Annotated in this window: 53 protein-coding genes and 1 pseudogene (1 of these 54 running past the window's edge); 36 read left to right on the top strand and 18 right to left on the bottom strand. The window is 60.8% G+C overall.

Annotation, left to right across the window (positions count from 1 at the left end; genetic code table 11):
* Positions 1-1,071: anaerobic sulfatase maturase (locus tag HV670_RS19740; RefSeq protein ID WP_246257733.1), on the bottom strand; the 1,071-nt coding region annotated here is incomplete at its 3' end.
* 481 nt (positions 1,072-1,552) lie between these two features.
* Between HV670_RS19740 and HV670_RS19745 the strand changes: the two genes are divergently transcribed.
* Together HV670_RS19745 and HV670_RS19750 are read left to right on the top strand one after the other, a co-directional pair.
* Positions 1,553-1,954 carry a YidH family protein gene (locus HV670_RS19745; protein ID WP_217478464.1) on the top strand — a complete coding sequence of 134 codons (402 nt, stop codon included), beginning with the start codon at positions 1,553-1,555 and terminating at the stop codon, positions 1,952-1,954.
* A gap of 120 nt (positions 1,955-2,074) precedes the next feature.
* Positions 2,075-2,896, top strand: a complete 822-nt coding sequence (locus tag HV670_RS19750) for a bile acid:sodium symporter family protein (protein WP_175106564.1) — start codon at positions 2,075-2,077, stop codon at positions 2,894-2,896.
* A gap of 240 nt (positions 2,897-3,136) precedes the next feature.
* On the opposite strand, the gene HV670_RS19755 is transcribed toward HV670_RS19750, so the two are convergent.
* Together HV670_RS19755 and HV670_RS19760 are read right to left on the bottom strand one after the other, a co-directional pair.
* Positions 3,137-3,985 carry a hypothetical protein gene (locus HV670_RS19755; RefSeq protein ID WP_175106565.1) on the bottom strand — a complete coding sequence of 283 codons (849 nt, stop codon included), beginning with the start codon at positions 3,983-3,985 and terminating at the stop codon, positions 3,137-3,139.
* A gap of 595 nt (positions 3,986-4,580) precedes the next feature.
* A complete protein-coding gene (locus tag HV670_RS19760) occupies positions 4,581-5,363 on the bottom strand; it encodes a bestrophin-like domain (RefSeq protein WP_175106566.1) in 783 nt (260 codons plus the stop codon).
* Positions 5,364-5,438: 75 nt separating this feature from the next.
* Between HV670_RS19760 and HV670_RS19765 the strand changes: the two genes are divergently transcribed.
* From HV670_RS19765 to HV670_RS19780, 4 genes are all read left to right on the top strand, one after another.
* Positions 5,439-6,071: an isochorismatase family protein gene (locus tag HV670_RS19765; RefSeq protein WP_175106567.1), complete on the top strand. Its 633-nt coding sequence runs from the start codon at positions 5,439-5,441 to the stop codon at positions 6,069-6,071.
* Between the two features lie 224 nt (positions 6,072-6,295).
* Positions 6,296-6,853 (top strand): carboxymuconolactone decarboxylase family protein, encoded by a 558-nt coding sequence (locus HV670_RS19770; protein ID WP_175106568.1) that lies wholly within the window; start codon positions 6,296-6,298, stop codon positions 6,851-6,853.
* 37 nt (positions 6,854-6,890) lie between these two features.
* Positions 6,891-7,736 (top strand): helix-turn-helix domain-containing protein, encoded by an 846-nt coding sequence (locus HV670_RS19775; RefSeq protein ID WP_175106569.1) that lies wholly within the window; start codon positions 6,891-6,893, stop codon positions 7,734-7,736.
* Positions 7,737-8,031: 295 nt separating this feature from the next.
* Positions 8,032-9,378 (top strand): alpha/beta hydrolase, encoded by a 1,347-nt coding sequence (locus tag HV670_RS19780; RefSeq protein WP_175106570.1) that lies wholly within the window; start codon positions 8,032-8,034, stop codon positions 9,376-9,378.
* 31 nt (positions 9,379-9,409) lie between these two features.
* Here HV670_RS19780 and HV670_RS19785 read toward each other — a convergent pair whose 3' ends face one another.
* On the bottom strand, positions 9,410-10,288 hold the full coding sequence (locus HV670_RS19785; protein WP_175106571.1) for a shikimate dehydrogenase family protein: 879 nt from the start codon (positions 10,286-10,288) through the stop codon (positions 9,410-9,412).
* A gap of 44 nt (positions 10,289-10,332) precedes the next feature.
* Positions 10,333-11,136: a sugar phosphate isomerase/epimerase family protein gene (locus tag HV670_RS19790; RefSeq protein WP_175106572.1), complete on the bottom strand. Its 804-nt coding sequence runs from the start codon at positions 11,134-11,136 to the stop codon at positions 10,333-10,335.
* Between the two features lie 395 nt (positions 11,137-11,531).
* On the opposite strand from HV670_RS19790, the gene HV670_RS19795 reads away from it, so the two are divergent.
* From HV670_RS19795 to HV670_RS19810, 4 genes are all read left to right on the top strand, one after another.
* A complete protein-coding gene (locus HV670_RS19795) occupies positions 11,532-13,283 on the top strand; it encodes an FAD-dependent oxidoreductase (protein ID WP_175106573.1) in 1,752 nt (583 codons plus the stop codon).
* Positions 13,284-13,300: 17 nt separating this feature from the next.
* Positions 13,301-14,032 (top strand): TetR/AcrR family transcriptional regulator, encoded by a 732-nt coding sequence (locus HV670_RS19800; RefSeq protein WP_175106574.1) that lies wholly within the window; start codon positions 13,301-13,303, stop codon positions 14,030-14,032.
* A 185-nt stretch (positions 14,033-14,217) separates the two neighbouring features.
* Entirely contained in the window at positions 14,218-15,576 is a 1,359-nt protein-coding gene (locus HV670_RS19805) for an MFS transporter (protein WP_175106575.1), read from the top strand.
* A gap of 348 nt (positions 15,577-15,924) precedes the next feature.
* Positions 15,925-17,187 carry a multidrug effflux MFS transporter gene (locus HV670_RS19810; protein WP_175106576.1) on the top strand — a complete coding sequence of 421 codons (1,263 nt, stop codon included), beginning with the start codon at positions 15,925-15,927 and terminating at the stop codon, positions 17,185-17,187.
* Between the two features lie 91 nt (positions 17,188-17,278).
* Here the strand turns inward: HV670_RS19810 and HV670_RS32275 are convergent.
* Positions 17,279-17,458: pseudogene (locus HV670_RS32275) on the bottom strand (transposase); the annotation flags it as partial.
* A 319-nt stretch (positions 17,459-17,777) separates the two neighbouring features.
* On the opposite strand from HV670_RS32275, the gene HV670_RS19820 reads away from it, so the two are divergent.
* The 17 genes from HV670_RS19820 (at position 17,778) to HV670_RS19895 (ending at position 33,656) form a co-directional block, all read left to right on the top strand.
* Positions 17,778-18,464 (top strand): GntR family transcriptional regulator, encoded by a 687-nt coding sequence (locus tag HV670_RS19820; RefSeq protein WP_175106577.1) that lies wholly within the window; start codon positions 17,778-17,780, stop codon positions 18,462-18,464.
* A 16-nt stretch (positions 18,465-18,480) separates the two neighbouring features.
* Positions 18,481-19,452 (top strand): VOC family protein, encoded by a 972-nt coding sequence (locus HV670_RS19825; protein WP_175106578.1) that lies wholly within the window; start codon positions 18,481-18,483, stop codon positions 19,450-19,452.
* Between the two features lie 38 nt (positions 19,453-19,490).
* Positions 19,491-20,312, top strand: a complete 822-nt coding sequence (locus tag HV670_RS19830) for an alpha/beta fold hydrolase (RefSeq protein ID WP_175106579.1) — start codon at positions 19,491-19,493, stop codon at positions 20,310-20,312.
* A gap of 17 nt (positions 20,313-20,329) precedes the next feature.
* Positions 20,330-20,773: a lipocalin-like domain-containing protein gene (locus HV670_RS19835; protein ID WP_175106580.1), complete on the top strand. Its 444-nt coding sequence runs from the start codon at positions 20,330-20,332 to the stop codon at positions 20,771-20,773.
* 25 nt (positions 20,774-20,798) lie between these two features.
* Positions 20,799-21,575 (top strand): 2-keto-4-pentenoate hydratase, encoded by a 777-nt coding sequence (locus HV670_RS19840; protein WP_281362428.1) that lies wholly within the window; start codon positions 20,799-20,801, stop codon positions 21,573-21,575.
* The gene (locus HV670_RS19845) at positions 21,572-22,516 is read left to right on the top strand and encodes an acetaldehyde dehydrogenase (acetylating) (RefSeq protein WP_175106582.1); all 945 of its coding nucleotides are present in this window, start codon (positions 21,572-21,574) and stop codon (positions 22,514-22,516) included. Before HV670_RS19840 ends, HV670_RS19845 begins: the two co-directional genes overlap by 4 nt.
* An 8-nt stretch (positions 22,517-22,524) precedes the next feature.
* On the top strand, positions 22,525-23,568 hold the full coding sequence (gene dmpG / locus HV670_RS19850) for a 4-hydroxy-2-oxovalerate aldolase (protein WP_175106583.1): 1,044 nt from the start codon (positions 22,525-22,527) through the stop codon (positions 23,566-23,568).
* A gap of 305 nt (positions 23,569-23,873) precedes the next feature.
* The gene (locus tag HV670_RS19855) at positions 23,874-25,223 is read left to right on the top strand and encodes an MFS transporter (RefSeq protein ID WP_175106584.1); all 1,350 of its coding nucleotides are present in this window, start codon (positions 23,874-23,876) and stop codon (positions 25,221-25,223) included.
* A 125-nt stretch (positions 25,224-25,348) separates the two neighbouring features.
* Positions 25,349-25,675 (top strand): aromatic ring-opening dioxygenase subunit LigA, encoded by a 327-nt coding sequence (locus HV670_RS19860; protein WP_175106585.1) that lies wholly within the window; start codon positions 25,349-25,351, stop codon positions 25,673-25,675.
* Positions 25,672-26,490 carry a DODA-type extradiol aromatic ring-opening family dioxygenase gene (locus tag HV670_RS19865; protein ID WP_175106586.1) on the top strand — a complete coding sequence of 273 codons (819 nt, stop codon included), beginning with the start codon at positions 25,672-25,674 and terminating at the stop codon, positions 26,488-26,490. The genes HV670_RS19860 and HV670_RS19865 overlap by 4 nt, the downstream gene beginning before the upstream one ends.
* Before the next feature lie 10 nt (positions 26,491-26,500).
* Positions 26,501-26,902, top strand: a complete 402-nt coding sequence (locus tag HV670_RS19870; protein WP_175106587.1) for a 5-carboxymethyl-2-hydroxymuconate Delta-isomerase — start codon at positions 26,501-26,503, stop codon at positions 26,900-26,902.
* 110 nt (positions 26,903-27,012) lie between these two features.
* Positions 27,013-28,677: a methyl-accepting chemotaxis protein gene (locus tag HV670_RS19875; RefSeq protein ID WP_175106588.1), complete on the top strand. Its 1,665-nt coding sequence runs from the start codon at positions 27,013-27,015 to the stop codon at positions 28,675-28,677.
* A 358-nt stretch (positions 28,678-29,035) separates the two neighbouring features.
* Positions 29,036-29,158 (top strand): hypothetical protein, encoded by a 123-nt coding sequence (locus HV670_RS31885; protein ID WP_281362429.1) that lies wholly within the window; start codon positions 29,036-29,038, stop codon positions 29,156-29,158.
* A 60-nt stretch (positions 29,159-29,218) separates the two neighbouring features.
* Positions 29,219-29,707, top strand: coding sequence for an MFS transporter (locus HV670_RS19880; protein ID WP_246257734.1), 489 nt, complete (start codon positions 29,219-29,221; stop codon positions 29,705-29,707).
* Between the two features lie 188 nt (positions 29,708-29,895).
* Positions 29,896-31,641, top strand: coding sequence for an FAD-dependent oxidoreductase (locus HV670_RS19885; protein ID WP_425511445.1), 1,746 nt, complete (start codon positions 29,896-29,898; stop codon positions 31,639-31,641).
* A gap of 29 nt (positions 31,642-31,670) precedes the next feature.
* On the top strand, positions 31,671-31,850 hold the full coding sequence (locus HV670_RS19890; protein WP_175106589.1) for a hypothetical protein: 180 nt from the start codon (positions 31,671-31,673) through the stop codon (positions 31,848-31,850).
* A 75-nt stretch (positions 31,851-31,925) separates the two neighbouring features.
* A complete protein-coding gene (locus HV670_RS19895) occupies positions 31,926-33,656 on the top strand; it encodes an IlvD/Edd family dehydratase (protein ID WP_175106590.1) in 1,731 nt (576 codons plus the stop codon).
* Between the two features lie 58 nt (positions 33,657-33,714).
* On the opposite strand, the gene HV670_RS19900 is transcribed toward HV670_RS19895, so the two are convergent.
* Together HV670_RS19900 and HV670_RS19905 are read right to left on the bottom strand one after the other, a co-directional pair.
* Positions 33,715-35,082 carry a tetratricopeptide repeat protein gene (locus HV670_RS19900; protein WP_175106591.1) on the bottom strand — a complete coding sequence of 456 codons (1,368 nt, stop codon included), beginning with the start codon at positions 35,080-35,082 and terminating at the stop codon, positions 33,715-33,717.
* A gap of 309 nt (positions 35,083-35,391) precedes the next feature.
* Positions 35,392-36,300, bottom strand: a complete 909-nt coding sequence (locus HV670_RS19905; protein WP_175106592.1) for a ketopantoate reductase family protein — start codon at positions 36,298-36,300, stop codon at positions 35,392-35,394.
* Between the two features lie 387 nt (positions 36,301-36,687).
* On the opposite strand from HV670_RS19905, the gene HV670_RS19910 reads away from it, so the two are divergent.
* The 3 genes from HV670_RS19910 (at position 36,688) to HV670_RS19920 (ending at position 40,668) form a co-directional block, all read left to right on the top strand.
* A complete protein-coding gene (locus tag HV670_RS19910) occupies positions 36,688-38,049 on the top strand; it encodes an MFS transporter (RefSeq protein WP_175106593.1) in 1,362 nt (453 codons plus the stop codon).
* A gap of 149 nt (positions 38,050-38,198) precedes the next feature.
* Positions 38,199-39,518 (top strand): RsbRD N-terminal domain-containing protein, encoded by a 1,320-nt coding sequence (locus HV670_RS19915; protein WP_217478466.1) that lies wholly within the window; start codon positions 38,199-38,201, stop codon positions 39,516-39,518.
* Complete coding sequence (locus HV670_RS19920; RefSeq protein ID WP_175106595.1) at positions 39,505-40,668, top strand: hybrid sensor histidine kinase/response regulator; 1,164 nt, start codon at positions 39,505-39,507, stop codon at positions 40,666-40,668. Before HV670_RS19915 ends, HV670_RS19920 begins: the two co-directional genes overlap by 14 nt.
* A gap of 19 nt (positions 40,669-40,687) precedes the next feature.
* Here the strand turns inward: HV670_RS19920 and HV670_RS19925 are convergent, their stop codons facing one another.
* Together HV670_RS19925 and HV670_RS19930 are read right to left on the bottom strand one after the other, a co-directional pair.
* A complete protein-coding gene (locus HV670_RS19925; RefSeq protein WP_175106596.1) occupies positions 40,688-40,990 on the bottom strand; it encodes a hypothetical protein in 303 nt (100 codons plus the stop codon).
* A gap of 116 nt (positions 40,991-41,106) precedes the next feature.
* A complete protein-coding gene (locus HV670_RS19930; protein WP_175106597.1) occupies positions 41,107-42,603 on the bottom strand; it encodes an FAD/NAD(P)-binding protein in 1,497 nt (498 codons plus the stop codon).
* Between the two features lie 279 nt (positions 42,604-42,882).
* Here HV670_RS19930 and tauA point away from each other — a divergent pair, with 279 nt between their 5' ends.
* Genes tauA through HV670_RS19945 form a run of 3 tightly spaced genes read left to right on the top strand, consistent with a single transcriptional unit; the run spans position 42,883 to position 45,547 of the window.
* Positions 42,883-43,911, top strand: a complete 1,029-nt coding sequence (gene tauA / locus HV670_RS19935) for a taurine ABC transporter substrate-binding protein (protein WP_175106598.1) — start codon at positions 42,883-42,885, stop codon at positions 43,909-43,911.
* On the top strand, positions 43,908-44,687 hold the full coding sequence (locus tag HV670_RS19940) for a taurine ABC transporter ATP-binding protein (protein ID WP_175106599.1): 780 nt from the start codon (positions 43,908-43,910) through the stop codon (positions 44,685-44,687). Before tauA ends, HV670_RS19940 begins: the two co-directional genes overlap by 4 nt.
* Positions 44,684-45,547, top strand: a complete 864-nt coding sequence (locus HV670_RS19945) for an ABC transporter permease subunit (RefSeq protein ID WP_175106600.1) — start codon at positions 44,684-44,686, stop codon at positions 45,545-45,547. Before HV670_RS19940 ends, HV670_RS19945 begins: the two co-directional genes overlap by 4 nt.
* Positions 45,548-45,567: 20 nt before the next feature.
* Here the strand turns inward: HV670_RS19945 and HV670_RS19950 are convergent, their stop codons facing one another.
* Positions 45,568-46,077 carry a DUF1993 domain-containing protein gene (locus tag HV670_RS19950; protein WP_175106601.1) on the bottom strand — a complete coding sequence of 170 codons (510 nt, stop codon included), beginning with the start codon at positions 46,075-46,077 and terminating at the stop codon, positions 45,568-45,570.
* 318 nt (positions 46,078-46,395) lie between these two features.
* Here HV670_RS19950 and HV670_RS19955 point away from each other — a divergent pair, with 318 nt between their 5' ends.
* Both HV670_RS19955 and HV670_RS19960 read left to right on the top strand, forming a co-directional pair.
* Entirely contained in the window at positions 46,396-47,352 is a 957-nt protein-coding gene (locus HV670_RS19955) for an NAD-dependent epimerase/dehydratase family protein (RefSeq protein ID WP_175106602.1), read from the top strand.
* Positions 47,353-47,679: 327 nt separating this feature from the next.
* Entirely contained in the window at positions 47,680-50,238 is a 2,559-nt protein-coding gene (locus HV670_RS19960) for a fused MFS/spermidine synthase (protein WP_175106603.1), read from the top strand.
* Here the strand turns inward: HV670_RS19960 and HV670_RS19965 are convergent.
* Genes HV670_RS19965 through HV670_RS19990 form a run of 6 tightly spaced genes read right to left on the bottom strand, consistent with a single transcriptional unit; the run spans position 50,235 to position 55,490 of the window.
* Entirely contained in the window at positions 50,235-51,008 is a 774-nt protein-coding gene (locus HV670_RS19965; RefSeq protein ID WP_175106604.1) for a creatininase, read from the bottom strand. The genes HV670_RS19960 and HV670_RS19965 overlap by 4 nt on opposite strands.
* A 55-nt stretch (positions 51,009-51,063) precedes the next feature.
* The gene (locus tag HV670_RS19970; RefSeq protein ID WP_175106605.1) at positions 51,064-51,840 is read right to left on the bottom strand and encodes an ABC transporter ATP-binding protein; all 777 of its coding nucleotides are present in this window, start codon (positions 51,838-51,840) and stop codon (positions 51,064-51,066) included.
* A gap of 7 nt (positions 51,841-51,847) precedes the next feature.
* Complete coding sequence (locus tag HV670_RS19975) at positions 51,848-52,762, bottom strand: ABC transporter permease (protein WP_217478467.1); 915 nt, start codon at positions 52,760-52,762, stop codon at positions 51,848-51,850.
* Positions 52,759-53,766, bottom strand: coding sequence for an ABC transporter substrate-binding protein (locus HV670_RS19980; protein ID WP_175106606.1), 1,008 nt, complete (start codon positions 53,764-53,766; stop codon positions 52,759-52,761). The genes HV670_RS19975 and HV670_RS19980 overlap by 4 nt, the downstream gene beginning before the upstream one ends.
* A 45-nt stretch (positions 53,767-53,811) precedes the next feature.
* On the bottom strand, positions 53,812-54,771 hold the full coding sequence (locus tag HV670_RS19985) for a hypothetical protein (RefSeq protein WP_175106607.1): 960 nt from the start codon (positions 54,769-54,771) through the stop codon (positions 53,812-53,814).
* The gene (locus HV670_RS19990; RefSeq protein WP_175106608.1) at positions 54,771-55,490 is read right to left on the bottom strand and encodes an SDR family NAD(P)-dependent oxidoreductase; all 720 of its coding nucleotides are present in this window, start codon (positions 55,488-55,490) and stop codon (positions 54,771-54,773) included. The genes HV670_RS19985 and HV670_RS19990 overlap by 1 nt, the downstream gene beginning before the upstream one ends.
* Before the next feature lie 270 nt (positions 55,491-55,760).
* Here HV670_RS19990 and HV670_RS19995 point away from each other — a divergent pair, with 270 nt between their 5' ends.
* Entirely contained in the window at positions 55,761-56,657 is an 897-nt protein-coding gene (locus HV670_RS19995; RefSeq protein ID WP_175106609.1) for a LysR family transcriptional regulator, read from the top strand.
* A gap of 36 nt (positions 56,658-56,693) precedes the next feature.
* Here the strand turns inward: HV670_RS19995 and bluB are convergent, their stop codons facing one another.
* On the bottom strand, positions 56,694-56,996 hold the 3' end of the coding sequence (gene bluB, locus HV670_RS20000) for a 5,6-dimethylbenzimidazole synthase (RefSeq protein ID WP_175106610.1). The gene runs 354 nt beyond the window's last position; only the last 303 of its 657 coding nucleotides appear in the window; its start codon lies off the right edge, out of view — the gene reads right to left on this strand; it ends in the stop codon at positions 56,694-56,696.

Consider the following 56,996-nt stretch of genomic DNA (forward strand, 5'->3'; position numbering starts at 1 on the left):
CAGTCCAAACTTACGCTGTTCGGGCGACGCCATGAGCTTGAGCATGTGCGTTTCGTGAATATTGCCCAACCGGTATCCGGGTTCGACAAAGTGATCGCAGCAATACAGATCCCCGTTGTACTCGAGGGCGGGGCCAAGGCCGCAGGTCGGTGCGTGGATGCACAACAAATGGCGACCGAAGTAGGCCTCTAGCGTCACATCGAACAATTGCACGAAGACGCGACCGACGTCGTGGCGCACCCACTCTTCGAAGATGTCCATGAGGAAGAGGCCATACTGCTTCGCGCCGACTGAACGGTCGGTGACAAGATTGCCGGTCTGGGTGTACAGCACGCGCTTGCGGCCCGCGTGTTCGCTCCAGCCCCGATTCGCCAGCTCTATCGTCTGTTCCGTTGCGCGCTCAATGATCGGAATGAACTGGATCCACCTCGCGCCGAGCTCATCGCGAAAGAAGCGATAGACCGAGCGGCCATGATGCTGGTTGGCGGAGTTGACCGTGCAGAGGATATTGAACTCAACGCCATGCTTGCGCAGCTGCTTCCACCCGCCCATGACCAGATCGAAGGTGCCCTGCGCATGGCGATCGACGCGAAAGGTGTCGTGAAGTTCACGCGGACCATCAACACTCAGGCCCACGAGAAAGTGGTGCTGCTTGAAGAACTCGCACCATTCGTCGTCGAGAAGAATGCCGTTGGTCTGAAAAGTGTGCTTCACAACCTGTCCAGGCCTGCGGTACTTTTCGACGAATTCGACCGCGTGCCTGAAGAATTCGACCTTCATTAGCGTGGGCTCGCCGCCTTGCCACGCGACGGTGACCTCTGGGGTGCGATGCGACTCCAGCAACTGACGAATGTAGGTCTCTAGCGTCGCCTGGGACATCCGATGCTTTTCGTTTGGATAGAGCGCCTCTTTCGACAGGAAAAAGCAGTATTTGCAGTCGATGTTGCAGGTGGAGCCGCTGGGCTTGGCCAGCAAATGGAAGCAGGGCGGCGCATCCGCTGGCCGACTTTCGACCGTCAGGGGATCGTCAATACTCGATATTGAAGCGCGAGACAGCAACGTGGCTTCCATCGCCGCAACCCCTTTGATTGTCAGAGTGCCAAAAAGATTGCCCGACGCCGTCCGCCAGGCGCCTCAGCATGCCAGTGGGTACGTATCCAGAAGGAGCGAGTCGCAGACACAAACGTGATTGGTATTTAAGGCAGCTTGCGTCTGGAAAGCAAACGCAATTTCGTGATTTCCGAATCTAGCGCACTGCGCGGACTTGCCGGTCCCGCACACGAGGCTGATCCTCGCACCATTCAAGCGTGCAAAGCGTTGAACATCCGTGACGGTGCCGCGATCGTGCTTAAAGAAGCAAATACATAAGTACGCATGAAGCAAGCACTATCTCGCTCAGGTTGCCCCATGCCTTCGAAGTGGGAGATTCTCGCAATCGCGCGTCCCATGAACTAGATTAACGTTGACGCATGTGGGCGCCTTGATTTCCATTTGTGACAGTACCCGGAATTCGCTGTTGCAACCCGGGCCGAGAACCCATCCGGAGAGTCGCGTGGCTAACGTGGAAGTGCGCTCAGCGAACCAACTGGCCGAGGAGCGGACAGACCTCGCGACGACGCGCACGCTGATGGCGGCCGATCGTACCTTGATGGCGTGGATACGTACCGCGCTTTCGATGATCAGCTTCGGCTTTACGATCTACAAGGTGCTGGAGGGTTTTATGGAAGCGGGCGTTCATCTGAACCATCCGCATAGTCCTCGAAGCGTCGGCCTTTTTCTCACCGGGATGGGCACGGTTTCAATGGTACTGGGAACGATCGAGTACTGGCGAACCATCGTCAGTCTGCGTGAGTATCAGCCAGTCAGCATCTGGCGGCCCACTTTTTTTGTTGCGTTGGTCATGGCCTGTTCGGGTAGCTTTGTCTTTCTAAGCATCATCATAAGATTGCTCTGAGCGTACGCGAGACGCTGCGTGCAGCAGCGTCTCCGCCAGCCGAGATCGTGGATCAATGCCGCTTCGGATAGATCGCACTCGGGATCACATGGTCGCTGTACCTACGAAGGCGCCGGTGTCGTGACTGAAACCCTGATGATCCTGCTGAAGGTCTCCATTGTCGTGCTTATCGCTTGCGTCGGTGCGGGAACCTCGCCTTCGGAGCTGACCTATCTATGGCGGCGGCCCGGGCTATTACTCCGTTCCCTTGCAGCGATGTATCTGCTGGTTCCCCTGGTCGCGTTCGGCCTTGTGCTGATCATGTCCATCGAGAGAGGGGTCAAAGCGGCGATGCTGGTGCTCGCGGTGTCTGCGGGAGCCCCACTGCTTCCCAAAAGACTCAAGAGACTGAATAGCCAGGAATTCATCTTTAGCTTGCTAATTACGTCCTCGCTCGTCGCCATTGTCGCCGTACCGCTGTGGGCGGCGCTGCTGGGCGCCTACTTCGACGTCACGGTCGAGCTATCCGCAAGCACTGTCGTGTCAGACATTGCTAAAACCATTCTGCTGCCGATCATGATCGGCATGGGGCTTCGTGCCATTTTCCCGGCCTGGTCGGAACGGCTGTCGGACCGGGTGATCATGATTGCCGGGGTTGTCCTGGCAGCGTCCGGCATCATCCTGCTGGTTATCCATAGGCAGCACCTGGTGGGTCTCAGTTGGCAAGGCGTGCTCGCGCTCGTGGGGCTGATGATCTTCGCACTGTTCATCGGTCAGCTTCTTGGCGGGCCCAATCGCGATGACCGAACGGCGCTGGCCATTGCCTGCGCAACTCGGCACGTCGGCGTTGCGCTGATCGTCGCAACGGAGTTTGTCGGTGTAAGAACAGCCGTACTTGTCGTTGCGTACTTCGTCACCGCTTTCATCGTTTCGAGTATCTATCTATCCTGGCGACGACGATAATCCCCAAGCATAATGGCCTAGTGTACTCGTGTCATGTCTTCGTCGACCATGGAGTGCTTTACGAGTCAACAGCGACGAGAGGCGACGCCGAACGACTCCCGCAGCAAGCAAACCGCTCAAGGCTTCACAGTGATCACGAGTTGTCGGGATCGAACGACCTCGCGCACGTGCTTCGGGTCGTTTCACGATCGAGTCCTCCACGGCGAATGCTCACTCGCCAGAACAGCATGGCAACCAGCCTCAGAATCTGATGTGCACGCCAGCAAATGGTCCTGCCGTCCTGATGTTGTAGTAGAAGGAAGAGGTGTTGTAGTCCTGCGCGAGTATCCGGTATCCGGCGGTCATGCCAATGGTTTTTGACGCATCCCACGATAGCGACGCAACCACTTGCCACGAATACTTGGCCCCTCCCGTACCGACATCCGCGTAGCCCATGACCGACCACCTGTCCGTGAATCGGTAAAAAGCACGCACGCCCACCAATCCGTCGACCCAGTCGACACTCGAGTTTCGATTGACACCGTCCGGAAACACGGGGCTGGTAGAGAAGGAGAGCTTAGCGTTGAGATTCGTGTAGCGCAGGCCGGCGATAAGGTCCACCGGTGTCTTTTCGCTAGGCAGGATACGATAGGCGCCCGCCGCCTGAACGATTCCATTGTCCAGTTGCAAGCGTGCCGTGCCCAATCGCCCGCCGAGTATCGGGTCCGACGTGGTCGAGACGTTAACGTAGAACCCGTCGACGATGATCGCCCAGCGATCCTTGCGAGCTTCGAAAGTGCCCATCACCCCGAAGTCGAGGTTTTGCCAGATACTGGAGAAATGCGCATCCACGTTCTGACCGGGAATAACTTGTCCGATTCTCACGTTGCCGCTCTGGCCAGCCAGCCACAGATACGGCGTCAGCGAGAACTGCCAGCCCTCCTGCGAGCTTGATGCGGCCTGATCCGCGGCCTGCTCTGCGGCGTGTGCCGGTATGGTGGGAATGCTCAGCGATGCGCCGACCAACCATGCTGCCATTCGCCGCGACGATTTCGTTTGCATGTCTGCAACCTCATCCAGGCCATCGTGCGTTTGCAGGGTGGCACGCATGCGCTTCAAACCCGCCACCGTCCAGCGGCTTCACGTCGTCCTTACCAAGAATATGTCACGCCTCGTATTAGCACTATTGGACTTTGGTCCACGTAACGTCCTGCTTGGCTTCGACGCTGTGCGGCGACCGACCCAGCATGCCCGGTTCGCATGGCTGCTGGCGGAGCTGCAATCTCGTTCTGTGTCGCGCGGCTCCCTCTACCCGTGGTGTGACTTGCAGGCCTTCAATGAATCAAGAATGGTACAGCGTACAGCGCGAGCACACCGATACAGATTGCAGCGAAAGCATAGCGTTTGATAATTGCGAACACAGTGGATCTTTCAGGTCGGACCGGGCATCGCTACCCGGTCTGTCATCGTTGGTTGATTGATTACGCTTGCACGGGCTTCGCGAACATTGCAGCGAAGCGAGTAGCCGGTCGGATTTGCCGCATAGCTCGCACCCGTCAGCGCCGTGGCCGCTCTTTTCGTCATCGGTTTGAGCCACTTTGGTCTGGCCTGGAGCATCCCAGGTATTGTGTTGGCGGTCTTTACCGTGCGTTGCAGTTTTCGAAGTTTCACGCGCATCGTGCATGACCCACCTTCGCAACAATGATCAGCGATCCGCGGGCATCACTTGCAATAGCGGTTCGGGCGTCACGGTGACTACTCCTGAAAAGGGTCGATCGTACGAAAGGATCAGCAGGATGGTCGTAGCGAGTCCCGCTGAAAAAAGCCCGATCGCTACGGCAGAGGTCAGTCGGTTCTCACAATGAACCAGCGCGATTGCGAACAGCAGGGAGACGGCCAGAAAGATCAGACATGCCCACTTGAGACCGCTAACTTCGGAGCGACTAACCAGGATACGCTCGCGACGAGCTTCCAGAGCCTGCTCCAGGGACGTCGCCACCTGGCGCTGCGCAGTCTGCTGTCCGGGCGTATTTACCGCCAGTGAAAGCGTGAACTGAAGCGCCTTGTTCAACGAAGGAGGACTGATTTTCAGCGTGGCAGCTCCTTGCGCCATCATTGGCCATTCGGTATTTACCGTGTACTCGATGTAATCCCGAACCAGCGTTCGTAGCTGGTTCTGTGCCTCTTCTGGCAAAACGGCAGACACGACAACAACAGATCTTAGCGCACCGGCTTCGGTGGCGACCGCAACATTGGCGCGCGCCGTATCGTTCCAGACCTGCGCGGCAGTAAACGCGATGAGCAAGCCGAAGATGACACCGATTGGAGACAGCAAGCCGGGCGACACTGCCATAAATGACCGTCTATACGGACCGGCAGCAAGCCAGCTGGTGACGACGTGAACCGCCGTGGCCGCGAGACATGTCGCACCAAAGGCAACGAGGGTCATTTGCCATAATGGCAGGTTATGTAACCAGCTACTGGTCATTGGCGCTTACTCCATGCTTTCGTCGTAGTATCCAACATCGTCGTTGCTTCGTTTCAACTTATAGAAGGAGGTTCCATGCGTTGTTCTAGTATCCTGCGCTGTGCCGTCGCGCTTGTCCCGCTGTTCGGCGGCTTGGCGCAGGCGGATGACATTATTAGTTCCTGGAATTCGGTGCATCTGCCGCCGTCGCCGACTCTGACCTCCGTAACGGTCGATCCCGCCCATACCGCGCTGCTCGTGCTCGATTTCGACACTGGAAATTGCACGACGACGCAGCGACCGACCTGTTTCGCCTCGTTACCGAAGGTCGCCGCATTGCTCGACGCTGCGCGCCGGCACAAGATGATGGTCGTCTACAGCACGACACCGACGGGGTCCATCAAGTCGGTGCCTCCAATGCTTGCCCCCAAGGGTGAGGAGACGGTAGTGCACTCGGGCGTCGACAAGTTTCTTGGCACCAAGCTGGAAGCTGTACTGAAGGCGAACCACATCGATACCGTAATCGTCACCGGAACTGTCGCGCAAGGCGCGGTTCTTTACACCGCAAGCGCCGCATCATTGCGCGGCTTCAAAGTGGCGGTGCCGGTCGACACGCTCTCGGCTCCGGACCCGTTCGCCGAACTGTCCGCGACATGGATTCTGTTAAACGCACCGGCCAGCGTCGCGAAGAATATGAATGTGACGCGCTCCGACATGGTCCAGTTTTGATTGATGATCGATGGGTCCTGGAAACCACGATAGGGACGGCTGAAGCATCCGCCGGATGCCGGGTCCGCTTCAACGAGGTGTGTGCAGATCGAATCCATACTCTTCCAACTGGGCTTCGCGCCGCACGGCGATTACATTCGATGTAATTGGCGTACAGCGCAGCCGCTTCTACTCTTTGGCTGTCGCGCCATCGATCTGGTGGCGCTCACCGTCAAGGAGATACCATGTCCAGCTATCCCGCTCACACGATCGAATCCGCGCCAGCGCAATCGAAGCCCGTGCTCCAGCAACTGCAACAGGCGTTCGGCCTGATCCCGAACATCGCGGCCTCGATGGCCGCTTCACCGGTGTTGATCAACGGCTTCATCGGCCTGTTCGAGCGCGTGCATGCGAGCAGTCTGACGGAGCCGCAGATCCAGACATTGCTGCTGACCAACGCGGTCACGAACGCTAGTGAGTGGCCGGTCGCGTTTCACACCGCGCTCGCGTTGAAGGAGGGCGTACATCCCGCGGATGTCGACGCAATCCGGCACGGCGGCCTGCCTGGTGAGCTCGGACTGGCCGCGCTGTCAACGCTGGCGCGTACGCTGATCGAAACGCGCGGCCGCCTTGCCGAATCGGACCAGAGACGCTTCCTCGAAGCGGGGTTCAGCTCCGAGCAGATACTCGAGGTCATTGCGGTGGTTGCAGCATCTACGATCACGAACTACACCGGTAGCGTTACACAGCCAGCACTCGAAGCGACGTTCGAGGAATTTGCCTGGCATGCGCCCGCACCCTGAGTCCGCCACAATCGTCCGCCTCGAATAAAGTAATCCGATGAACGTCACCCGTCCCGACCCGAAAGTGCCCCCGAGTGAACTTGGAAGTTTGTTGCGCTATTGGCGAGACGTGCGTGGCGTGAGTCAACTCGATCTGTCGCTCGAGGCCGGGGTCTCGCAGCGCCAGATCAGCTTCATTGAAAGCGGACGCAGCGTGCCGGGCCGAGACACGCTTTTGACCCTCGCGCAGACGCTCGATGTGCCGCTGCGCGAGCGCAATGCACTGCTGCTCGCCGCTGGCTACGCACCCGTGTATTCGGAGGCACCGTGGAACGCACAGGAGATGCACGGTGTCGTCCGTGCGCTCGAACGGGTCGTTCGCCAGCACGAACCGTTTCCGGCGATCGTGATGGATCGCCACTGGAACGTGCTGATGACCAATGACGCGGCACCACGCTTTTTCAACTGCTTCATCGACATGGCCTCGCGCGAAGGTCCACGCAACATGCTGCATCTGATCTTCGATCCGCAGGGGATGCGCCCGTTTGTAGCGGATTGGGACAACGTCTCGCGAAGCCTGCTGCAACGGGTGTATCGCGAATCGGTCGGCCACGTGATTGACGGCAGCACCAGAGGTCTGCTCGATGAACTGCTTGCGTATCCCGACGTGCCGCGCGACTGGAAGACGTATCATGCGCCGTCCGCGGCGCCCGCGATGCCGGTTATTCCGCTTGGTTTCATCAGCGAGGGCGTGGTTCTTCGCTATTTTTCGATGATAACGAGCGTTGGAACACCGCAAAATGTTGCCGCGCAGGAGCTACGCCTGGAATGTATGTTCCCTGCCGACGATGCAACCGAAGCACGCCATCAGCAACTGCTTGCAGCGCATTCAAAGGAACGCTGAGCGCCTTGTGGATGTCCAGTCGTGTTCTCCTGCCGGGGCCGCTACTGTCAGTGGACCCGCGCGCACATCGCTGTCATTTGGGTGTCGGATTGACCTCCTGGAACTGTCATCAACAGGTCCCGCATCGAACGGCCGAAACGGGTCCCGACCAGAGACGCTCGCTATCCGTCTGTGTGGAGGCGATCCACTGCTCATACACCAGGCTTGACGTTGTCTCTCCGATTCGACTACTGTACGTATCGCTGGTACAGAAGTCGAACGGGTCCGGCGTACCCAGATAGGGAGGAGATCACAGATGACCAAAGCCAAAGCCCATGCTGTTCTCGTGGTGGCACTGCTCTCGACGGCTGCTGTCGCGCCGGCTATCGCCGCCGATACCGCTTGCGTATCACCCACGTCGCTTCCGGCTGGTGCCAACACAAGCGATCCGAAGGCGCCGTTCTTCATCGATATGGCGGGGCTGGATCTGAAGACGACTCCGCCCACTCGCGACCCGCACAATCCGAACTATCCGAAAGCGACAGAACTGCCGGATGGCCAGGTTCCGTCGATCAATAGCGAGGGCAACTTCATCATCGGTCCGACGCATCGGCCGTCGCCAGAGGCTGTTGCTCAGGCCAATGTACCGCACGGCACGGTCCATACCTTCATCATGACCTCGGCAGACAGCGTCATCTACCGGCCCGGCATGGTTCGTGACGATATGCCCGGATGCCAGAATTCGGCGGTGAATTCTTCTTCGACCGCTCCTGGCGACAAGTCCGATCTTCTGGTGCCCGCGAGCCATCCTGGCAGTTGGAGTCGCGAGGTCGATGTCTATGTGCCGGCCGGTTACGTCCCGGGCACGGCGGCGCCATTCATCGTGTACGGTGATGGCGGCAGGCACAGCTTCTTCAAGGAGCAGGTGCTGTTCAACGTGCTGGACAACCTCATCCACGCGCACAAGCTGCCGCCGATGGTGGCCATCGGCATAGGCGCCGGCGGACAGGACGCGCAGGGCAGCGAACGGGGCCGCGAATATGACACCGTGTCCGGCACCTATGCCGAATGGGTCGAGCAGGAGGTGTTGCCGCGTGTCGAACAGAATGCGCATGTGCGGTTGACGAAGGATCCGGATCGTCGTGCGACCATGGGCTTCAGCTCCAGTGCTGCCGCCGCCTTTACCATGGCCTGGTTCCGTCCCGATCTCTATCACCGCGTGCTTGGCTATTCGCCAACGATGGTGAACCAGCAGTGGCCGCATGACACAGCACTTCCTGGTGGCGCATGGCAGTACCATGATGCGTGGTCGGGGCCGATCAAGCCGAACCTGACCGTGTCGGGAAAAACGGTGACGCCTGCAAGCGCGTCCAATGGCGCGCCGCTGATCCCGAACTCGCCGCGCAAACCGATCCGGTATTGGTTCGAGGCGGGTGATCGCGATCTCTTTTATCCGGTCGGTCCTCTTGCCGATGGCATGCATGACTGGACGGCGGCCAACGAGGACATGGCGCGCGTGCTCGCCGCCGAGGGCTACCACTACCAGTTCGTGTTCTCCCGCAATGCCGGTCACGTCGACGATGCCACCGAAGCACAAACCATGACCGAAGCACTCGAATGGCTGTGGAAAGACTATCCGGCGCCGGTGAGCCGAAACAACTGATATCGTTAGCCCGCGCCGGTGGCAAGTGACTTCAAGTGGGCGAAACCCACTGCGTCCGCGAAATCTGGGAGACGGCAGAGTCCAATAGAAACTCCACCATCCGGTCGCACACGCGGTCGAACATCTGCAGACCGGTCACGGTCAGGCATCCGCGCGCACGCGCCGCTTCGATCAAGGGTGTCAACGGCGGCTTCGTAACGACATCGCCCACAAGAGTCGTGGCCGGCAAACGTGACACGTCGATCGGAAGCGGGTCGTCCGCACGCATGCCGAGCGGGGAGGCGTTCACCACGATGTCGTAGGTGTGCGCCTCCACATTGGGTAACACGCGTCGTGCCTCGCCCCGTTGCAGCGCGTTGAGGCGGCCGGTCAGCGACGTGGTGCGCGCCTCATCGCTATCACGTATGTCGAGCGACGAAATGCCGGCATTCATCAGCGCGTGGCCGATCGCCGACCCCGCACCGCCTGCCCCCACCAGCAGCGCGCGTTTTCCGTGCGGAGCGTAGTCTCCGTCTACCAGAGCCGCAACAAATCCGGCGCCGTCGCACATGCCGCCATGCCAGTTGCCGTCCGCGGTACGACGCAGCATGTTGGCCGCGCCAAGAAACTCCGCCTCGGCGGACAGCGTCGTGCACGGCCCGACCGCGCTAAACTTATGAGGCACAGTAACGATGATGCCGTCGACGTTTTTCATTCGGGCGGCGCTTGCAAAAAATGCGGGCAGATCGTCGCTGCTTACATGGATTGGAACGACTATCGCGTCATGTCCCAGCGAGCGCATGGCTCTCGTGACGCCCTCGGGCGACTTCACCTGCGCTATCGGATCACCAATGATGAAATAAACACGGGTAGCACCGCTGATTGTCGAAACCGTGGAAGCGGCATCAGCACCACTGACGGCGATAGGCATCTTGCTCATGGCTAAAGTTTATTTGAAAGGAACGGAAAAGGCGTTTAGGCAAATTCAGTAAAGCGTTCCTTGACGAGGCTGATGAGATCGTCGATAGCCAATGCGCTGATCTTGTGGGAAAGGATTTCGACTTCGACATATCCCTTGTACCCTGCTGCTTCAACGCGAGAACGGATGCCCCGAAGGTCAATCACGCCATCGCCCATCATCCCGCGGTCGAAAGCGAGGTCAGTCGTCGGAACGAGCCAGTCTGAAACCTGGTAGCCGGCGATAAGGCCATTGGCCGACGCAATCGAAGCATGCAGGGCGGGGTCCCACCATACGTTGTAGCTGTCCACCATCACGCCGACGCCGCTTCCGCATTCGCGAGCTAGCGAGCTCGCGTACTCAAGCGTTGAGATCGCGCCTCGCTCGGCCGCAACCATCGGATGAAGGGGCTCCAGAGCAAGCGTCACACCGACTTCGCGGGCGTGAGAAGCCACTATTTTCACACCCTTGAGAATCCGCTCTCTAGTGTCGAGAATCGTGCCGCAATTCTTAGGCATGCCTCCGCCGATCACAGTAATCGACCCTGCTCGGAATTCAGCTGCATCGTCTATCAACTGATGTGCGTCGTCGATGGCATCACGCCAGCTGCTGTCGTCCGTTGCCTCGCCGAAACCCGACATCCGGCAGATTCCGGTTACGGCGAGGCCTCGGTCCCGAACCATTTGGCTTGCAACGCGGGATCCCATTCCCCGGTAATTCTGGGTCCAGAGCGCGACCGCCTTTATGCCGAGGCGCACGCACGCATCCAACGTGGGCTCGAGGGGCGTACTGAGGCCTACGGTTACCAGATTGAGTGCCATCCGCTCAATCGGCAATGGGCCGGCCGTGCCAATCGGTGCCTTACTTGACGGCAACAATGCCATGGATCACCTTTCATTTGTTAACCGAACGTTTATTTATTATCGGTCGCCTGCGATTGCCAGCGCAACGGCTAATTTCTAGGTGTAAACCGGGGGTACATCATCGTTGTTGTTAACCGAACGTTCATTTAATATCAGCGTATCGAACAGACTTTCGTGCCACTTTCCCAGCCAGAATGGCAGGAGAAACTGGCGGATTGGGCAATCAGGGGCACCTGTTTGAGATCGATGCTGTCGCCCAGCGCATGAGTCAGTAAGACGTCACTCAGTAAGACGCCGCTCAGCCCGGGCGCCGTTAGAGCCCGGCTAGCACCCCAGGAATCAGGACAATCGTAATGAAGGTATTAGCCCAATATCCGCAGGACGACGAATACGACGTCATCGTGGTCGGCGCTGGAGGCGCCGGGATGACGGCGGCGTTGTGTGCCGCCATAAGCGGAGCTCGTGTCTTGCTGATTGAAAGCACGGAATACGTCGGCGGTACGACGGCGTACTCAGCCGGTACGACCTGGATCCCCTGTACATCGCACACGAAAGCGGTGGGAGGGGACGACTGCCCCGAGCGGGCGCGCACCTACCTACAGGCTGTTGTTGGCGACGAGTCCACTGGCGCGCTTCGCGATGCCTTTTTGGATGCGGGGCCAAAGGCCGTTGCGTTTCTGGAAGCACATTCACAGGTCCAATTCCGTGCGCGGCCGTATCACCCGGACTATCAATCAGAACTGGAGGGTGCCACTGTTCGTGGACGTGCTTTGGAGCCGCTTCCATTCGACGGCCGAACACTCGGGCGGGCGTTCTCGCTCGTGCGGCCGCCGATCCCGGAGTTCACTGTGCTGGGCGGGATGATGGTGGACAAGGACGACATCGGTCATCTGCTTAAAATGACCCGGTCTTTTCGCTCCCTGGCACACAGCATCAAGATTGTCGGGCGACATGCCGTCGACCGCATGGGGCAGCCGCGGGGCACACGACTTGTGATGGGGAACGCGCTGGTTGGCCGCCTGCTCGGGTCCCTGCTGGATCGAAAGGTGTCGATCCTGGTTCGCGCACGGGTTGAAGAACTGCACAGCGACGCGCGCGGCGTGTCAGGCGTAACGGTCTCCCAGGACGGTACGCGTCGTCGAATCGCCGCGAAGGGCGGGGTCGTGCTTGCCAGCGGCGGATTCAATCGGCACCCGACCCGCCGGCAGACGATGTTGCCGGACATCAAGGAAGAATGGTGCGCGTGTGCGCCAGGAGCAACGGGCGCGGCCCAGGACCTCGCCATCAAGGCGGGCGCCCAGTACGGAAAAGGGACAACGACTTCCGCTTTCTGGGCGCCGGTGTCCTTACGAAAAAGGGCTGACGGGTCGACCGCGGTATTCCCGCATTTCCTGATGGACCGCGGCAAGCCCGGCACCCTGGTTGTCGACCGTGCGGGCCGTCGGTTTGTCAATGAAGCGATCTCGTATCATCGGTTCGGCCTTGCAATGCAGTCACAGAAGGACCGCGAAACCGTCCCGGCGTTTTTGCTCACCGATGCGGTGGGGCTTCGAAAATACGGTCTTGGCATGGTGAGGCCTGGTGGGAAGGGACTCGCACCATTTCTCGCTGACGGCTATCTGATCAAAGGCGACGATCTCGCATCGTTGGCCGAACGCTTGAACGTCGACGCAAGGACGCTGTCCGAGACGGTTGCTGAGATGAACGCAAACGCTGCCAATGGCATGGACCCCCAATTTCACCGGGGCGAAACCGAGTATCAACGATTTAACGGCGACGCCTCAGCGGGGTTCAAGAACCCGTGTCTTGGAACGATGGGAACCGCCCCGTACTATGCCGTGCGGCTGTATCCCGGCGACATTGGCGCGGCCACGGGACTGGTGACCGACGAGGCAGGCCGCGTTCTGGGCGAAGGGCGCACACCAATACCGGGCCTCTATGCATGTGGCAACGACATGCAGTCGGTGATGGGCGGGACCTACCCGGGTCCCGGCGTGACCATCGGACCGGCTTTGACCTTTGCATACCTCGCAGCAAAGGACGCGGTGGGCCGGATCGACGAGGTGGCGATGACACAGCCAGCGCCGTACGCGTCGGCGGCTTGAATCAAGGGTCAAATATAATGGATGAGTTGACAATACCCCATCCGCCGGCGCAAACCGCGCTGGCACCCGAACCCCTACGCAGAATGAACGCCGCCAACACAAAAGCCAAAAAGACCGCAGTTGGACGTGGCGAACGCGCCCCCGAGCGTCGGAAACAGGAGTTTCTCGACGCGGCGCGAAAGGAGTTCGCTGAGAAAGGCTACGGGGGCGCGAGCATTAACGACATCGCCGCGCATACCGACAGCAACAAGGCATTGGTGTACAACTATTTTGGCAGCAAGGAAGGCCTCTACGTTGCGGTGCTCGAGTCGATGTACGCCGATATTCGGCATAAAGAGCAAGCCCTGCAACTGGAGGAGATGGAGCCAGAGGACGCGCTGCAGAAACTCGTTGCGTTCACCTTTGAGTACTACATCGCGAATCCGGAATTCATTGCCATTCTGAACGGCGAGAACATGCTCGGTGGCCGGTTCATCAAGCAGTCTGCCTTCGCGCCGACGCTCAACTCGACCATTGTCGACACGCTTTCGCGCATTCTGCAACGCGGTGTGGCTTCCGGGGTCTTCCGTGACGGCATAGACCCGGTCGACCTGTACCTGTCTATAACGGGACTCGGATACACATACGTATCGAATCGCCACACTCTCGGGATCGTTTTTGGACGGGACCTGATGAAACGCAATGCGCTCAAGCAACGACTCGCCAATATCAGTGAGATGGTGACCCGATATGTTGCCGTCGGCGGGTAGCGGGCCGGCGGCCGCGGTTGCGATCAATCGCGGCCGCTAAAGAGGGTCCCTTGCCTGATTGGCAGGACTGCAAGCGTTGAGAGGTCCATGCAAGGGACCGTTGCATGACGGAATGTTCGTTCAAAAATACAAAAAGACGTTCAGTAATTTAGCAATGCATAAAAACCAAGACGGAGGAGACCGGGATGGAGTTCGCTGAGAAAATTAATATCCAAGAGTTTCTTGATACGCGACCTTTTGGCTCGTTTCACTGGAAGATATTGCTGCTGTGCCTGTTCATATTGATCCTTGATGGCTTTGATGTCGTTGCGATGGGATTTGTCGCGCCGGCCCTGATAGCCGACTGGAAGCTGTCCCGAGCTGCATTGGCTCCAGTCTTTAGCATGGGGCTCTTTGGCCTCGCGGTAGGTGCCTTGCTAGGCGGCCCGCTCGCGGACCGTTTCGGTCGACGCAAGGTGATCATTTCTGCGGTCGTTGTGTTTGGTCTCGTAAGCCTGGCGTCTGTGTGGTCACCCAACGTGGCGGTGTTGTCGCTGATGCGCTTTCTCACAGGGCTTGGCCTTGGTGCATCTCAGCCGAACGCTGCTACGCTTGCCTCCGAATACGCTCCGCGTCGATATCGAGCGCTCATGGTGACGGTCATTTACTGTGGCTTCACCCTCGGAGCCGCGGGTGCGGGATTTATCGCGACCGCGATCATTCCGGTGTACGGGTGGCCATCGGTACTTTTCGTCGGAGGAGTAGCACCCCTCGTGCTGGCGCTCGTTCTCTTTGTCGCCTTGCCGGAATCGGCGAAATTCCTGGCGGTAAGGCGCGCGGGTCGCAGGCAGCTGGAGCGGATCATCAATCAGATCTCACCCCGAACGGTGGGGGAGTCCACGCAGTTCCTGTCAGTCGAAAAGCAGGTGGCGAGCAAGGGCGCAGTGAGAGCGATCATGGGCAGACCCCATACTGCGGTCACCGTAGCCTTGTGGGTCGGGCTGTTCATGAACATGATGACGGTGTACTTCCTCAACAGCTGGATGCCCCTCATCGTCAAAGACAACAATTTCACGATGGCCGACGCCGCGCTTATCAGTGCGATGCTGCAAGTGGGCGGGACACTGGGAAACATCATCATCGGCTGGGAAATGGACCGCTTCGGCTCGCACAAAGTGGTCTCCTTGACGCTCATTGGTGCAGCCATCTTCACGGTTGCTCTTTCGCAATTCAGCGCGGGCTTTTCGCTGGTGATGGTCCTTGCGTTTCTGCTCGGCTACTGCATCAACTCGACGAACGCGTCATGGACGGCGATGGCTGCCACGTACTATCCAACCGAGATGCGCGCGACCGGAACGAGCTGGATGACGGGTGTTGGTCGATTTGGCGCGATCTTAGGTGCGTCCCTCGGTGGCGTATTGCTTGGTAGCAACTGGAACTTCAGCCAACTGTTTCTCGCGTTGACCGTACCAATCGCTATCTGCATTGTTGCTACGGGCCTCAAAGCACGTCATGAACGGCCGGTGAGCAGAATGGTTCTGGATGCGGGTGTTGATGCTCGTTGATTCAGCCAGCCCGTCCACGAATGGGCTAGTGAAAGGAGGCCGGCAGCGCACTACCAATAAGGTTGGAACGGGGGCCGATAATCGGTTCGCCGGCCGTGCGTGCATGGCTGGACGTCCGGCATCGGCTCACGACCTGGCGAGATTCGGTCCACCTATGCCGTTTGCGTTTGGCAGGGGCCGGCCACAAAGTGACGTTCGACGCAAAGTCAAACCCCTTACTTGGAATGGTAATCGGGTCGAATCGCGAAAGGATAGGCACAATACGCGGCGATAGCGCCGCACCGCGCTGCATTCGATATTCGGACGGAGCGATGCTGCATCTCAGGAATCCGCTTCTTCGATGCTTACATGAACCACGATATCTCCGACCGCTTTGTCCCTCTCGCGAGCGCACCGAACTCGCCGCGCTTCCTGCTGTTTCTGATCTGCCTGTTCGCCTCTGCCGGGCAGCTCGCGATCGACATCTACGTGCCCGCCCTACCTGCGATGGCGCGTTTCTTCGCAACTTCACCTCAGGCGATCCAGTCGAGCGTTTCCGGCTACATGGTGGCCTACGCGTTCGGCCAACTCGTCTTCGGGCCCGTAGCCGACGCTTACGGGCGCAAGCGCGTACTGGCGTTCGGTCTCGTACTCTTCACGATCGGCTGCCTGCTGTCGCTCGCCGCGCCGAATCTGGAGACGTTTCTCTTCGCCCGCTGCCTGCAGGGCTTCGGCATCGCCACCACCAACCTGCTCGCGAAGGCGATCATCACTGATTCATTCTCCGGGCAGGCGCTGATGCATACGTTCACCTACATGGCAATCGCTTGGGGGCTTGCGCCGATCGTTGCGCCGGTGATTGGTGCCCACCTGCAGACGTGGTTTGGCTGGCAGGCCTGTCTCGTCTTCCTGCTTGTCTATTCGCTCGTGATGTGGGGGGTGGTGTGGCGCTATCGCGAAACGTTGCAGCGCCCGGTGCGCCTGGAGCCGCGCACGCTAGTGACAAACGCGGGCAAGGTGCTCTCGAGCCCGGTGTTTCAGAGCTGCTTCCTCGCGCAGGGCCTGTGTTACAGCATCTTGCTCGTATTCAACGTCGTCGGACCGTTCATGGTGCAGAACACGCTGCACAAGCCGCCGACCTATTTCGGCTACCTGGCGCTCGGTATCGGGATGATGTTTTTCTTGGGCGGCCTGTCGAACCGCGTGCACGGCGCGCGTCTGCCGACTGCGGAACAGCGGCTGTACATCGGTGCGCGCGTGATGGCGGCCGCGTCGATTGCGATGTTGTTGCTCGCGCTGACGGTCGGCTTGCGCGTATGGACGCTCGCGATACCGGTGCTCGTGATGGGCTTGTGCGCAGGCGCGATGTATCCGACGTTGATGGCCAAAGGCAATTCGCTATTCCCGCACGTCGCAGGCCTGACGAGCGCGATCCTCGGGTGTGCACTGCTGCTGGTGTCGTCAGCGATGATGGGGCTCGCCGGCTTCTTGTCGGTGCAGACCCTGACGCCGCTCGCGGTGTTCTTCGTGGTTCTCGCGTTCGGTGTCGTCGGGATGGTGACAAAGCTCCTGCGACATCTGGGGCAACCGCAGCCCGACGTAGCCGTACGCCGCAACGGCAAGGTGGCGTAAGCGCGTAACCCGCAGTTTTCATGGGCCCGGCGATATTCGCCGGGCGTCTGGTAGTGCAGGCTGATCTCAAGATCGCGTTCGCTACCCGCTTCTTCAGCTTGGCATTTTCCGCTTCCAAGCCCTTCAGGCGTTTGACGCCGTCGCTCACCGTTTCACTGAAGCGCTTGCGCCACGCGTAGATCGACGCCTCGCTCACCCCGTTGCGCTTGGCCACTTCGGCAATCGAATTCCTGTCCGCCTCGCGCAAGATCCGCACGATTTTCCTCGTCACTGTATCGGCTCGTCTTCACGACGCCCTCCGAGCCCGGATGCGCCCCTATCTCCAGCTCATCGTGGTCCGCAATTCCTGGTGCAAGCTCACCCGGTCGAGTCTCATGAGTGTCCAGATCAATGCATTTGCCAGAAAGGATTTCTCCGTTTTCCCGGTCGAATCAGTGTTAACCCGCAACCATGTGTTGACGATCAAAATATCCGATATAGTTATCGACATGATATGTGATGTATGACGTCATATATATCGTAGGCGCCCGTGGAGTGGCAGTGGAAGGCATGGGCCACGGGTCTGACCAAGGAGAACTTCGAGGTTGACCATGAGTGAATCGACGAATACCGGTACTTCTCCTTCGCTAACTGCGGACTTTGTCCAAAGTCTGAGGATGGAAATTCTTGCAGGTACCCGAACGCCTGGCGAGCGGGTACCGCTTGAAGGGTTGCGGCAGGCTTACGGCATCAGCCTGAGCCCTATCCGGGAGGGCCTCTCAAGGCTTGTCGCTGAAGGGCTGCTGATCCCGGTTGGGCAGCGCGGATATCGGGTGGCTCCAGTCTCACTGGAAGAGTTCATCGATATCAAGACGCTTCGTGTTGATCTGGAGCTTAAGGCGCTGCGCGAATCGATTCGCCATGGCGACGAAAGCTGGGATCTCAGCCTGATGGCTGCATTGCAGCGTCTAAGAAATTTTGAGCAGAAGCGATGGTTGGCTGACGAAGTGGATGCGTGGGAAGAGCGCCATCACGCGTTTCACTCGACGTTGATTGGCGCCTGCCAGTCGCCGATTCTGATTCAATTTTGCAAGACGTTGCACGACATGGGCGACCGCTATCGCCGTGTGTTTTTAAAGGCGCACGAACCTGATCGAGATGTCACGCAGGAGCATCTGGCGATGTACCAGGCGGCTGTGGATCGCAACGCCGACGTGGCCTGCGACATTCTGCGCAATCACATCGAACGTACCGGAATGAATGTGCTTGCCGTGATGCGCGAGCGTGCAGACCGTTGATCTCAAGGGGCAGCAGATGATCAAGACGCTTAGTTATGTCGTGGTAACAACGCCAAATCTGGCGCAGTGGTGCGAACTGGCGATCAACCTCGTCGGTTTGCATGCGGACGTAATCAGTGAGGATCAGGTAGTGCGCTTGCGCATGGACGAAAAGGTCCAGAGGCTACTGCTGCAATCAACCACGGGGCCGTCGGCGCTGACGATGGGCTTCGAGGTAGACGATGCCGCAGCATTGGCCCGAGTCGCACAGGACCTGACGGGTGCGGGTTATTCCGTGGTGCCAGGCGTCGAGGAAGAAATCACGAAACGCGGCGTGACCGATATGTTTCATTTCATCGATGCAGATGGCAGTCGCGTCGAGGTCGCATACGGGCTGAAAGACGCTGCCAGTGCATTGCGGCCAGGCCGGCCAATCGGCGGCTTTCGCACGGGCGAACTCGGCATGGGCCATGTCGCCCTGAAGGCAGGGAACTTTCCCGCAATGTCTGCCCTTTTCAAGGACGTGCTGCATTTCAGTATGAGCGACTTCGCTCGCGAACCGTTTCCGGTCGAATTCTTCCATGTGAACCCGCGCCATCACACAGTGGGTCTGGCCGATACCGGAACAGGCGCCGGCATATACCACCTGATGCTCGAATACAACGATTGGGACGATGTCGGCCGTGCGCTTGACATGGCGCTCGAACACCCGGAATCGATTGGCGTTTCTCTAGGCCGGCATAGTAACGACCACATCACGTCCTTTTACGTGCGAACACCCGATGGCTGGCTGCTGGAACTCGGTTGGGGCGCACGATTGATTGATGGAGCGTGGCAGGTGGAGGAGTTGCCGGGCCTCAGTCTCTGGGGGCACGAGCGAACATGGTTACCGCCCGAGAAACGCGAGAAGGCGCGTCAGCAACTTAACGCATTGGCGGCACGTGGTGTTCGTGCACCGATGGCGCCTCTCGCGCAAGGTTCTGCGCCACTTTCCAAAAAAATTCGATGATGAACTCGATACTCCACACACCACAGTCTGCGAAATCCATGCCGCCTGAGATCGGCAAAAGCATTCAGCTTGGGGAAAGCCTGGTCAATTACCACGATCTCGGTGAAGGCAGCCCAATCTTGTTGATTCATGGGTCAGGCCCAGGCGTGACCGCCTGGGCGAACTGGCGAGGCATCATTCCAACGCTCGCACAACGTGCACGTGTCATTGCACCCGACATGCTGGGTTTTGGGTACAGCAGTTGCCCTGTCGACACGAAACTGGATCTGGATGCGTGGGTTGCCCAGTTGCTGAATTTACTGGATGCGCTGGATGTCGGCTCCGTATCGGTGGTCGGTAACTCCTTTGGCGGTGCCGTTGCACTGGCACTGGCCCATCGTCACCCGGCCCGTGTGAAGCGTCTGGTACTCATGGGCGCCGTCGGTCTTTCATTTCCGATCAGTGACGGGCTGAACAAGGTGTGGGGCTATCAGCCGTCCATTCCTGCAATGGCCGAGCTGATGAAGCTGTTCGCATACGATCACAGCATTATCAATGATGACCTCATTGCGATGCGCTATGCGGCGAGTATTCGCGACGATGTCCAGACCCGCTTTGCCCAGTTGTTTCCGGAACCACGCCAGAAGGGCGTCGAGATGCTCGCGCAGGATGAGTCTGCGCTTCGGGCGCTGCCGCACCAGACACTTCTCATTCACGGACGTGACGATCAGGTGATCCCGCTCGAAGTGTCCGAGCGCATGCTGCGCCTGATTCCGCGTGCTGATTTGCATGTTTTTGGTGAGTGCGGCCACTGGGTACAAATCGAACGTCAGGCGGCCTTTACACGCGTGGTGTCCGAGTTCCTGTGCGCCGACTTGTGAAAGCTGAGGAGATGAGATTGAACAAGGCAGATATCCGTGGACGGTGGGAAATTGTTTCCTGGACTCAGGAGTACGACGACGGGCGTGTCGTTTATCCGATGGGACAGCATTTGCAGGGCTTCATCGACTACGGCCCACATGGCATGTTTCTCGTCATTGAAAGGGCTCAGCGTGGACGCTTCGCGTCTGGAGGGCAATGGTCCGCCTCCGATGCCGAGAAGGCCGCTGCCTACAACAGTTATATGAGCTATGCCGGCGGCTATGAAATCGAGGGCGATACGATCATTCATCACGTCAGGCACAGTCTGTTCCCAGACTGGGAAGGCGGGGTGCAAAGACGACTAGGAAGCCTAAAGGATGGTTTATTGCGTCTGAGCGCCAGACTGGAAGAGGGAACCGAACAGGCTCGCAGTGCAAATCTGACGTGGCGTCGAGCCGGAGATGACCAAAGTGTCAAATGATGCAAGGCTCTCAAAGCTCCGGGACATGGCAGAGAACCTGCGCATGGCCTATACCAACGCGGTGCCCGTTGAGCCCCTGCGCGGGAGGCTTGAAGGACTGAGCACCGACGACGCATACGCAATACAGGAGTACAACACCGCGCATTGGCTCGCCAACGGAAGGCGGCTAGTCGGGAGGAAGATCGGTCTGACCTCACGAGCCGTACAACAGCAGCTCGGTGTCGACCAGCCTGATTTTGGCATGCTGTTCGCCGACATGGCGATGCCGGAAGGCGAAGATATTCCGGCTGGGCGACTGCTGCAGCCAAGAATCGAAGCCGAAATCGCGTTGATCCTGAAGCGCGATCTGGTGTTCGAGCGCCATACGTACGCCGACCTGCTGCAAGCGGTGGATTGTTGCCTGCCCGCTCTGGAGATTGTCGATAGCCGCATTGCCAATTGGGATATCCGACTGGCCGATACCATTGCCGATAACGCGTCGAGCGGTCTGTTCGTCCTCGGCACGCGGCCCGTGCTTTTACGAGACATCGATTTGACCGCCTGCTCCACACGAATGTCGCGTTCAGGGGAGACGGTATCCGAGGGCAACGGTCGCGCATGTCTTGGCAATCCGTTGAACGCCTGCCTCTGGCTGGCCGACACGATGAGCCGGTATGGGCGTCCTTTGCAGGCGGGCGATATTGTACTCACTGGCGCGTTGGGCCCGATGGTGCCGGTCGTTGCTGGCGATCGCTTTGAGGCGAGCATCGATGGCCTCGGCAGTGTTTCGGTCGGTTTCGGCAAGCAAAAGGAAATTCGATGAAGACAATCAAAGCGGCGATCATCGGGTCGGGAAACATCGGTACTGACCTGATGATCAAGATCCTGCGGCATGGCAAACGCCTGGAAATCGTGGCGATGGTCGGCATCGATCCCGCCTCCGATGGTCTGGCGCGCGCAGCGCGCTTGGGTGTTGCCACCACTTCGGACGGCGTGGAGGGATTGCTGCGTTTGCCCCAATTCGACGATATTGAAGTCGTGTTCGATGCGACCTCCGCCGGTGCGCATGTGCAAAATGACGCCCGACTGCGAGAGGCGAAGCCGGGGATACGGATGATTGACCTGACGCCCGCAGCGATCGGCCCGTATGTGATTCCCGCAATCAATCTTGACGCCGAGCTCGACGCGTCAAATCTCAACATGGTCACCTGCGGCGGGCAAGCCACTATCCCGATGGTTGCGGCCGTGTCACGCGTCGCAAAGGTGCACTACGCGGAAATCGTCGCATCGATCTCGAGCAAGTCGGCGGGCCCGGGTACGCGAGCGAACATCGACGAGTTCACCGAGACGACGCGCAATGCGATCGAAAGCCTCGGCGGCGCGACACGCGGGAAGGCGATCATCGTCCTGAATCCGGCCGAACCCCCTCTCATCATGCGCGACACGGTCTTCGTGCTGTCGCAGATGGCGGACCGAACGGCGATATCGGATAGCATCGAACGGATGGTCGCAGACGTGCAGACGTACGTGCCAGGCTATCGGTTAAAGCAAAAGGTGCAGTTCGACGTTGTCGAACCGGGCGAACCGTTGAACGTACCCGGCCTGGGCCCGAAGCACGGCCTTAAGACGTCGATCTTCCTCGAAGTCGAAGGGGCTGCACACTATCTGCCTGCCTACGCGGGCAATCTGGATATCATGACCTCGGCCGCGCTCGCCTGTGCCGAACGTATCGCTGAGACGCGGCTTGCGCCGCTTGTTGCCTGAGGCCGCAGATGAACAACCGCAAACTCTATATTTCGGACGTGACGTTGCGAGATGGCAGCCACGCGATTCGCCATCAATACACTATCCCGAACGTCAAGGCAATCGCTCAGGCGCTCGATGACGCACGGGTGGACTCGATCGAAGTTGCCCATGGTGACGGTCTGTCGGGATCGAGCTTCAACTACGGCTTCGGTGCGCACAGCGATGTGGAATGGATTGCTGCAGTAGCGGAAACGGTCAGGCATGCCCGCGTGGCGACACTGCTGTTGCCGGGCGTCGGCACCGTGCACGACCTGCGCAATGCCTACGACGCGGGCGCTCGCGTGGTACGTGTGGCCACACACTGCACCGAGGCCGACGTTTCGAAGCAGCATATCGAATATGCCCGTGAACTCGGCATGGATACCGTTGGCTTCCTGATGATGAGCCATATGACGCCACCCCAGGCGCTCGCCCAGCAGGCGAAGCTGATGGAGAGCTACGGCGCGACCTGCGTGTATGTCGTGGATTCGGGCGGTGCGCTGTCAATGGACGGCGTGCGCGAGCGTTTTCGTGCCTTCAAGGACGTGTTGAAGGCCGATACCCAGACGGGCATGCATGCGCATCACAACCTGTCGCTGGGCGTGGCGAATTCGATCGTGGCTGTGGAAGAGGGCTGCGACCGCATTGATGCGAGTCTCGCCGGCATGGGCGCGGGTGCGGGGAACGCACCGCTGGAGGTCTTCATCGCGGCGGCCGACCGGCTCGGCTGGAATCACGGCTGTGATGTGTACGGTCTGCTCGATGCCGCCGACGACATCGTGCGTCCGTTGCAGGACCGGCCGGTGCGCGTCGACCGCGAAACGCTCGCGCTCGGTTACGCCGGTGTTTACTCCAGCTTCCTGCGCCATGCGGAAGCGGCTGCCGCGAAGTATGGGCTGAAGACAATCGACATTCTCGTTGAACTCGGACGCCGCCGGATGGTTGGCGGACAGGAGGACATGATCGTGGATGTCGCGCTGGATCTGCTAGACGCACGCAAGGACAGCGGGGTAGAGGCTGTCACACGCTGAATGGCGTGTGCACGGCGCGAATTCAGAAGCAGCCGCGGCCTGGGAGTGAACGTGACGCGTCATCGTTTGGCGCATGAAGGACACGGCGGACAAGCACGCGCGCGGGGAGACTCGGTGGTTCCTGACGTGTTAATTGCGCCAAGCTCGCGCGAGGATGACCGGGTGGCGGTGGCGCTGACTTTCAGAGCTTGGCTTGAGTGAGCTCAAGGCAGCTGCGTCTGGTGTATGCAATTGCGTTCGGATGGACGGCTTTCAAGATAATTGCCATCACATTTCAATAAATTAGAGCTACTGAGGAGACAAAGATGGCACTTGTTGTAGATGTTGGTGATCTGATCGATACCCGCCCCTTAGGGCGTTACCGCCTCCTGGTTCTCATGCTCTGTGCGATATGCCTCGTTATGGACGGCTTCGACGTTCAGGCAATCGGCTATGTCGCACCCGCTGTCATTCACGAGTGGGGGATTGCGAAGGAAGTGCTGTCGCCGGTGTTTGGCGCGGGGCTCTTCGGTATGCTGATCGGCTCGCTCATACTCAGCGCGGCCGGAGACAAGGTTGGGCGCCGTCCCGTTCTTATTGGAGCAATGCTCTTCTTTTCCGTATGCATGTTTGCTACCGGGTTTGTCCATGACATCCCCGAGTTCATCGCATTGCGCTTTGCGGCTGGTTTGGGCCTCGGCGGCATCATGCCAAACGTGACGGCACTGATCGGTGAATTCAGTCCAAAACGAATTCGCATGACGTCGATCATGACGGTTTCCGTCGGCTATATCGTCGGCGGAGTGGTCGGTGGATTCATTGCCGCTGCGCTGATGCCTGTTTTCGGTTGGCAATCGGTCTTTTTCTTTGGCGGCGTGATTTCGCTGGTCGTGGCCGTACTCCTGTGGGTGTCGTTGCCGGAGTCGGTACAGTTTCTTCTACTTCGGAAGAATGACGAGGAGCGGGTACGCCGGCTTCTTGCACGTATCGTCGGGAGCGCCGAGGTGATATCAGCGTCGGCACGCCTCATTTTCAATGAGCAGAAATCGCAAGGCGCGCCGTTTATCGAAATATTCAAGGATGGCCGGGCAAGTATCACTATTCTTCTATGGATCATTAATTTCACGAACCTGCTCGATATGTATTTCCTTTCGAACTGGTTGCCGACAGTTATGCACGAAGCGGGGCATTCAGTGGAGACGGCAGCGTTGGCCGGATCGGCCTTGTGGGGCGGTGGACTGGTTGGCACGCTGGCCTTGGGAAGAGTGACGGACCGCTTTGGCGTGTTGCCCGTACTGGCTTCGGCCTTTCTCATCGGAGTTGCTGCGACTGCGGCGATTGGCAATCCACTGGTGATGACGTCCCTTGGAGCAGTATTTCTGGCCATTTTTCTCAGTGGCTTTGCCATTATCGGCGGCCATCCAGGTATCAATGCGTGGTCCGCAACCTACTATCCAACGGATTTGCGCTCGACTGGCATCGGATGGAGTCTTGGCGTGGGTCGAATCGGCTCCGTCATCGGACCCGTGGTGGGCGGCGCGCTAATGCATCTTCAATGGACATCGTCATCGTTGTTTATGGTGGCTGCGATGTTTGTCTGTGTCACCCTGGCCGGGATCGTTGCGATTCATTTCGTGGATCGGCCAATGACCGGCCGAACGGCCGATGCATTGTAGTACCGCATAGGTAGGCCGATCCGTCGGTCGCTTTTTTCTGAAACCAGGTGAGCTGGCCGTTACGGAAATCGATGATATCGGCCGATTGGCGAGCACCATCCTCCAGGAGCCCCGGAGACACCGCGATGAGCCTTTATCAATTGCAGAAAGTCTTCTATGAGATCAACCGCGACGCGGCCACTCGGCAGCGTGCCAAAGACGATCTGCCCGCGCTAGCGAAAGAGTACGAGTTGACGGACGAGGAACAACGCGCCTTGCTAACACAGGACATTGGCCTGCTCTACGTGCTTGGCGTGAACGGGCAGTTGCTGATGCATTTCGCAGCGCTTTGCGGTATCGCCTGGAGCGATTACCTGCAGAAAATGCGGGACGGTGTCGGTATCTACGGACCCGTGCGTGAAGGCGTCTATGCAATGACAACCCGAATGGATGAAAAGGTGGCCGGACTATGAGTCTTGTTCTCGCAGGGGTGTGCAGTCATTCGCCAGGAATCACAGGTCGTGCAGAACTGGCAGATCCGGCATTACGCGATCCCTTCTACGCAAGTTACGCACGGATGCGTGAAGCGCTCGAGGCAACGCAGCCGGACGCGGTGATTGTGATTGCAGCGGAGCATTTCGGAAACTTCTTCATGAACAACATGCCGGCCTTTGCGTTGGGCATGGCAGATAGCTACGAAGGCCCAATCGAGGACGAAACGTTCCTGAAGATCCGTCGGCGGCGTGTGCCGGGCAACGCTGATCTGTCGCGCAGGCTGATCAAAGGGGTGATGAACGAAGTCGATGTCGCGTATTGCGAAGAATGGAAGTTCGATCACGGAATCGCAGTGCCGCTGCACTTCCTGACGCCGCGCGACGATCTGATTATTGTTCCCGCGAACATCAACTGCCAAGGGCCTCCGCTCACGCCAATCAGTCGCGCATGGGCGTTCGGAGAGGCCATACGCCGTGCCGCAGACGCAATGCCTGAGCGTATTGCAATCGTCGGTACCGGAGGCATTTCGCATTGGCCAGCCACGCCGGATTCGGGAAGGATCAACGAAGCATGGGATCGCGATTTTCTTCATCGCTGGACGCGCAACGACAGGCAGGCGCTGCTCTCCTATACGGATGACGATGTCTACCGGGAAGGGGGGCAAGGCGCCTTCGAGATCCGCACGCTGATCGCGGTCGCGGCAGCGGCAGGGGGCAAAGGCGAAGTGCTGTTCTACAAGCCCATTCCGATATTTGCTACAGGTTGCTTTACGGCGACCATGAACATTGTTTAAGGAGGTACACATGCCGCATTGCATCGTTGAGTACACCGATAACCTCGGCCCGGAGGTTGGGATCCGCGATCTACTCGAAAAGGTGGCTGCGAAGTTTCGTGATTCGGATGGCGTATTCCCGACCGGAGGCATTCGCGTGCGTGCGATACGCCTGACCGAGTACGTGATCGCCGACGGCATGGCCGACGACGCCTTCGTCAACGTCACGGCCAAAATCGGCCCCGGACGCGATCCCGCCTTCAAGAAGCGCTTCTTCAGCGAATTGTTCAGCGTGGTGAAAGAGCATTTGCAGCCCGTGTTCGATACGCGTTCGTTCGCCCTTTCGCTCTATGTTGAAGAAGCAGACGAAAACGGTTCGTACAAGGAAAACAACATTCACGCGCGGCTCAAGAACAGGCATCAACAACTCTGAATATTTGCGGTGAATTGCCGTTATCACTATTAGTACTGCAGGCGCTTACATTTGTATGGTTCGGCAATTTTATCTGCTGATTGCTCTCACGCTGAAAGGTTTGCAAACATATGAAGCTGTCTTTCGTCCAAAAGCTCTGGCTGCCACTGATCCTGAGCCTGCTGTGTCTCGCTGGAATATCGATCTATAACGCTTACCAGACTCGAGAAATGCGTCTGGACGAGCGCAAGGCGGACCTGAAACATGCGTCGGAGGTTGCACTAAGTGTCGTCAAGACCTTTGGCGATCAGGCGGCCGCGGGCGCCATGCCCGTGGAGCAAGCCCGAAAGCTGGCCATGGACAGCATCCGGAACATGCGGTACGGCCAAGGCGGTTACTTCGCGATCTTGAGTTCGCAATTGCGCGTTGTGATGCAACCGATGCAACCGCAAATGAATGGCAAGGACGTCAGCGACTACAAGGACCCGAACGGCGTCTACGTCTTCAGGGATATGGGCGCTGTTATCAAGCGTGACGGTCAGGGCTTTACCGCGTACGCGTTTCCGAAACCAGGAGCAACCGAAGCCTCCCCGAAGATTACCTACAACGTGTCCTATCAGCCGTGGGACTGGATTATCAACACGGGGGCCTATGTCGACGACATCGATGCGGCATTCCGCTCGACGCTGTATCAGAGCCTCGGGATTCTGGTGGTGCTGGCCGGTGCCCTGTCGACTATCGTTGTGCTGCTCAATCGGGGCATCTTCCGCTCGCTGGGCGGCGAGCCGTCCTATGCCGCCGAGATTGCCAACCAGATTGCCAATAACGATCTGACTGCCATGGTGAAGACGGCACCAGATGACCGCTCGAGCCTGCTGTTTTCGATGAAGCGTATGCAGGAGCAGCTCGCACAAACGATTGGCACGATCAAACTATCCGCCGACTCGATCGCTACCGCCACGCACCAGATAGCCGCGGGAAACCAGGACCTGTCACAGCGCACCGAAGAGCAGGCCGCCTCGCTCGAGGAAACGGCGTCGAGCATGGAGCAACTGACCTCGACGGTTAGCCAGAATACCGACAATGCCAGTCAGGCTAACCAGCTCGCTGCGCAGGCTTCCCAGGTGGCGGAGCAGGGGGGCACGGTGGTGTCGCGCGTGGTCGAAACCATGGAGGGCATCAACGCCAGCTCGGACAAGATCGCCAATATTGTCGGCATCATCGAGGGCATCGCGTTCCAGACCAATATCCTTGCATTGAACGCAGCGGTCGAAGCGGCGCGGGCGGGTGAGCAGGGGCGAGGCTTCGCAGTGGTGGCCTCGGAAGTGCGTTCGCTGGCACAGCGCTCCTCGACGGCCGCGAAGGAAATCAAGGAGTTGATCCAAGATTCCGTGCAGCGCGTGCAGGCAGGTGCCGGTCATGTACGGGAAGCGGGTGCGAAGATGCGCGAGATCACGCACGAGATCAGGCGCGTGACCGACATCATGGGGGAGATCACCGCCGCCTCGCGGGAACAAAGCAAGGGCATCGGCCAGGTCAACCAAGCCGTCACGCAGATGGATGTCGTCACGCAGCAGAACGCGGCGCTGGTCGAGCAGGCGGCGGCGGCTGCCAGCTCGCTCGAGTCGCAGGCAGGCGATCTGAAAGCGTCCGTTTCGATGTTCAGGCTGGGCGCCTCACTTGACGCCGACGTCAGCCGTTCTGTCGCGCAAACGCACACGGCGGCGGCTCGGGCGCGCCTTCGGGCACCCGCCACAGCGGCCATGAAGGGACCTGCACCGCATCCATCCGTGTGACGCAAGCCGCCGAGGCTGAAGAATGAGACAGCCTTCAGAGGCTACGCATATCACGGGTGATGGGTCGGTAGAGCATCGCGTGTGTTCGGCGAAAGCATCTCGACCGCGTAAGCGGTTTCGCGGGGGCTATCGCCACGTGTGATGACGCACCACGACAAAGAGCACAACGGCGCAGATGTCCTGGGAGACACCGACCATGTCAAACCACGCTCCTGACCTCATCCCCGGTGGGGACATCGCCAATTGGCGGCACTCCATACTTCAGCCATCGCCCCACCTCGCCTCCCGCACGGACCTGACCTGATTGCATTGAGCGCTCTGGCGCTCGACATAGCCCTACATCGTGGAGACAACACACATGGAAACGACCCCATGGGCCGAGCGCGACCCGTTGCGCGAACAGACTTCGAATGACGCCGGGCCGGACCCCACCGCGCAAGAAAAGCACGTCATCGCAAAGGTCTCGCGACACCTACTGTAATTCCTCTTCATTCTCTTCTTCGTCTCGTTTCTGGATCGGATCAATATCGGATTCGCCGGGCTGACGATGATTAAGGACCTGGGGCTTTCGGGGACCCAGTTCGGTCTGGCCACGACGTTGTTTTACATCGCCTACATCGCTTTTGGCATTCCGAGCAATATCGCCTTGGCGCGTATTGGTGCGAGGAGATGGATCGGGACCATCATGATCGCCTGGGACATGGCGTCTACGGCGACCCTGTTCGCGAGCAGTCCGGGCACCTTATACCTGCTGCGCGTGTTGGTCGGCGTGACCGAGGCCGGCTTTCTGCCGGGCATTCTGCTCTACATGACCTACTGGTTTCCCAGTAAGTATCGCGCCAGAGCCAACGCCCTACTGCCTGGCATCGGCAGGTTCGTACACCGCCATGTCGATCTTCTGGACGACGCCCGATCATGCGCTGAGCTTCCGAGCCCGCGCGGTCGGCATCGCGGTGATCAATGCCACTGGCAACATCGGCTCAGCTTTGAATCCACTAGTGGTGGGCTGGCTGAAAGACCTCACGCATAGTTTCTCGGCCGGGTTGCTCTATGCAGCGGCACTGCTCGTGATCGGCGCCATCGTAGTGGTAGTGCCGCCGATCGGGTCGCCCCGCCAACGCCGCGCCTAACCTTCAGGCAGCGTGAGTTAGACGATGCTCGTCGCGCGGGTTGTGCACCTCAAACTGTGGCGAAGTGGCGAACAACGAAGGACGGGCCATGCCCGGTCCCCAGCCACACTTCGTTGAAGAATTGGTTAAGGAGCAAATGATGGAATTTAAAGCCTATCCCTTTACTGCGAAAAAATACGCCTCCAAGGTCCCGCAGTTGGGCAATGGCGTCGAGACAAAGCGACACGCGGTCACGATCGTTGGTGGCGGTCCGGTCGGCCTGACTGTTGCACTCGGCCTCGCGAATCATGGCATTCCCTCCGTATTGATCGAAGCCGACGACTCCGTGTGTCATGGGAGCCGTGCCATCTGCATCTCGCGCAGGAGCCTGGAGATCATTGAGCGTCTGGGCGCAGTGGAAGGATTCTTGAACACCGGCCTGCCATGGGCCGGTGGGCGCAGCTTCTACCGCGACACCGAAGTGCTGCATTTCAAGATGCCGGAGGATGAGAACCAGAAGCTGCCGCCAATGGTGAACCTCGCCCAATACCATATCGAGCAATTCCTGCTGGACGCCGCAGAAAAGAAAGCGGATTTGATTGACATCCGTTGGCAGACACGGGTCATCGCGATCGATTCGCGCGCAGACGGCGCCACACTTAGACTTGACTCCCCCGAAGGCGACTATTCGCTCAACACGGACTGGGTCGTCGCCTGTGACGGCGGGCGCAGCACGATTCGCGAGGCGCTAGGTCTGCAGTTGAAGGGCACGAGCTACGAGGGCCGCTATGTGATCGTCGATATCGAGCTTGAGAGCGACCGGCCGACCGAGCGCCTGGCCTACTTCGATCCGTCGTCCAACCCCGGTTCCACCGTCCTGGTCCACAAGCAGCCGGACAATGTCTGGCGCATCGACTATCAACTGCGTGACGGCGAAGACGCCGAACAGGCCGTGAAGCCGGAGAACGTGATGCCGCGAGTGCAGAGCCTGCTGGACATGATGGGCGAGCGTGGCACCTGGGCGCCGATCTGGATCACCCTCTATAAGGCCAATGCCCTGACCCTGGAGAGCTATCGTCATGACCGCGTTCTGTTTGGCGGCGATGCAGCCCACCTGGTCCCGATTTTTGGTGTGCGCGGCGCAAACTCAGGCATTGACGACGCCGACAATTTGGCTTGGAAACTCGCTTTCGTGGTCCGCGGCATCGCCTCCGAGGAACTGCTCGACAGCTATTCGGCCGAGCGCGTCTTTGCCGCCCATGAGAACCTCAGGCACGGCACCAAGAGTACCGAATTCATGGCGCCCCCGTCATTCGCCTTCGAGCTGATGCGCAAGGCCGTGTTGAGTCTGGCGATCAAGCATGAACGTTTGCGTTCGTTGATCAACCCGCGGCAGACTTCGGCCATCACCTATATCGCGTCGCCGCTAAACGCTGCGGAAACAAAGCCGGGCGCGTTTACGGCAGGTCCTGTGCCAGGTGCCGTGCTTCCCGAGTGCCCCTTGACGATCGTCGAGGGTGGCAACGCGCGGGAGGCTCACCTGACAGACCTTATCTCCCCCTGCTTCACAGCCTTGTATTTCAGCGAGGACGGTCGCGTACCTGAGGAATTTTCTGCGCTCGAAGAAGCGCTTGAAGGCGAGAAGCTGCCATTCAAGATGATTGCCCTGACCGCGCATCTGCATGTGACTAAACGCGATCACAACTGGGACCATACGGGTCGGCTCTTTGCCATGTACGGCGCCAAACGTGGCACCGCGTACCTGGTTCGTCCGGACGGTCATGTACTGGGGCGCTGGCACGCAGTAGCAGCCACAGATATTGCGGGAGCCATTCACCACGCCCTTAACCCGTGATCACGACCAAGCTGATAAAGGAGAACGCCATGACCGACAGCGACCTCGATGCCGTCTATACCCGACTGTGCAAGACCATGACCCAACTGGGCGAAGCCAGCACGTTCTTGTTTCTCGCGCGTTTTGCGATGCTCGCGATCGATACGATCGACGACCCAGCCGTCGCGCTGCGCCTCATCGGCGACGCGAGCGAAGGATTGCCTGAGTAAGCGCCGAGTCGCTGGCCCCATGTGCAAACGGGGCCGTGATAGGGTGCGTCATTGACGAAGCGGCGAACCGATACCATGACAGACAAACCGGGCTTCGGCCTTCGCAAGGGGCTGACGAACTACGGCGACAATGACTTTTCGCTCTTCCTGCGCAAGGCCTTCATCAAGGGTGCGGGGTACACCGACAGCGCGCTCGAGCGTCCGGTGGTCGGCATCGTCAACACCGGCAGCGCGTATAACCCATGCCACGGCAATGCGCCGCAACTGATCGAGGCAGTCAAGCGCGGCGTGATGCTCGCGGGCGGCCTGCCGATGGAATTTCCGACCATCAGCATTCACGAGAGCTTTTCGGCGCCGACCAGCATGTATCTGCGCAACCTCATGTCGATGGACACCGAGGAGATGCTGCGCGCGCAGCCCATGGATGCGGTCGTGCTGATCGGCGGCTGCGACAAGACCGTGCCCGCGCAACTGATGGGCGCCGCGTCCGCGGGCTTGCCTGCAATCCAGTTGATCACAGGTTCGATGCTGACGGGTTCGCACCGCTCGGAGCGGGTGGGTGCGTGCACCGACTGCCGCCGCTATTGGGGCAAGTTCCGCGCGGACGAGATCGACGAGCAGGAGATCGCCGACGTCAACGATCAACTGGTTGCGAGCGTGGGCACGTGTTCCGTGATGGGGACGGCGAGCACGATGGCCTGCATTGCCGAGGCACTCGGCATGACCGTACCCGGCGGCGCATCGCCACCTGCCGTGACCGCGGACCGGATGCGCGTAGCCGAGCGAACCGGCATGCAGGCCGTGCGGATGGCGCAGCAACAATTGACCATCGACAAGGTACTCACGCCTGATGCATTTCACAACGCGATGCGCGTGCTGCTTGCGATCGGCGGTTCGACCAACGGCATCATTCACCTGACCGCGATTGCGGGCCGCTGCGGCCTTGAAGTGGACCTGAAGGCGCTCGACCGGATGGGCCGCGAGACGCCGGTGCTGGTCGACCTCAAGCCTTCAGGCCAGCACTACATGGAAGATTTCCATCACGCGGGTGGCATGGCGGCCTTGCTCCGTGAGCTCAAGCCCTTGCTGAAGCTGGATGCGCTGACGGTCACGGGTCGCACGCTCGGCGAGGAACTCGAAGCGAGCGGGCCGGGATTCGTGCAGGACGTCATCAAGCCATTCGATCGTCCGATCTACCCACAGGGCGGCATCGCCGTGCTCGAAGGCAATCTCGCCCCGCGCGGGGCGATCATCAAGCAATCGGCTGCAAACTCAGCGTTGATGGAACACGAAGGGCGGGCGGTGGTGTTCGAGAATGCGGAGGACATGGCGGAGCGCATCGATTCCGACGACCTCGACGTCACGGCGGACGATATTCTTGTCCTCAAGAACATCGGGCCGAAGGGTGCGCCGGGCATGCCTGAAGCGGGTTACATCCCGATTCCGAAAAAGCTCGGCCGCGCGGGCGTCAAGGACATCGTGCGCATCTCCGACGGCCGCATGAGCGGCACCGCATTCGGCACGATCGTTCTGCACGTGACCCCTGAGGCGGCGGTCGGTGGTCCGCTTGCCCATGTGCGCAACGGTGACCGGATCCGGCTGAGCGTGGCCGCGCGTGAGATTTCATTGTTGATCTCCGACGAGGAACTTGCGCAGCGTGCGCGCGAGAACCCCGTGCACGAGCCCAGGGCAGGGCGCGGTTATCGGAAGTTGTTCCTCGAAACCGTGACACAGGCTGACCAGGGCGTCGATTTCGATTTCCTGCGCGCGGAGGTATCGACGGGCGTCACGCCGAAGATGGATTGAGCGCTGCGGCGGGTCGACGAAGACTCGGCCGCAGGGTGTGCATGAGCCGGCGAGAGCGCTACTTCGAACGGCCTTCCAGCATGGAGTGAAATGCCCGCTTGATGCGTTCCACGGCGACTGTCTTGTAGCCGAAGGCGTCGTTGTTCCCATGAACCAGCATGCACGCATTGACCTCGAACATGACAACGACACCTTCACGATCGAGTCCGCAATCGATGCCGAAGTAGTCCAGTCCGATCACGTCCCGCATCGACTGTAGTGCCGCTTGTTGTGATGCGCCAAAGACTTGCCACGGGTCTTCGAGAAACCGTTGTTCCTCGGCCTGCATCCAGGAACGGTTGGCCATATTGGTGGTGGCGTGGTGGACTTTCCATCCGTCGCCGATGGCAAGGTGGTACGGCAGGATCTCGTTGTTGACGAAGATGAATCGATACTTGCGGAAGTACCCGTTATTCGAACGGTAGTCCACATACGGCGTCAGATAGTGCCCGCACTGGCCATGCCGGGTCAGGAATGCATCTAGCCGTGACGGGTTATCCGCTTTCACGAAGTCCTTGCCGCCATGCGTGCCGGCCGGGCGCGCCAGCAGCGGGAACGACAAAGGCGGTTGCACGTCGCCGGAGCGCACCGCTTCCAACTCGGCCGCGGAAAAGAACCGCGTTTGCGGAACGTGACAGTGCGGTGTTCCGGCCAGACGCCGCGCGATCGAATCGCGGCTCGTGTCGGCGATCAGTCGCGGATGATTGACGACAGGCTTGCCAATGCGCTCGATCAGGGCTTGCGCGGGTCCAAGCAAGGCCTGACTCTGATCGACGTCGGCAATGAGATTGATCACCACGTCTGCATGGCTGCGCAATCCCTCGATATCGTAGTCAAAGTCCGCCAGCAAACTGACGACGTTGCTTTCGAACCCCGCCTGCTCGACGAGGTAGGTGAAGGGCGTATTGCCCCCACCCGGTGCAAAGACGAACAAGGCACGGAAATCGGGCGGAGCCTGGACCGCCGGGATCGTGATCAGCGGCTTCAATTCCAGCGCGCGGCGAAAGGTGGCCTTGGCGTCCTCATCCCGACCGAGCTCCTGCTGGAAATTGGCGATGACGTGCAAGGTGGCGGGGTTGTCAGGTTCCAGGTCGAGGACTTTCTGGAAATGTCTGAGCGCGATATCCAGCTGGTTTTTGCAGGCGTGGGCAAGACCAAGCTGCCGATGGACCGACGCGCCGTCGTGCGTGTTATGCAGAAGCCAGGTAAGCCAGCGGATGGCATCGTCGAAACGGTTGATTCGAATCAGCAACTGCGCGAGTCCGAAGCCGGCACCCCAGTGATCCGGCTCCGTATCGATCACTTCGCGATATTGAGTTTCGGCGAGATCGAAGCGTCCTTCGCGATGATGCGAGGAAGCCTGATCAACGAGAAGATCGATGGACATGATAGGGAACGGTGCAAGCCAGAGGCGCCGCGCTGAGCGGTCCACGAGGCTTGTTGGAGTAAAGGTTCTGAACTGTGCCTGTCGGCCCCGAAAGGCTGCGGCGTACCCGTATGGAGACTAGCCGGGCGAATGAAACATATCAGAAGATAGCACGCAAGAAACGCCATCTGTAATACGGACGGTTACTAATCTTACCTGGGTAATAATCGCAAGCATTGAAAGTCGCCGATATCGTGGCACACGCATATTGACTGTTGGGATCGAATCGTCAATTCCATCGACGTGCTTGCAATGCTTGACGCGTCGCCTTCAGGATTGGGCCGTGCCAGCCCGCTTACCTTCGATCAGCTTCACGAGCGTATGGAGCACGCGGTTGACCGGTGTCGGAACGCCCAGCGCTTCGCCGCGACGTACGATCAGGCCATTGAGATGATCGATTTCCGTGCGCTTGCCGCGCGAGAGGTCCTGCGCGGTGGACGAGTACTGTGACGACATGCTTGCTGCAAGCCGGCGTACCGCCTCATGGGGATCTCCTGGAATGGAGACGCCGTCCGCCTTGGCAACGGCGAGACATTCGTCCACGACGTCATGCATGATTGGGGGAACACCGACGCCTTGCACGAGTTTGCCGTAAGGCAGATGCGCAATCGCGGAGAGCGCGTTGTAAGCGCAGTTGAGGATCAGCTTGGCCCAGAGCGCTCCGCGAACATTGTCCGAGATCTCTGTGGGCACACCCGCGGCACTGAAGCGGCGGGCAATGTCTTCACTCGAGCGCGAGGGTTCGATGATCAGGTCGCCCCGTCCATGATGCAGGACGTGACCGGGACCCGCCATCTCCGCCGCGACATACACCACGGTGGCCGCGACCTCCTGTGGTATCAGCGTGCGCAGCAGATCGGCGTTCTCGACGCCGTTCTGTAGTGTCAACACCAGCGCGCTCGGCCCGAGGTATTTCCCGAGGCCGGCCGCGGCGCTTTCCGTATCGTTGGACTTCACGCAGAAGAGCACCACGTTCGCGCCTTCGACCGCACTCGCCTCGCTACTGGCCGACAGACGTACGTGTTCGTCGAAGCTTCGGGTTTCCAGCCGCAAGCCGTCGCGCTTGATCGCTTCGACATGCTGCGGGCGAGCGATCAACACGACCTCATGTCCTCCACGCGCCAGCATGCCGCCGTAATAGCAGCCGACCGCGCCCGCGCCCATCACGGCGATTTTCATAGGGGGATTCTCCTGATCGATCTATTCAAGCGCCTCGTGCGCAGACACTGGGCGCATCGGCTTCATCGAGACTTAGGGGACGAGTCTCGCCGTCAGCAGGATCGCGGCCGAGATCGCGAACACGGCCAGAAAGGTGGCGTGCAGCGAATGATGCAGCACGAGACGCACAGCCGAATATTATGCCGTGTCCGTGCCGCTCACGCTTGAAACAGGTCCCTATGGCAAATGCCGGACCAATATCGCTTTATCGCATACTGTGTATGCTCAATATTGCATTGTGCGAGTTGGTGCCCAAGGCCAGACTACCGGCCACAACTAAATTCGCCAGGAGACAAGCAATGCGCCATTCCCGCCGTATGCCCCTCGTTCGATGCGAGGGAAAACTCCATGAGTGAAAACCCGGCTGTGAACGTTCAGACGTTCATCAACGAAAGCCCGTTTCGCGGCTTCCAGTGGCTCATTTTCGCAATGTGTTTCGGGATCGTTCTGCTCGATGGCTTCGATACCGCGGCAATCGGCTTTCTCGCGCCCTCGCTGATCACCGAATGGCATATCAGCCGGCCCGCGCTGGCTCCGGTCTTGAGTGCGGCATTGTTCGGGCTCGCTTGTGGAGCACTCATCTCGGGCTCGCTTTCCGATCGTCTCGGCCGTCGTCTGCTGCTCATCCTGTCGCTGCTGGTTTTCGGTGTCGCATGCCTGGCATCGGCCTTTTCGGTGGACCTGTCTGAATTGACGGTGCTTCGCTTCGTCACCGGGATCGGACTCGGCGCGGCGATGCCCAACGCGGTCACGATGATGAGCGAATACTGCCCCGACAGCCGCCGGGCGACGATCGTCAACCTGATGTTCTGCGCCTTCCCGCTGGGTGCGGCCGCCGGGGGCTTTCTCGCTGCGTGGCTGATTCCCACGTTCGGCTGGCGCAGCGTGCTGGTGTTCGGCGGCGCGGCGCCGCTGTTGCTGGCGATACTGCTTTTTTTCAATATGCCCGAGTCGGTTCGCTATATGGTGGCCAAGCGCAAACCGGTCGAACAAATACGCGCGGTGCTCATGCGCATGTCTTCCCGGGCAGCCACCGCGGGTTCGTTTTTCATGACGGAGCAGGCGCCGGCGGTACAGGGCAAGCAAGGCATTCAACTGATGCTTTCGCGTCCCTACATTGTCGGTTCGGTCATGCTGTGGCTCGCCTACTTCATGGGTCTCGTCATCTTCTACGCATCGATCAACTGGATGCCGATCCTGCTCAAGGAAGCCGGCCTGACGCCGCAGCTTGCCACGCGGGTTTCGGCGCTGTTCCCGCTCGGTGGCGTCGGAGCCGTGCTGTGCGGCGTGCTGATGGATCGATTCAACGCCACTAAGGTCGTCGCAGCCTGCTATGCGCTCACCGCCATCAGCGTGTATGCGATCGGCCAGGCGGTCGGTAACGTCGGCTTGCTGATGCTCGTCGTGTTTGCCGCAGGGGTGCTGATGAATACCGCGCAATCGTCGATGCCCGCGCTGGCCGCTGCTTTCTATCCGACACAGGGGCGGGGGACGGGTGTGGCATGGATGCTCGGCATCGGCCGCTTTGGAGGCATTGGCGGATCGTTCCTCGTCGCCGAACTCGAGCGCCGGCATTTCTCGTTTGCGGGCATCTTCGCGGTCGTCGCGATTGCCGGACTGGTTTCGTGCATTGCATTGATCGTCAAGCAGATCAATCGTCCGCAGGACGTTACCGTCAATCGGGACGAGGGCGAGGCGCTGGTTCACTGAGACGCGCGCCGGGAGAGCCCGGTGCGCGCCGGCTGGCGGCCGATCCCGGAGATCGGCGCCCGCTTTCATCGTAACGCTTACACTGTATTTTCCTCGAAGTGGCGCGTGCCCGCTTTCGGCATGTTGGCTTGAGATGGGAAGTCAATGCGATGACGGACGCCGCGCAATTTTCCATGGTGCTCGTAGCGGATCACCTTGCCGCACAACGTGAGGCCATTGCGCAGCGCTGGCTGCGCACCGTCGAGGCCGATGCGGACATCGAGGCCACTGATCAACTGACTCATACGCAGCTGCTCGACCACCTTCCGAGTGTGTTTCGAGATCTGTGCCAGTTCCTGCGCTGGCGGGATGCCAATGCGCTCGCGGGTGAGGCCCGGGAAGATGCGCAGGAGCATGGGCAGCACCGCTGGGAGCAGGGATACCAGCTCGACGCACTGCTGCGCGAACTCGACGTCTTGCGGCGGATCGTGCTGTCCGAGGTCGGCGCCGTATCTCGAAAAGCGGATGCCATCGCCGAAGAGGGCGCGCGCACCCTGGTGGAAGAGTTCTTCAGTTTCGTCACACGCACCTCGGTCAAGCAGTTCATCGGGGAACAGCACGCACGGGACACCGACTATCAGCGGCAACTCGAAGAGGCCAATGCGCAACTGCGGATCGGCAACGGCCGGCTCGCCGATCTCGCCGCCTCCCGCGCGCTTTTGCCGTCCGCCGTGGCAGAAGAGTTGCACCTGATCGCCCGGCCGCTGTTGCGCGATGGGGCGGTCGAGAGCCCAGCCTTACCCGTCCTCGTCCAGCACCATCTCGCCGATCTGGATGCATTCGCCGCCCTGTTGCGCAAGTACGCGGCGGTCCTCTCGGGAGATGTCGAGGTCGTTGCAAAACGAACGACCTTGCGGCCTTTGTTCGATGAACTGCTGCAGGATTTCTCGGCACGGGCCGCCGCCGGCGGACTCACGCTTGAAGGCAGTTTCGATGCGGGGCTCGGGGAGGTAGTCAGTGATCCGGAACTCCTGAGGCAAATTGCGGCCAATCTGCTCCGGTATGCGTTGAGCCGGGCGCGGACAGGGAGAGTCACGTTTTCATTTTCCCGTGGCGCGGACGATCGCTGGCGCATCGAAGCATCTCATGTTGGCACGGCGCTTGCATATTTAAGTGCAGATAGTGACGCTGAGCCGCATGAGAGCAAGCAGGCGGGATTGGGCATCGATGTGGCGAAGGCATCGCGTCCTTGCTTGGCGGGACGGTCAGGGCGATCTCGACCGGGCGCCACGGCGCGCTCTGCGAAGCGACTTTGCCGCTCTGGACGGCCCGCCTATTCCGGCCCGCCGGAGCCCGCAACGGCAATGAAAAGCACTGACGGCGAACCAGACCGGGAGGGCGGTTTGTCGCTTCCATGGAAGAGGGTGCGGAACGATCCGATATTAATGTTTCGTGCAAGGCGAGGAATATTTGCAAATGTCGGCCGATAAAAGCTTGCAGCGCCTGCCCGGCAGCGAGGATCCCACTGCGGAATTCCTGTCGTTGCTCGCCCATGAGCTGCGCAATCCGCTTGCCCCCATCGGGCATGCGGCGAATGTGCTGCGCATGTTGTCCGGCGACGAGCGGCAGGGCAAATGGCTCGATGTGATCGATCGCCATGTCGCGCATCTTGCGCGGCTGGTCGAAGAACTGGTCGACGGCGCGCGTGTGCAGCGGCAGCAGGTCACATTGCGCAAACAATGGGTCGACATCGCCGAGATCGGCCGCGAAGCGCTCGAGGCGTTTCAACCTCGCATCGATGCGCTGCGTCAGCATCTCGTCGCGCAGTTGCCGGCCGGCAGCATCCGCATGGAATGCGATCCGGTAAGGCTTCGGCAAGTGATGGATAACCTGCTGGACAATGCCGTCACGCATGCGCTGGAAGGCGGCACGGTCGAACTGACCATCGATCGGCAAGGCGATGCGCTGATGATTCGCGTCAGGGACAATGGCGTGGGGATTGCACCCGAGGCGATCGCGCATATATTCAATGTCTTTTCCGCAGCGACCTTCGGCGCTGAAACTCACGCCAACCGCCTGGGTGTGGGGCTCGCCATCACGCGCAGCCTTGTCGAGTTGCATGGTGGCACCATCACCGCCGCGAGCCAGGGCATCGGCCGCGGCAGCACGTTCCTCGTGAGGCTGCCCACGAGCACGCCGCCGCCGGAGGCGCTCGTGTCGCGTTTTCCGAGCATGCACAAGACGGCGTCCACACGCATCTTGATCGTCGATGACAACGCCGATGCCGCCGAGGCGCTCTGCACGCTGCTGTCGCTCGAGGGGCATGTGGTAAAGCAGGCCCATACCGCGAACGATGCGCTCTATGCGGTCACGGCATTTGATCCGGCCGTCGTCCTGCTGGATATCGACCTGCCTGATTTGAGCGGCTATGAGGTCGCCCGGCGCCTGCGCGCACGAGTCGGGCACGAGAGACTGCGCATCGTGGCGCTCACGGCCTTTGGTTCCGCGCGTGCCCGTGCTCGTGGGCAATCGGCAGGCTTTGACGAATACCTCGTGAAGCCCGTGGCGCTCGATGTGCTCGAAAGGGCACTCGTCCTGCCTGAAAAAGGCCTGGAACCCGGGAATTCGCCTGAACGCTGACGTGGAGGGGGCCCGCGCTTCAGTAACCGCCGGTGTCCCGCGGAGTCGAACCGGCGGAGCCCGCTCCTCTGCCCCCGCCCGTTCCTTTGTCTCCGCCCTCGTTGGTGCCGCCCTGAGTCGAGCCACCGCCGACCGTGCTACCGGTGGCGCCCCCCGCTGTCCCGCTGGTGTTTCCTGTACTGGTCGATGAAGCACCGCTGTCGGATACCAGCACCACCTTGCCGATCGATTGCGCGTGCACGTTGAACGAGGCCACGACCAGTGCAGCCGATAGCAGGCCGGCGGGTAGGGCGCGGATGAGGATGAAATGATCGATATTCATATGCACTCCTGCGGCGGCGCCGTGTGAGGTGGATGGCTAAAGGTAGCAATCCGCGTACCTCGGCTCGGATGCAAGCCGGGTACGCCGGTGGGCCGCCGTGCCGGGCGGAATGACGATCAGGACTCGCCAACCGCCCTCGAGGCTGACATGGCGCGTAGGGGCGCAGGCCTGCCGAACATGTCCTCTCCCGCCTGGATGAAGAGATTCTCAAGATACTTTGCGATATCGGGTGCGCCGGTCATTTCTCCAAACGTGCCCCGCGTGATCGGACCGAATGCGAAGAGCCCCGGTACGAGTTCGCCGTCGCGATTCCTGATCCTGCTGCGAACGTCGACATCGAGCCCGAACCCCGTCTCGTCGAGTCGTGCGCGGCCTGCATCGAGCAGCGAGCGTACCAGCGGATCGGCCGCGATATTGCGCGCGGGCCCCGTGCAAAACACGATGCGCTCGAAGGTGCGCCGCTCGATCTGGCCGCCTGGTTGCCGCAGTGTTGCAAGCAAACCGCCATCCGTGCGCTCGATGCCGGCGATCCCAAGCGTCTCGATGGCGATACGCCCTGAATCGATCGCTTCCTGAAGCGCCGCGTGGACTTGCGGGGCGACACGAAAGCGATGGACATCCCAGAACGGAAGCAGCCGCTTGATGACACGCTGTTTTTCCCGCTGAGGGAGTGCACCCCAGATCCGGGGAAGATCGAAACGCAGCGCGTCGACTGCCGGCTGCCAGCCGATGCGGTTCTCATCGCGGGCAATCCGGTCTCGAAGCATGCGCAACAGCCGTCGCGCGGTCTGCGGAGGCGGCGCTTCATCGAGAAAGTCGGCCGCGTCTGAAAAAATGCCGTGGGGCTGGGCCAGCAGTCCGCGTCGCGAAATCGCCGTGATCGGTCCACGGTGGTTGCGCGCCAGCAGGCTGACCGCGCAATCGGCCATGGTCAAGCCGGTACCGACGATCAGGACCGATGCGTCGGGCGCAATGGTTTTAAACGCGTCAAGTGCCCATGGATTGGCGATGAGCGCGGGGTCGCGCAATGCGCTTTCGGACACGGCGCAGGGTAGAGCAGGGGGCGCGTGGCCGATGCAGAGTGCAACACGATCGGCCGCGAGGGCGATGCCATTGTCGAGCGCCACCTCATGCCCCGATGTGTTTGCACGGATCGCCGACGCGGACGCTTGCCGGTGGTTGAAGCTGACGCGATCTCCCGCCGCGGCGAGCGCGTCGCGCAGTGTCGCGAGGACATAAGTCCCATAGTGCTCACGCGACACGTAGTGAGCCCCATTTTGATCCGTACAACCGGAATCGAGCGTGTCGTGCTCGATCAGCCAGCGTGTCGCGTGGGCTCGATCGCTACCGAACAGGCTCATGCGGTCGCTCGGGACATTCATCCGGTGCAGCGGGTCGCGGGTGCTGTAAGCAATGCCGCGGCCGAGTTCGGCATTGCGCTCGATCAACTCGAACTGGAGCCGTGGAGGCGTGACGCCATCGCGGACTTTCTGGCTTGCGCGGATCGCATGGATCACGAAAGCGAGTCCCGTGAAGCCGCCGCCGATTACGGCGATCCGCAGCGGATCGGTGGTCTCGGCTACGGCGATGGTAGGGCTCGTGGAGGGTTTCATGGTGCTTTCACTATGCTGGATGCAACTCGATATGATGATCAATCGCCTCCGTGCCGGTCAATCGGAGTCTCTCAATATATTGTGATATCGATTTCTCGAATCGGTCTTTGCCATCCAGTTCGGACGTGATAATGCTCTATTGGCGTCATTTAGAATGTACAGAAGCATCGAGTAGTAGCCCAATATTTGTGTCATTTACAATGCACGAATGCTTCGAACCGAGGCGCCATAAATTCCCTATAGTCTCTGCCTACCTAGACCTTTCCCGTGGGAATCTCGATGAAACGCTTCCAGGCTTTCATAAACTTGTCTGTAGTCTCGCTCGCTTTGGCGAGTGCGGCCGTGTCGCCCGCGCATGCCGATCCCCGCGAAGTCGTGATCGGCTATCAGGACATGGTGGTGCCCTGGCGCTATGCGCAGGCGACGGGTGAAGTCGAGAAGGCGACCGGCTACAAGGTGACCTATCGTAAGCTTGGCGGCGGCGCCGATGTGATCCGCGCGCTCGCCTCGGGCTCGATCCAGCTCGGCGAAGCGGGTTCGAGCCCGATTGCGGCGGGCCTTTCGCAAGGCGTGGACATTTCGCTGTTCTGGATTCTCGACAATATCAACGACGCCGAAGCGCTGGTGGCGCGCGACGGTTCCGGCGTCACGAAGATCACCGACCTCAAGGGCAAGAAGATCGGTTTGCCATTTGTCTCGACCTCGCACTTCCATGCGCTGGTTGCGTTGCAGGACGCGGGTGTCAATCCGTCGACGGTGAAGATCGTCAATCTTCGCCCGCCCGAAGTGGCAGCGGCATGGGAACGCGGCGACATCGACGCGACGTATATCTGGGATCCGGTGCTCGCCACCGTGAAGAAGAACGGCAAGGTGCTGATCACCTCGGGTGAAGTGGCGAAGGATTCCGGCAAGGCGACCTTCGACGGTTTTGTCGTTTCACGCAAGTTCGCGCAGGACAAGGACAACGCCGCGTTCGTCGAAAATCTCGTCAAGATCCTTGCCGCGACCGACGCGCAGTATCGCGACAACAAGAGCGCATGGACGGCCACGTCCGCGCAGGTGCAGGCGGTCGCGAAGGAATCGGGCGCGACACCGGCTGATGTTCCCGCGAGCCTCGCGCTCTATGCGTTCCCGTCGGCGGCTGAACAGGCATCGCCGACCTGGCTCGGCGGCGGCAGGCAATCGGGCGCGGCGAAGTCACTCGCGGCCACCGCGAGCTTCCTCAAGGCACAGGGCACGATTCAGAATGTGTTGCCGGACTACTCCGTCGGCGTGGACCCGCGCTTCGTCCAACAGGCCGCGCGGTGACCACACTCGACATCCGCGGACTCGGGCTCACGTATGAAGGCGCGACGAGTGCCGCGATCGAGGGTGTGAACCTGCGCGTTGAAAGCGGCGAGTTTGTCGTCGCGCTCGGTGCGTCGGGCTGCGGAAAGACGACCTTGCTGAACTGCATCGCGGGTTTTATCGATCCGACCGAGGGGGAGATACGGCTCAACGACGAACGGATCGACGGGCCGGGTGCCGAACGGGGTGTCGTGTTCCAGAAGTATGCGCTGATGCCGTGGCTCGACGTGCTCGACAATGTCGCGCTCGGCTTGCGCTTCCAGGGTGTCGGCAAGCGTGAGCGTACGAAGATCGCACGCGAAATGCTCACGCTGGTCGGACTCGACAACCATGCTCACGCGAAGACCTATGCATTGTCAGGCGGGATGCAGCAACGCGTCGGCATTGCGCGGGCTCTGGCGAGCGATCCGCAGATGCTCTTGATGGACGAACCGATGGGGGCGCTCGACGCCTTCACGCGAGAAGCCATGCAGGAACTCGTGCTCGATGTCTGGGGCCGCACGCGCAAGACGATCTTCTTTATTACGCATAGCGTCGAGGAGGCGCTCTTTCTCGCGACGCGGCTGGTGCTGATGACGCCCGGACCGGGACGGATCGCCGAGAGTCATGCCTTGCCGTTCGCACGGCGGTTTCTCGAATCGCGCGATGCACGTGCTGTCAAATCGTCGGCCGAGTTCATCGAATGGCGCGAGCGGCTCGTGCATCGCCTTCATCAGCCGAACGAGGCCGTGCAATGAGTGCGGTCGAACCGGTAGACAGCGTTCCTGCGACGGTCAAACGGAACCAGCGGAACAAGCGTCGCGGCAAAGCTCGCGGGCTGCCGGGCGAGGGTTCGACCTTCGGCTTGAGCGTGATATCGGTGATTGCCATCGCGTCGCTATGGTGGGCGGCGACCGCGCTTCACTGGGTGCCGCCGCTGTTCCTTCCTTCACCGCAAGCCGTCTGGGCTGCGTTCATCGATGCGTGGCATGGGCGTATCCAGGGCGGCCTGCCGCTGTCCGAGCATTTGCTGTGGAGCGCGATTCGCGTATTCGGGGCTTTCGGGCTTGCCGCACTGACGGGTATTCCCGCTGGCATCCTGATGGGGGTGAGCCGCGTGGCGCGCGGACTGCTCGATCCGCCGCTCGAGTTCTATCGGCCGCTGCCGCCGCTCGCCTATCTGCCGCTCGTCGTGATCTGGTTTGGCATCGACGAAACGGCAAAGCTGCTCGTCATCTACCTGGCCTGCTTCGCGCCCATCGCGATGGCCGCGCGCGCGGGCGTACGCAGTGCGACGGCGGAGCAGGTGAATGCGGCCTATTCGCTCGGTGCAAGCTTTGCGCAAGTCGTGCGGCACGTCGTGTTGCCCGCGGCTTTGCCGGAGATCCTGACCGGCTTGCGCATTGCGATCGGCTTCGGCTGGACCACGCTCGTCGCCGCGGAGATGGTCGCCGCGACCGCCGGGCTCGGGCAGATGGTGCTCAACGCATCGAGCTTCCTGCGGACCGATGTCGTGGTGATGGGTATCGTGCTGATCGGCTTGATCGCATGGACCTTCGATCTCGGGATGCGGGCCATGGAGCGCCGGCTGGTGCCGTGGAAAGGGCGGGGCGCGTAAGGCCCCGCACTCGATTAGGCTTAGTAGGCGCCCATGTAATCGCGCTTGCCGATTTCGATCCCGTGGTGACGCAGGATCGCGTAGGCAGTCGTGATGTGGAAGAAGAACTGCGGCAGGCCGTAGTTGTACAGGTAAGCGGTACCGGCGAGCTTCTTCTCCTTGGGTGTGCCCGGACGCAGCACGATCTCCTTGCTTTCGCTGCCGTCGAACTGGGCGGCCTCGAATGCGCCGATATAGGCGAGGGCCTTGGCGATCAGCGCTTGCAGATCATCGAAGGTGACTTCAGTGTCGGCCCACGACGGTACGTCGACACCCGCCAGACGCGAGCTGATGCCCTTGGCGAAATCGGCGGCGATCTGTACCTGGCGCACCAACGGAAACATGTCCAGAGCGAGGCGGCCTTGCAGCAGCGCGTTCGGGTCGATGTTCTTTTCGGTGACATGAACCTCGGCTTTCTTGAGCAGCTCGGACAAGGCGGTCAGCATTTGCTTGAAAACCGGGACGGATGCGCTGTACATGGGATGGGTCATGGTTACTCTTTCGGTCGATGTTGAGGGTGGCGGTGCAAACCAGGCCGTACCTTGAAGGCAAGGCGAATCCCGGAGGCCGGTGCGAACGATCGTCGGCCTCGACGGCAAGTCGGTGGCTATTCTATCGAAGCGCGCGGTGAACGGTGTGACCCCTGTGCGAAGCCTTCGCGCGCTTTGTCCATCCAGGCTCGCGTTATCGGCGGGGCTGCCGGTTCACGCCTGAGTTCGCGCGACAGCAGAGCTGACCAGCGGGCTGCCCGGGGCCGCCGGGCTCGCGATATCATGGCGCGGTCCTGAAAACGAGAGAGCGAGAGCGAGATGACACGCGTACTGGTAATCGGCGCGACCGGGCATGTGGGCACCTATCTGGTCCCCCGTCTGATCGAGGCCGGGCATGAGGTCGTGACGGTCAGCCGGGGTAGGGCCAAACCCTATGTGGCGAGCCCCGTGTGGGAAGCCATTCGGCACGTGCAGATGGATCGTGAGGCGATGGAGAAGGACGGCTCGTTTGGATCGTCGATCCGCGCGCTGAAGCCCGACATCGTGATCGACATGATCTGTTTCACGCTGGAGAGCGCGCGACAACTGGTGTCGGAACTGTCGGGACACGTGAGCCACTTCCTGCATACGGGCACGGTCTGGACACACGGCCACTCTGTCGTGGTGCCGACACGCGAGGACGCCGCGAAGCAGCCCTTCGGCGAATATGGAACGCAGAAGGCGGCGATCGAGGTCTATCTGCTCGAGCAGGCACGCAAGAAGGGCTTTCCCGCGACCCTGATCCATCCGGGTCATATCGTCGGACCGGGGTGGGCGCCGCTGAACCCGGCGGGCCATTTCAATCCGGCCGTGTTCTCCACGCTTGCACGCGGTGAAACGCTTTGCCTGCCGAACTTCGGGCTGGAAACGGTACACCATGTTCACGCCGACGATGTCGCGGCGCTGTTCATGGGTGCGATTGCCAATTGGAGTGCGGCCGTCGGCGAAGGCTTCCACGCGGTGTCGAGCGGCGCGTTGACGTTGCGGGGCTACGCCGAGTCGATGTCGCGCTGGTTCGGTCACGAGCCCAAGCTGACCTTCCTGCCGTTCGACAAGTGGGCTGAGACTCAGGCACCCGAGGAAGCGGCGGCCACCCTGGAGCATATTGGGCGCAGTCCGAACTGCTCGATTGAAAAAGCCCGCCGCCTGCTTGGCTATGAACCTCGCTATACCTCGCTCCAGGCAGTCGAAGAGGCCGTCACGTGGTTGATTGCGCACGGGCAGGTCAAGCGCTGAGAATGCCAGTCTGCCGGTGATTGCGCTGCAATTCGCCTGGGTCCATGGCATGGGGTGAGCCATGGACATCCAGCGAAAACTTTCGACTCGGCGGAAAAGCGTGAAATATCGTAAAAAAGTTGTTAGCCTGCGTCTGTTGACGCGAAGCGGTTTGGCTTCCTTAACGCGATAAAAATGTCGTTAGGGTTATTGAATATTATTTGTGTGCAATTGATCTAATTCGATTTGGTTAGCCTGCGTACGGATCCTTATAAGCGCGCTGGCGCCCGGGCGAGCACTCGAGCACTGACCCGGGCAAGCACGCCGTCGCTGGCCATCGCGTGGCCCGTGCTGCTCCTGTTCGCCTCGGGCGCTGCATCATTGATCTACCAGGTCCTCTGGATCAAGCAGCTTACGCTGGTCGTCGGGGTCGAAGTTCAGGCGATCACGACCGGGGTGAGTGCTATTTTTGCGGGTCTCGCGCTCGGCGGCTGGCTGCTCGGCCGCGTGGCTGACCGCAGCAGCCGACCCTTGCGCCTCTATGCTGGGCTCGAAGCCGCGACGATGTTGCTGGCAATCGCGAGCACGTTCGTCTTGCCGCGCGCAGCAGGGACGTTTGCCCTATGGCAGGACCAGGCAGGACTCGCCGCGTGGGCATTGTCTTGTGTGGTGGTCGGGCTGCAGGCGGTCTTCATAGGCGGTACGCTGCCCGTGATGCTGCGCGCACTCGGTCCAACGGTGCGCGATATAGGCCGTTCGGGTGGCCTTCTGTATGCGGCCAATACGGCGGGTGCGATCGCCGGCACGCTGGCTGCCAGTTTTGTGCTGATTCCTTTGCTCGGCGTCCAGGGGAGTGCATTCGCCGCCGGGGTGTTGAATGCTGGCGCGGCACTTACGGCAATGCTTGTGGAACGCGGCCGATCCGCACAGGCACGCCTGTCCCAGACTGTAGAGGCGCACCCGGCCCCCACGACTTCGACAAGCGACGCCCTGTGCGCACCGTCAGGCGTGTCGACGCATGGCGAAGCATCGCACCCAGCGGATCTCATCGATACGACTGCGAGCGCTACGCACGCATCGATCGGGTCCGCTCGCCTTGCGCTTGCGCTGTACGCCATCGCGGGTGGCATCGCGCTGGGCTACGGGGTCGTGTGGTCGCAGGCGATCGCACAATTCGTCAGCACGCGGAGCGTTGCCTTCTCGGTCGTGCTCGCCACGTACCTCTGCGGACTCATGGCCGGCAGCGCGCTGGTGTCGCGCCGCGTCGACCGCGTACGCGATCCGTGGGGGGCCTTCGGCTTGCTGATCGCGTCGGCGGGTCTGGTCGCGCTGCTCGAGATCGCCTGTCTCGGCGACTGGCTATTCCAATGGCAAGGCCAGCTCCGCGGCGCGGTGCTGGCGGCGACCGGCAGCCTGTTGAGCGCCATGTGCGCGAGCTTCGCGCTCGCTGCCCTTTGCATGGTCTTCGTGCCGACGCTGCTGCTGGGTGCCGCCTTGCCCTTCGCGCTGCGCCTCGGCGTGGACAGCCGCCATATCGGGCGCGACGCCGGCATCGTGGTAGCGGCGAACACGGCTGGCGGTATTGCGGGGACCGTTCTCACCGGCTTCATGCTGGTGCCCGCACTGGGCGTCGTCAATACGCTCGCGGTGCTTGCCGTGCTGGCGGGCGTCGTGGGGCTCGTCGCCGCGCTGAGGGGCCCCGGCATGCGGCGCTTCGCTTGCTTGGGCGTACCGGTCTTGACGGTGGTGACGCTCGGTGCGGCGATACTGACGCCTGCCGACCGGCTCGCCACCTTGCTCGTCGCGGCCCGCGGAGGAAACCTGGTCTTCTACGAGGAGAGCCAGGGCGGTGCGGTAGCCGTCGTCGAACAGGGCACCCGCAACACGCGCTTCCGGCGCCTGTATATCCAGGGCGTTTCCAATTCGGGCGATGCGATGACGTCGCTTCGCTATATGCGTCTGCAGGCGTTGCTGCCTCTGATCATTCTGCGGGACACACCGCACAGTGCATTGGTAATCGGCGCGGGTACAGGCATTACAGGCGGTGCCTTGCTGAGCTGGCCGGGGCTTGAACACCGCGTCGTCGCCGAATGGATGTCCGCCGTGGTGTGTGCCGTGCCGCGGTTCAAAGGCAACTACGGCATGAGCACCGATTCGCGTATCGAGATGCGGTTGCGCGACGGGCGGCGCGAGCTGCTGCGCAGTGCGCAGCACTACGACCTCATCACGCTGGAGCCTCCGCCGCCTTCGGCGGCAGGCGTCGTGAACCTTTATTCGTCAGACTTCTATCGCCTCGCCGCATCGAGGCTGGAGGCGGGCGGCATGGTCGCGCAATGGCTGCCGCTGTCCACCCAGAATGAAGAGGATACGCGCTCGCTGATCAGGAGCTTTGTGGAGGTATTTCCGTACGCGAGCCTGTGGACCACCGAGCTGCATGAGACGATGCTCGTCGGCTCGATGAGGCCCATCGAATTTGATGTGCAGCGCATCCGCGCGCGTTTCGCGCAGCCCTCGGTCGCGGCGGCGCTGGAGGAGGTTGGCATTGCATCGCCCGCAGCGCTGCTGGCGGGATGGATCACCGATCGCGCCGGACTCGAGTATTACGCGGCGGATGCCCCACCGGTTACCGACGACCGGCCTCGTATTGAATACGCGACATGGGTGCGCGGCAACGAGTTTCCGGGTGTGCTGAGCCATCTGCTGGCGTTGCGCACGGAACCGCCGCTATCCGGCGCGGACGACGCCTTCCGCGCGGAGGTGGCGGCGCAAGGCACGACGCTGCAGCGCTTCTACCAGGCGAGCCTCGATGCCTATCGCGGCGATCGCGAAGCGTGGCGCGAGAACATGGAGAGCGTCATGCGCGATGACCCGGGCAACCCTTACTACCGGTGGTTCGACGGCCGCTAAAGCGAAAATTCCTTGCGCACCGCCTTCGTGATCAAGGCCACGTGATCGTCGATCAGCCAGTTGCCTTTCTCCGCGGTCGAACCCTGCGCCCGCGCCAGCACCCCTGACTTCGGCACCATGTCGGGGTCGACCGGATGGCGATCGTACGTAGGGAACACGGCGGGGCCATCGCTGGGCACGAGGTCCATGTCGACGAGATCGGGCCGGAACACCAGCATCATCGAGGTCTCGAGCAGACTCGCATGTTCGAGTGCCGTACCGGGAAAACCTTCGGGAAATAGCCGGTCGAGCGTCGCCGTCTCAACGAAGTCCCAGTATTCGAGCCGCAGCACGACGAGATCGTCGATGCCGTCGCGATGCAGTTCACGCATCGCGAGATCGACGCCTTCGGTCATCGGCCAGGTATTTTCGAAGTGCCCGTTGACGATGACCAGGCGTTTGACGCCGTGATATGCCAGGTTGCGGATCACGTCGCGCAATACCAGCGACAGTGTATGCGCATCGACGCTGGTCGTGCCCGGGAAGGCCTGGCCGCCGCCGGAACGCGGCTGCGACTTGTAGCCGTAGGGGATTGTCGGCGCGACGATGCCGCCGACTTCCTGGGCGACGCGCGTTGCGATGCCCGTCGGCAGGATCACGTCCACGCCGAGCGGCAGATGGGGTCCATGTTGTTCGGTCGCCCCGACGGCGAGGAAGACCGGCACGTTCTGCGCGATCTTCTGCTGGTACTCCGGCCAAGAGAGTTCGTCCATCCGAATGCTTGCAGTCATTGCACTTTCCTTGATGTTGAAATAGCGGATGAGTTTGTGGGGATCGCGCCAGGCATCACGCAACCTCGCTCGCGCTTGCCCGCACCATTTGCAGAACTTCGGTCCGCAGACGGAAAAAGGCCTCGCTGTCGCGCAAGGCGAGGTCGCGCTCGCTGCCCAGTGTGCCCGCGACGTCGACGACCGACAGCACGCGCGCCGGCCGCTTGGAAAACACCACGATGCGGTCGGCGAGGAAGACCGCTTCCTCGACGTCGTGCGTGACGAACACGATGGTCTTCGCATCGTCGCGCTGGATGCGCCGTAGTTCCACCTGGAGTACTTCGCGGCGCTGTGCGTCTAGCGCGCCGAAGGGCTCGTCCATTAGCAGGATCTCAGAGCCGGCAGCGAGCGCCCGAGCGATCGCGATGCGCTGGCGCATGCCGCCCGACACGCGGTTGGGAAAGGTATCGGCGAAGTCCGCCAGGCCCACCAGGTTCACATAGTGGTCGCGCCGGTCTCGCTTTTCGCTCTTCGATATGTCGTTGCGGTAACGCATTCCGTAGGCGACGTTCTCGCCGACGGTCAGCCACGGAAAGGTCGAATACGACTGCGACACCATGCCGCGGCGATGATCAGGCTTGCCGAGCGGGAAGCCATCGAGCTTGATCTGGCCGTTTGACAGCGTCTCGAGGCCGCCGACCATCCGCATCAGCGTCGTCTTGCCGCAGCCCGAGGGGCCGAGGAAGACGACGAATTCCCGGCGGTCGATCTCGAGGCTGAACGGCGGGTCTACCACGTCGAGCGCGCCGAAGCGCTTGGTCACGTGTTCGAAGGCGAGGTAAGGAACTTTCATACGGACCTCAGAGATAGCGGAACGCACGGCGATGCACGAGGCGCAGCAACTGGTCGGAGAGCAGGCCGATCAGCCCGATCGCTACCACGCCTGCCATCACCTCGGGCGTGCGCATATACCGACGTGCCGACCAGATCACAAAACCGATACCGTTGTCGGCAGCAACGATCTCGGCAATGATCAGATAGGTCCAGCACCAGCCCAGCGTGATGCGCAAATTGTTCACGAGGCTCGGCAGCATCGAGCGGAACGCGACATCGCGCAGGATCTGGTTGGGCCGCGCACCGACCGTGGCCGCGACTTCGAGGTATTCCTGCGGGACCTTGAGCACATCGTCCGCGACGAGCAGGATCAGCTGGAAGAACGTCCCGAGCCAGAGCAGGAACAGCTTGGTCTCCTCGCCGACACCGAGCCAGATGATCGACAGCGGCACGAGTGCCGGCACCGGCAGGTAGCGGATGAAGTCGATCACAGGCTCGATCGAGGCGCCGAACAGGCGGTAGCTGCTCATGAGAATGCCGAGCGGAATCGCCATCACCGCGGAGAGCAGGAACGCTGCCCAGACGCGGTAGAGCGAGACGCCGATGTCCGACAGAAACCCCTGCTGGGTCAGCATCTTCCATAACGTCAGGGCGATCACGCTTGGCGGCGGGAAGTACAGGCTGTCGATGAGGCCGTTACGAACCGTGATTTCCCAGAGCACGAGCAGCCCGACGCTTGACAGCACGCCCGCGAGTACCTGTGCGCGGCGCGACAGCGCGGCGCGCAGCGGGCGCGCCGGATGTCGTGTATGTCGCCGCTTCGAGGGCGGGTCGACCGTCAGCCGGGTCGAATGCGAATCGGTTTGCATGCTGGATTGCTCCGTCGGTGCGGCCAGGGGCTCGAGAGGGGACTCGAGTTCGAGGCTGCCTGGGCCGCTCATTTCAGATCGCTTGCCGAGATGCTGCGAAGCGCATCGACGTCGATTTCCTTGTTCGCGGTCAGGCGATGATCGGCCGCGCCGTTTTCCAGGTTGAGCGCCATCACCTGGTCAAACACGCCAAATGCAGGGCCAGGCGTGGCCTTCGTGCCGAAGTAGGCGCTCGTGCGTGCGAAGTCGGTGTATTCCAGGCTGCCGACGATCGTCTGCTTGAACTCATCCGCGCTCAGTTTGTAGTGGGGCGCGGCGAGCTTGACGAACTGTTCTGGATTGGTCTTGTAGTAGTCAATCGCCTTGTATATGCCGATCAGGAATTTGCGGTACTTGTCCGGATTGGCCTTGAGATCGTCCTGCCGCACGATCAGCACGTCGACGATTACGCCCGGATGTTCACGCGACGACACCAGCAGTTTCGGCGAACGGCCCCCGTTGACCGTCATCACCTGCGAGAGGAAAGGCTGGTACGTCGCGACGGCTCCGATCGATTTGTCGGAGAATACGGCGACGCTGTCGGCCGTCGAGATTTCCTTGAGCTTGAGATCCTTGAGGGTCAGCCCTTGCTTCTTCAATTCCATTTGCAGTAGCAGGCGGGCCGGGATGTTGGGTTCCGACGCGATGGTCTTGCCCTTGAGCTCGGCCACGCTCTTGATGCTGCCGTCGGATACCACGCCGTCGCCGCCGAGCGATTCGTCGATCGTGCCGATGATGACACCGGGCGTATCGTCGGTGCGCGGTCGGCCCTGATATTCGCCGACCGTGCGCATGTCCATCTCGATGTCGCCGCGGGCCATCGCCGCCATCACATTGGGGCGTTCATCCTCGAACTTGAGACTGACATCGATACCGAGTTGCTTGAAATAGCCGAGCTCATCCGCGACGAATATAGGCGCGTAGCCGGACCAGTTCGGGCTGAGAATCCGTATGCGGTTATCCGCATGCGCGCCGGCTGAGAAGGCGGTCAGACTGCACACTGCCGTGACTGTCGCCAGGCTTTTGATGAAGTTCATTTCGTGCTCCTGTTGGACCGGGTGAGGGCGGGGAAAAAGGCGTGTTCATGTCGTCGACATCCCGTTTGGCGCCGATGGCGACTGCGACTGCGACGGTGACGGTGACGGTGGCGGCGACGGCGACGGGATGTGTCCGGCCGTTTTGGCGCTGGGCATCGGATGCCGCTCGAGGGGGCGCCAGGCCTTCGCGCGTCCTCCTGTCAATGCGGCAATATCGGGCAGGCCGGCGCTGTCGCACGCGACTGAGCGCCCTTCGCGCCACGGCAGCGTGGACAGTTCGATAGTCCATTGCTCGGCGTCGTAGCGTCCAAAGGACATTTCGAAATCAGCAAAGGCCTCCTGCTCGCTGCGCGTGGCGGCGCCTTCGGTAAATTGGCGTTTTGCACGGCAGGCGGGCGCGGCACGCAGGGCGCGGTCACGCATGTACATGAAGTAGCCGCCGCTTGCGAGCAGGAGGATCTGCGGGTCGCCCGGACGATGGCCTTCGAGGGCGCGCTCGCCGTTCTCGGCGCGCGGCAGCTTGCACCAGACTTCGCGATAGCGTTGATGGATGTCGTCTTCGATCAGACTCTCGCTCGTGAAGCGCATGTGCCCGATATCGCGTGTGTCGCGAAGCTGGAAGTCCCATTGACGATCCCAGAAGCAGAGCTCGCCGCTGATTCTCGTCGGGCCCGCGAAGCCCTGGCCCTTGCAGAGCCAGTCCAGCTGTGCGCTGCTGCATTCGGCGAGCGAGGTGACACCCTCGAAGCTCGGGCGTTGCGCGCTGACGCCGAGATCGGCATGCCAGTCGGGTGTCTGCAGCCAGTAGCGCAGCGTGGTTTCGTCGCGATGGCGCTCGTCGACATACGAGGCGCGTTTCCAGACACCAAGGTAGGCATCAGGCACAAGGGGCGCGACGTAGGACCAGTCTGCGGGCATCCGCGGGACCTCGCGCTGCGGCTCGGCGGCATCGTGGGCGAGTGCGGTGTGGGTAGTGAGAGGGGGGCGTGCGGTATGCGCTGGCATCAGTGCATCCCCGCGCCGCCGTCGGCGCTGTAGCACTGGCCGGTGATGAAACTCGCACCCGCGCTGGCGAGAAAGGCGATCACCGCGGCGACCTCTTCGGGGCGGCCGATGCGGCCCATGGGATTGCGCCGCTCGACGGCTTTCTGGGCATCGTTCATTGACGCGTAATTCAACAGTGGGGTATCGATCGGACCTGGTGCGACCGCGTTCACTAGGATCCGCGGCGACAGTTCGCGTGCCCACGACCGCGTGAGCGAGAGGATTGCACCCTTGGTCGCCGTGTAGGCACTGGCGCCCTCGCGGCCGAGATAGGCGAGCTCGGAGGCGACATTGATGATGCGCGCCTGGTCGACACCATCGTTCGGCATGTACCGCAGCGCTTCTCTTGCGGTGAGGATCGTGCCGCGCACATTGGTCCGATACATCCTGTCGATCGAATCGGCTTCGATGCGCGTGAGCGGCGCATCGATCTCGATGCCCGCAGCATTGATCAGCAGCGTGATGCGGTTTTCCAGACGGTCTGCCGCCTGTGCGACGGCGGCGACGATTTGGGATTCCTCGCTCAGGTCGAGTTGCACGATCGGAACATCGGCGTCGACGGTCGGCGAAAGATCGAGGCCGATCACGCTCGCGCCTTGGTCGGCCAGTGCCCGGGCCGCCGCGCGGCCGATGCCGCTGGCGGCGCCAGTCACCACCGCATGTATGTGTTTGAAACTCATTGAATGGCTTCCACTTCGGCCGGTGGGTTTGGGGTGAGCGTCGAACGCGATATCACACTCTGTCTCCTTGCTTCGGGATGTGGCGCAATGCGCCTGCGTCCGGGGACGATCGACCGCTGGAACCCGCCAAACGGGGGAGCGGACGTCTCACCTCGGTCTGCTCAAACGGGTCTGTTGAAGCGAGTATGTCGAGCCAATATATCGAGATGTATAACGATTATTGGATTGATATATTTGGAAAACTCGAAGTATCGACAAGGGGCGTGCCCGATGCGAAGACTGGACAATATCGACCTGCGCCTGCTGAGGATCTATACGACGCTCGTCGATGCGGGGAGTTTTTTCGATGCCGGCGTGGCGCTCAATTTGTCGCAGCCGACCTTGAGCACCCATCTGGCGACACTCGAGCAGCGCCTTGGGGAGCGGCTGTGCGAGCGGGGGCGCAAGGGCTTTCGGCTCACGCCATTTGGAGAGGTGACCTACAACGCGGCGCAGACGCTGTTCGGCGAGATCAACCGCTTCAACGAGCGCGTGAGCAATCCGGCGTCGAAAGTGGTCGACCGGCTGGCGGTCGGCATCATCGACGGGGTCGTGACCAATCCGAAGCTCGGCCTGCAAGCCGCGATCGGAGAATTTCTGAAGACACGCGAGGTATTCATCGATCTTGACCTTGGCACGCCACGCGAGCTCGAGCGGGCGATCTTGACCGGCGAGCGCGACCTCGTGATCGGCCCAGTCGCGCAATCGTCACCGGACGTGACTTATGTGGCTTTGCACCGCGAGCCGCACGCGCTCTATTGCGGCAAGGATCATCCGTTCTTCGAACTGCCCGCGCAAAAGCTGAGTCGCAAGCTGCTCGATGAATCGCTATTCTCGATCCGCGGCTATCGCAACTTCGACGACCTCTATCGGGTCGGACACCGGCGGGCGAGCGGCAGTGTCAACAAGATCGAGGCGCAGACGATGATGATCCTGTCTGGCCAGTACGTCGGCTTCCTGCCGTGCCACGTGGGCGATCACTGGGCCTCGATGGGCATGATGAAGGTGCTGAAGCACCGGACCTATGCGTTTGAGTCGCAGCACTTTGCAGCGTACCGGAGTGCCGATGCGAACAACAGGACACTCGTGGCGTTCCTGCGGGCAGTCAAGCACTACGCGATGGCCTGAGTGGCTAGCCCGATGAGGTGTCGTGCTCCCATCGCGTCAGTTCTTTACTTCGTCATCCGGCCACGCGTTTTCGAATACACATGTGTCGAGCGGCGCACGACGTGCCCAGCGTTCGGTTTCGAGCATCGGCTGTGAGTAAAACTGTTCGACCTGACCGATGCACAGGATCGCCACCGGCTTCGCGCCGGCAGGCATCCGCAGCAAGCGGCGCACTTCATCGACATCGAACAGCGACACCCAGCCCATTCCGAGCCCTTCCGCACGTGCGGCGAGCCACATGTTCTGAATCGCGCATGCAACCGATGCGAGATCCATCTCCGGTAGCGTGCGGCGGCCGAA

This window comes from Pararobbsia alpina, from assembly GCF_902859895.1.
Lineage (GTDB): Bacteria > Pseudomonadota > Gammaproteobacteria > Burkholderiales > Burkholderiaceae > Pararobbsia > Pararobbsia alpina.

What these genes read in the sequence shown, in the direction of transcription:
- HV670_RS19755 (WP_175106565.1), bottom strand. Translation starts at nt 3,985, where the DNA reads ATGCGTGCCACCCTGCAAACGCACGATGGCCTGGATGAGGTTGCAGAC.
- HV670_RS19885 (WP_425511445.1), top strand. Translation starts at nt 29,896, where the DNA reads ATGCCCGGTCCCCAGCCACACTTCGTTGAAGAATTGGTTAAGGAGCAA.
- HV670_RS19980 (WP_175106606.1), bottom strand. Translation starts at nt 53,766, where the DNA reads ATGAACTTCATCAAAAGCCTGGCGACAGTCACGGCAGTGTGCAGTCTG.
- HV670_RS19840 (WP_281362428.1), top strand. Translation starts at nt 20,799, where the DNA reads ATGGCAGAGAACCTGCGCATGGCCTATACCAACGCGGTGCCCGTTGAG.
- HV670_RS19965 (WP_175106604.1), bottom strand. Translation starts at nt 51,008, where the DNA reads ATGACTGCAAGCATTCGGATGGACGAACTCTCTTGGCCGGAGTACCAG.
- HV670_RS19810 (WP_175106576.1), top strand. Translation starts at nt 15,925, where the DNA reads ATGAACCACGATATCTCCGACCGCTTTGTCCCTCTCGCGAGCGCACCG.
- HV670_RS19770 (WP_175106568.1), top strand. Translation starts at nt 6,296, where the DNA reads ATGTCCAGCTATCCCGCTCACACGATCGAATCCGCGCCAGCGCAATCG.
- HV670_RS19775 (WP_175106569.1), top strand. Translation starts at nt 6,891, where the DNA reads ATGAACGTCACCCGTCCCGACCCGAAAGTGCCCCCGAGTGAACTTGGA.
- HV670_RS19820 (WP_175106577.1), top strand. Translation starts at nt 17,778, where the DNA reads ATGAGTGAATCGACGAATACCGGTACTTCTCCTTCGCTAACTGCGGAC.
- HV670_RS19990 (WP_175106608.1), bottom strand. Translation starts at nt 55,490, where the DNA reads ATGAGTTTCAAACACATACATGCGGTGGTGACTGGCGCCGCCAGCGGC.
- HV670_RS19895 (WP_175106590.1), top strand. Translation starts at nt 31,926, where the DNA reads ATGACAGACAAACCGGGCTTCGGCCTTCGCAAGGGGCTGACGAACTAC.
- HV670_RS19930 (WP_175106597.1), bottom strand. Translation starts at nt 42,603, where the DNA reads ATGAAACCCTCCACGAGCCCTACCATCGCCGTAGCCGAGACCACCGAT.
- HV670_RS19970 (WP_175106605.1), bottom strand. Translation starts at nt 51,840, where the DNA reads ATGAAAGTTCCTTACCTCGCCTTCGAACACGTGACCAAGCGCTTCGGC.
- HV670_RS19955 (WP_175106602.1), top strand. Translation starts at nt 46,396, where the DNA reads ATGACACGCGTACTGGTAATCGGCGCGACCGGGCATGTGGGCACCTAT.
- HV670_RS19830 (WP_175106579.1), top strand. Translation starts at nt 19,491, where the DNA reads ATGCCGCCTGAGATCGGCAAAAGCATTCAGCTTGGGGAAAGCCTGGTC.
- HV670_RS19765 (WP_175106567.1), top strand. Translation starts at nt 5,439, where the DNA reads ATGCGTTGTTCTAGTATCCTGCGCTGTGCCGTCGCGCTTGTCCCGCTG.
- HV670_RS19890 (WP_175106589.1), top strand. Translation starts at nt 31,671, where the DNA reads ATGACCGACAGCGACCTCGATGCCGTCTATACCCGACTGTGCAAGACC.
- HV670_RS19870 (WP_175106587.1), top strand. Translation starts at nt 26,501, where the DNA reads ATGCCGCATTGCATCGTTGAGTACACCGATAACCTCGGCCCGGAGGTT.
- HV670_RS19780 (WP_175106570.1), top strand. Translation starts at nt 8,032, where the DNA reads ATGACCAAAGCCAAAGCCCATGCTGTTCTCGTGGTGGCACTGCTCTCG.
- HV670_RS19800 (WP_175106574.1), top strand. Translation starts at nt 13,301, where the DNA reads ATGGATGAGTTGACAATACCCCATCCGCCGGCGCAAACCGCGCTGGCA.
- tauA (WP_175106598.1), top strand. Translation starts at nt 42,883, where the DNA reads ATGAAACGCTTCCAGGCTTTCATAAACTTGTCTGTAGTCTCGCTCGCT.
- HV670_RS19860 (WP_175106585.1), top strand. Translation starts at nt 25,349, where the DNA reads ATGAGCCTTTATCAATTGCAGAAAGTCTTCTATGAGATCAACCGCGAC.
- HV670_RS19825 (WP_175106578.1), top strand. Translation starts at nt 18,481, where the DNA reads ATGATCAAGACGCTTAGTTATGTCGTGGTAACAACGCCAAATCTGGCG.
- HV670_RS19975 (WP_217478467.1), bottom strand. Translation starts at nt 52,762, where the DNA reads ATGAGCGGCCCAGGCAGCCTCGAACTCGAGTCCCCTCTCGAGCCCCTG.
- dmpG (WP_175106583.1), top strand. Translation starts at nt 22,525, where the DNA reads ATGAACAACCGCAAACTCTATATTTCGGACGTGACGTTGCGAGATGGC.
- HV670_RS19865 (WP_175106586.1), top strand. Translation starts at nt 25,672, where the DNA reads ATGAGTCTTGTTCTCGCAGGGGTGTGCAGTCATTCGCCAGGAATCACA.
- HV670_RS19905 (WP_175106592.1), bottom strand. Translation starts at nt 36,300, where the DNA reads ATGAAAATCGCCGTGATGGGCGCGGGCGCGGTCGGCTGCTATTACGGC.
- HV670_RS19805 (WP_175106575.1), top strand. Translation starts at nt 14,218, where the DNA reads ATGGAGTTCGCTGAGAAAATTAATATCCAAGAGTTTCTTGATACGCGA.
- HV670_RS19995 (WP_175106609.1), top strand. Translation starts at nt 55,761, where the DNA reads ATGCGAAGACTGGACAATATCGACCTGCGCCTGCTGAGGATCTATACG.
- HV670_RS19760 (WP_175106566.1), bottom strand. Translation starts at nt 5,363, where the DNA reads ATGACCAGTAGCTGGTTACATAACCTGCCATTATGGCAAATGACCCTC.
- HV670_RS19900 (WP_175106591.1), bottom strand. Translation starts at nt 35,082, where the DNA reads ATGTCCATCGATCTTCTCGTTGATCAGGCTTCCTCGCATCATCGCGAA.
- HV670_RS19985 (WP_175106607.1), bottom strand. Translation starts at nt 54,771, where the DNA reads ATGCCAGCGCATACCGCACGCCCCCCTCTCACTACCCACACCGCACTC.
- HV670_RS19785 (WP_175106571.1), bottom strand. Translation starts at nt 10,288, where the DNA reads ATGCCTATCGCCGTCAGTGGTGCTGATGCCGCTTCCACGGTTTCGACA.
- HV670_RS19875 (WP_175106588.1), top strand. Translation starts at nt 27,013, where the DNA reads ATGAAGCTGTCTTTCGTCCAAAAGCTCTGGCTGCCACTGATCCTGAGC.
- HV670_RS19910 (WP_175106593.1), top strand. Translation starts at nt 36,688, where the DNA reads ATGAGTGAAAACCCGGCTGTGAACGTTCAGACGTTCATCAACGAAAGC.
- HV670_RS19855 (WP_175106584.1), top strand. Translation starts at nt 23,874, where the DNA reads ATGGCACTTGTTGTAGATGTTGGTGATCTGATCGATACCCGCCCCTTA.
- HV670_RS19920 (WP_175106595.1), top strand. Translation starts at nt 39,505, where the DNA reads ATGTCGGCCGATAAAAGCTTGCAGCGCCTGCCCGGCAGCGAGGATCCC.
- HV670_RS19950 (WP_175106601.1), bottom strand. Translation starts at nt 46,077, where the DNA reads ATGACCCATCCCATGTACAGCGCATCCGTCCCGGTTTTCAAGCAAATG.
- HV670_RS19945 (WP_175106600.1), top strand. Translation starts at nt 44,684, where the DNA reads ATGAGTGCGGTCGAACCGGTAGACAGCGTTCCTGCGACGGTCAAACGG.
- HV670_RS31885 (WP_281362429.1), top strand. Translation starts at nt 29,036, where the DNA reads ATGGAAACGACCCCATGGGCCGAGCGCGACCCGTTGCGCGAACAGACT.
- HV670_RS19795 (WP_175106573.1), top strand. Translation starts at nt 11,532, where the DNA reads ATGAAGGTATTAGCCCAATATCCGCAGGACGACGAATACGACGTCATC.
- HV670_RS19915 (WP_217478466.1), top strand. Translation starts at nt 38,199, where the DNA reads ATGACGGACGCCGCGCAATTTTCCATGGTGCTCGTAGCGGATCACCTT.
- HV670_RS19845 (WP_175106582.1), top strand. Translation starts at nt 21,572, where the DNA reads ATGAAGACAATCAAAGCGGCGATCATCGGGTCGGGAAACATCGGTACT.
- HV670_RS19925 (WP_175106596.1), bottom strand. Translation starts at nt 40,990, where the DNA reads ATGAATATCGATCATTTCATCCTCATCCGCGCCCTACCCGCCGGCCTG.
- HV670_RS19790 (WP_175106572.1), bottom strand. Translation starts at nt 11,136, where the DNA reads ATGGCACTCAATCTGGTAACCGTAGGCCTCAGTACGCCCCTCGAGCCC.